This is a genomic window from Bacillus infantis (genome assembly GCF_008180445.1).
In the GTDB taxonomy this organism is placed as follows: Bacteria; Bacillota; Bacilli; order Bacillales; family Cytobacillaceae; genus Bacillus_AB; species Bacillus_AB infantis_B.
On record NZ_VTER01000013.1, the window covers coordinates 57,475 to 112,798 of the forward strand.

Sequence of the window (55,324 nt, forward strand, 5' to 3'; positions counted from 1 at the left end):
ACAAAATGCCTTCAATGTCATTGCCGACAAAGCTAAATTGGAAGGCACTGTACGCACCTTCAGCGAACAGGTGCGTAACGATATTGAAGAAGAATTGGAAAGAGTCGTGAAAGGTACCTGCTATACCGCTGACAGTTCATACAGCTATGCCTACCACCGCGGCTACCCGGCTGTCATCAACCATGAAGCGGAAACCAATTTCCTTGCCGAGTGCGCCAAATCGATTTCCGAAGTCAATGAAGTCGTTGAAACAGCACCGGAAATGGGCGGTGAGGATTTTGCCTATTATCTTCAGCATGTAAAAGGCACATTCTTCTTCACAGGAGCGAAGCCTCTCAGCGATGACGCGGCATACCCTCACCACCACCCAAGATTCGATATTGATGAAAAGGCAATGCTGATTGCTGCAAAGACACTAGGTTCTGCGGCACTGCAATACCACAAAGTCGAGTCTCAGCAAAACGTTACCGTATAAGCAAAAAGCATCCGCCGATGATTTCGGCGGATGCTTTTTTTCCTTTATTTTTTCAGAAACCGGAGCCTGTAGGCATTCCTTGCTGTCTCTCCCAGCTGGTCAAGCAGATTATAATTCGCATAAGCCCCCGCAACCGCCCCTATTCCTGGCAGCAGCTGAAGCATTTTGGCAAAATCTATATAATCGCGGTACTCCTGCTGGAACCCGCGCCATTCCATATCCTTCAGCTCTTTCACTTTCTCATCCCAATTCTCAATGACAGCCAATGTTTCCCGCCTTTTCTCATCACTTGAAAACGCAAGCTGAAACACATGCAGGATAAAAAGGCGCTCCTCATATTCTCCAGGATCATAGCCATAAATGGCTGAAGCTTCAAAAAGGAATTTCATTTTGATTGAAAGCAGCAGCGGGAAGTCGGCAAGTCCCAGAAGGATGCCGCCTGCCCCTGTCCCCGCTCCCTCGATAGTGGCGGTCTTTCGGTATACAGCCAGCTTTTCGTCCAATTTCCCGTCCATTTCCGCAAGGCTCATCCCGGCCTCCAGCTTTTTCCTGGTGGTCAAGTTGGACCCTGCCAGCGTCGCTTTGACCATATTCTTGATTCCTTCGGTGATGACCGCATGTGCTTTCTCCGGGATATAGCTGTTAATTTTAGTTTGTGCCTTTTTGGAAAGCCGGTTCAGCATTCCTGAACGCTTGAGCAGCTTTCTTCTCCACTCCTCAAGCTCCCGCAAAACCTGCTGTTCATACTCATTCATTAGGCCGCACCCTTTCCCCTGATTCAACTTTTAGTATGTTCCTAATACTACGTTTTTCTCCTGGAAAGGTTCCAAAAGACAGAAAAAGCCCCGTTCAAAAAACGGGACCAATAAGATCAGTTCTTCAATTTCCTTCTGCTGTAAATATTCGCAAATACCCACGAAAACACGGCACCTGCTGCCGCACTGGCAAGCGCGGCCAGGCCGTCCCCCTTCAGCAGCACAACCAGGGAAAAAATGGTGGTCTGCAGATAAAGGACAGCTGAGAGAAGTGAAGTAAAGGCTTTTTCCCGCCACTCTTCCTTCAGGGGGTAAAGCTGGATCCAGAGCTTGTTCTCATGATGGTTCCTGAGCGGCAGCAGCTGAAATCCCGTCAGATAGAGGAATAACAGCGCAAGGAGGATCTGCCCCATCCCGAATGATATCAAATAAAGTGCCGCTCCCCCTATCACTGTCAGTCTGATGAACAGGCCGAAATAATCGCCTGAGCGGATGAAGGTCCGCATATATAAATGCGCATGCAGCTTATCCTGCCCATACGGGATCCTGTTGGCCAGCCAGTCCAGCCATTTGCGCCGCTTCACTCTGTCTTTAAGCTTCGGCACATCTGTAAACAGATTGGCCAGGCGGTAAAAGGATGTCATCCTTCTTTCTTCCTGTTCAATGAGATATTCCCATTTCAGGCCCTTTGGTTCAGTCTGTTTCCTGAAATACAGCCATAGGACGAGCAGGACTGCCGGTACTGGGAGCAGGAACAGGATGCCGGCATTTGAAAATAAAAGATACAGAAAAGCTGTATTGAGGCAATACCTGATAACAGAATCGATCATCTTTGTATTTTTTTCCACGTAATATTGGACATGCCACCGGATCAGAAGATTCAGCAGCTTAACAATGAGTGAGCCTGTCAAAAAGAAGAGAAACGGCTCAAAGCTTCCCCCGTTTACAACTGCGTACATCGGCATGAATATCCCGAGGCCCATCAGCAGCAGATAAGCCTGCACAGCCCAGCTGACACCCAGCGACCTGCTGAAATAGCCTGACAGCCTGTTTTCTACAGGCAGCAAAAAGATCTTATCTGCTTCCGTCAGAAAAGTATAAACTGGGCTGTATGTCAGCAATACTCCCAGCAGGACAGCCATGATCGCGGCAGCAGGAAAATCTTCCGGGACGCCTTTAAGCCATTCCTGATAATAAAAGGCGGCCATGCCGAATAGAAATACGAGCACAATGACAATATGCCCGTTCAATATATAGCGGAGATAGCGGCTCAGTTCTTTGAGCCCATCCCCGAATCTGTTCTTCCACAGTTTTCCCTCATCAAACATAATCTTCTTCCTTTGTCAGCTGGATATATAGATCATCAAGTGTCGCACCTGGCATGGAGAATTGCTGCTGGAGCTCAGAAAGTGTCCCTGCCGCCCTCACCTTGCCCTCGTGGAGAATGACAAAACGGTCGCAATACCGCTCCGCTGTAGCCAGGATATGGGTCGACATCAATATGCCCGCCCCTTCCTCTTTCATCTTCTTCATAAGATCAAGAAGCGATTGGATGCCTAGCGGGTCCAGCCCGACAAATGGTTCGTCAACTATGTATAATGATGGCTGCACCAGGAAAGCACACATGATCATGACCTTTTGCTTCATCCCCTTTGAAAAATGGGCCGGGAACCATTTCAGCCGCTTCTCCATCCGGAATTCCTTCAGAAGGCCCTTCATTCTTTCCTGATATTCTTTTTCTTCAAGGCCATAAGCCATCGCTGTCATCCTCAGATGTTCCTCAAGCGTCAGTTCATCATAAAGGATCGGGGTTTCCGGCACAAACGCGAATTTCCTTCTGTATGCCTCCTTATCCTTGTGAAAAGGAGATCCATTGATTGTGATATCCCCGGAATGCGGCTCCATCAGCCCGATGACATGCTTGATCGTCGTGCTTTTGCCTGCTCCATTCAATCCAATCAAGCCGACGATTTCATTTGCATTTACAGTGAAGGAAACATCCTTCAGAACAGGATTCCTCGTATAGCCTCCTGTTATATTTTTAATATTCAACAAAGACATTCCAAAACGCCCTTCCATCTATTGTGATGCTTCTAGTTTAACAAAATGGCTGCGCCAGCAAAAGATTGAAGCAGGGACAAATTTAATTCCGGATGCATATCCCCTCTTTCAATGGGCATTCTAATCTATGAAGGGGAAAGATGATTTTCATCAATTGAAATGAGGTGTCTGTTAAAGACCAATTTCATTCAATATAAGCTTCCAGCGTTGCTATAAGGGGATGGTTGCATTGCACAGGAGTGCCAATTAACCAGATACTTGGAACACATGACATTCTTCTGGAATGAGGTGTTTATCAAAGACCCATCAGCCGGCTTTATAAGTTGTGAAACCTATAAAGAAACAAGGGGATGGTACGCTTGAACAAGGATCAGATCTCTCACTAAGCACTGACCATTTTAAAAAATGAGGTGTTTGTCGCAGAGAATAACCTGTAATAGAACGTTTCAGCGAAGTGATTTCCCCTTAAGAAGGAGCAGGATCCTCACCGGGTCCTGCTTTCTTTTTGATATTTTGCCCGCAAACCTGCATCTAGTCTGCAAATTATACAGTACTTTGTAAGTTCGCCATCCTCCATCATTCTCCTTTAATCTTTCCTTAGCCGGCAAAATTGGCGGATGATTTCTCCTCACATCCCCTGGTATGGTAAAATATTGAGAAAAAGAAAGGTCAGGTGCCATTATGCAGGATTGTATTTTTTGCAAAATCATCAATGGGGAAATCCCATCAGCGAAAGTTTATGAAAATGAACATGTATATGCTTTCCTGGACATCAGCCAGGTAACGAAGGGCCATACACTTGTCGTCCCGAAAATACATAAAGAAAATCTTTACGAGCTGACTCCCGACATCGCGGCACGCCTTTATGAGTCCGTTCCTGCCATCGCCAGCGCCATCAAAGAAGAATTTGACCCAATCGGCCTCAATACACTGAATAACAACGGCGAAGAAGCAGGACAGTCGGTATTCCATTTTCATCTGCATCTTATCCCCCGCTATGGAAAAGGCGACGGTTTCGGCGCTGTCTGGAAAACCCACCAGGATGAATATTCTCCTGAGGATCTGAAGCAGATTGCCGGAGGCATCAGCAGCCATCTGTAATAGCAGGAAAAAAAATCCGCACTAAAGCCGGAAACTGGCTGGGTGCGGATTTTTTTGTGGACCAGGCTGGTATTAGGAGGTATTGGCGAGGCTGGCTCATTTTTCAGGGTGCCCCTTTACTTGATTCCCTTTTTAATCAAAATGTGCCTTACCATTAAGATTGATAAAACAACAGTAAAGTAATCCTCTTTGTCATTTTTAAAAACATTCCCACTTTTTTGTTTACTTTCATTCTGTTTCTGATAGGATGAAATAAAGTTTTTATTCTTTAAAGCATTATAGGGAGGTATGATGATGAAGCGTGCATTGAATTTCAATGCCGGACCGGCGGCCCTTCCTCTTCCTGTATTGGAGGAGGCGCAGCGGAACTGGCTTGATTTTAACGGGACTGGAATGAGTGTGATGGAGCTCAGCCACAGGAGCCGGGAATATGAGGAGGTGCATGAAGGCGCGAAAACACTGCTCCGGCGGATTCTTGGTGTGCCGGATGATTATGAGGTCCTCTTTCTGCAGGGAGGGGCCAGCCTTCAATTTACCATGCTGCCGATGAATCTTTTGGCAGAAGGCAAAACAGGCTATTATGCCCTGACAGGTTCATGGGCTGAAAAAGCCATGAAAGAAGCTGCAAAAATCGGCAAAACAGCATCAGCTGCATCCAGCAAAGAAGATACATACCGCTATATACCAGAGCTCTCAGGCCTGGCAGACCTGAAAGACGCTGCATATCTCCACCTTACGAGCAACAACACAATTTACGGTACTCAGTGGCAGGAATTTCCTGAAACAAATGTCCCTCTTGCTGCCGATATGTCAAGCGACATCATGAGCAGAGAAATAGATGTAAGCAAATTCGATATCATTTATGCCGGAGCCCAAAAGAATTTAGGCCCATCAGGCGTAACCGTAGTGATCTTGAAAAAAAGCCTGCTTGCAGGGCCGCGCGGGGACCTTCCCGTCATGCTCGACTATTTCACCCACAGCAAGAGTCAATCTCTTTATAATACACCTCCGACGCTTGCCATTTATATGCTGATGCTGGTGCTCGAGTGGGTGGAAAAAGAAGGCGGGCTTGCCGCTATCGCTGAAAGGAACAGGCAGAAAGCGGAGCTGATATACAGCAGCATCGATGACAGTGAAGGATTTTATCAGGGACACAGCAGAAAGGACAGCCGCTCTCAAATGAATATCACATTTAACCTTCATTCCGAAGGAGCTGCAGGCCAATTTCTCCATGCAGCCAAAGAAGCGGGATTCGTGGGACTGAATGGCCACAGATCAATCGGCGGCTGCCGGGCATCCATCTATAACGCTGTCCCGCTTGAACATGCTGAGAAATTAGCTGAATTTATGAGAAAATTCAAAAATAAAAACTGAACAGAAACAGATTCCGTTTCATCTTAATTGATAGTGTGGTATAATACGAGTAACTTTTCGCTGCAGGCAAGAGTGCACTGCAGGAAGAGAAAGAGCGAGAATAGCTGAGAAGAGGAGAGGTTAGAATTGAATACAAAGAATTTAGTTGCTTTATCATTGCTTATCGGAATGGGTGCTGTCCTTCATGCCGTTGTTCCGGGATTTTTCCTGGGAATGAAACCTGACATGATGCTCACCATGATGTTCATCGGGATCATCCTTTTCCCTGAAAAGAAAAGCGTTCTTTTGCTGGGCATTGCGACAGGACTGCTGTCAGCCCTGACAACTACTTTTCCAGCAGGACAGATTCCAAACATCATCGATAAGCCTATCACTGCTTTTGTATTTTTCGGTTTGTTTTTAGCAGTTAAGAAGTTTAATGGTTCGGTTGTTACAGCAGCGGTACTGACTGCTGCCGGCACTATCATCTCAGGAACCATTTTCCTGACTTCAGCCCTTTTGATTGCAGGACTGCCGGGAACCTTCGCCGCCCTGTTCGCCGGCGTGGTCCTTCCTGCTGCAGCTGTCAATACAATTGTGATGGTCATCCTGTATCCGGTTGCCATGAGCATCATCAAAAGGACAAAACTGACAGCAAGCCACACATAAAACCTCTCTTGAAAAAGAGACAAGAAAAAGGGTTATGGACGATGTTTTATCTTCCGTTTCCCTTTTTCTTTTTGATGTGTTTACACACGCGTAGTAAATTTAATTTCCTACCATGAATATTACAGATACAATAAAATTTTAAAACCCCTGTTAATTGGAGTGCAGGGCACGTAGACTCCTGCGGGAAATAGCGGAAGAGTTGAGACCCCGCAGCCGCTTGCGGTGAGGAGGCTCAACTCCGCCCCGCGGAAAACGAAGTGCCTGGAACGGAAATTTACAGCCACGTTCCAACCAGTAGCCTTAGAATTTAATCTTAAGATTGGATGCAGTTAAGTGTTCAAAAACCTTTTCCGAGCATTTTTCATTAGGAAAATCCAGTCAAAATAAAAGCCAGCAGAAAGAAAACAGCCCCCGCCCCCCCAAGCGCCACTGCCCTTTTCCTTAAAATCGATTTAGGAGGATACACGCCCGGCTTTTTAGACGCCAGCATATAATAAACCGCCCCCAGGAACAATACCCCGCATAAGGCAAATAACAATGATGCCGCTCCGTTCATACAACCGCCCCTTCCGGTGAAATACCCGCTATTCCATCTTTATTCAGGATAAGAGATCCCTATGAACAAATGCCCGGCCATGTTTAAACAATGCGAAGTTGTGATAAAGGAAAAGTAACATAATAGCCTGACCATAGAGGAATATGTTGTAAAATGCAGAATTGATATAAAAAGAAACTCAGAGGTGATAATTGATGAAAGCCAAATCCTTATTGCTGGGATTCCTGATCGGAGGAACGGCGGCCGGCATCAGCGCATTGCTGTCTGCTCCAGCCTCAGGCAAGGACACCCGGAAGATGATCAAAGACAATAAACAAGCAGTCGGAAGCCAGCTGGCGGAGCTCAAGACAGATTTCATGGAACTGAAAAGATCCGCTTCCTATGCTTCGATCCAGGGGAAATCACACCTGGGTGAATTTGTATCTGATATAAAGCACTCAGTTTCTGACTGGCAGAACGCAATCCGCCCGCAAAAGCTGGAACTGCAAAGAGATCTTCAATCAATCGAGCAGTCATTGACAGAGCTGGAAAATTCAATCGGAAGTTCAAAATCCGGGTCTCAGTAAAGATAATAAAAAATCCTTCTTTTTTGAAGAAAAATCCTTCAATTTAAGAAGGATTTTTTCATTTTAGGCAGAAAAGTAATATATTATAAAAATTGTTATTTTAGCAGTTCTTATAATAAACCCTTGCTGTAATGCCCCTTAACACCTAATATAATATTTATTAGGCTGATTTTCTAAAAATTTTGTATATTTATACCTTTATTAATTTTTGTTTTATTGGCATAATGATAATAGAGAATAAAAAAGTAGGTGGATTTATAGATGACGGAAAAACATTATTCAATGAAGGAAGCGATGCTTTTTAGCCAACGGATAGCTCAAATCAGCAAGGCTTTATGGAAATCGATTGAGAAAGACTGGCAGCAATGGATCAAGCCGTTTGACCTGAATATCAACGAGCACCATATCATCTGGATTGCGTACCATTTGAACGGCGCCTCTATCTCTGATGTGGCCAAGTTCGGTGTGATGCATGTCTCAACAGCCTTCAATTTCTCTAAAAAACTGGAAGAAAGGGGCCTTCTGAAATTCTCAAAAAAAGAAACTGACAAAAGAAATACGTATATTCAGCTGACTGAAAAGGGTGAAAGCGTTTTACTTGAACTGATGGAGAGTTATGAGCCTGAAACCAACGCCGTCTTTTCCGGTGCAATGCCTTTGAGGGATCTGTACGGGAAGTTTCCGGATTTTGTTGAAGTCATGGCGATCGTCCGCAATATTTATGGAGATGACTTTATGGAGATATTTGAAAAGTCCTTTGCCAATATAGAAGGCGAATTTGTGGATGAAGAAGGCAAGCTGAAGAAAAAAGAAACTGCAGAGAAAGAAATCGTTTAGACTACAGATACTTTTTGAGTTCTGACATAAGATCCATGAACAGGTTCTGCCTAAGGCAGGCTGGGATCACCATCTCAGGTTTAAGAGATGGATGGAGCTTATGCTTAAATTCTGTATAAAGCGGATGAAAGTAAACAAACCCTTCCGCTTTTTGCTCTTCCAGTTCTTTGCTCAGTTCATCACAAAGGTGGAAGAATTGTGTTACCTCTTTTTGATCCAGCGATTTTTCGACAACCATTCTGTAGAATGGCAATGTCTGCCCGGAAGCCATCATCAATAAAAGCTTCTGATGATATTCCAGTTTTTCAATTCGTTCTAATAGTTCCCCGATATTCATGAAAGAGTCCCCGCTTTGAATAGCCCGTTCTATTTTATGCATTTTCTTCGCTTAGCTAATTATACAATCAAATTGGTGAAAAATGTCGTTTTTTTATTATTGATTTTTTATTCTAATCATCGTAAAGTATCCCTTGTGAGTTTTTTAGAAAAACCGCATGAATACTCTTCGGAGGCTGATACGATGAACTGCTGGAAGACGATTAATTACACAAAAGAATATGGATCCCAGAGAATATTTATCCTGTCTTCCATTACCATGATTATAACGTTTATATTCCTATACGTGCCTGCATCTTATTATTTTGTGCAATCTTCTTTTTACGATAATTATTTCTTTGTTTTTATTGCCTGCTTTTGGCTGATCTATCCTGTCCATAAGCTGCTGCACTTCCTCCCTGTTGCCCATCTTGGGAAAAAGGTGCAAAAGAAGGTTTCATTCAGGCTCGGCATTCCGCTGATTCATGTCAGGGTGACAGAACCAATTTCAAAGGCGGTATTCATCGTCGCTTTATTGGCCCCTTTTGTCATCATCAGCGGCGTTCTGCTTGCGGCCTGCTGGCACTTTCCTCATTATGTACATTATATTACCATGCTGCTCGCATATCATGCAGGACTTTGCTTCTCAGATATGCTCTGCCTGAAAAATATATGTACTGCTCCGCAGCAGGCATATATAGAAGAAAATGAAGAGGGAATCGAAATCCTGGTCTACAGGGCGCATTAGACAGGCAGCTGCAGAGGCTGCCTCTTTTATTTCATGGAAGCATCCCCTCATTGTTGTTGATTTCGGGGCTCATTTCATCTGTGCTGAAATGAGCCCCGAATCAGCAAAGTACACTAACACAGCCTTCATATAAGAGGTCCGGGCTGAATATAATGAGCAGATCAGGCCGTCCTTATTACTATCTTTTTTGCCTATTTTTTGTTATTGTATGTATCATATAAAAGTCTGTCATCAAGGAGGGAATAGTCAGATGATCTCCGTTTTTATCCTGTTTGCTATTTTCATATTGTTCTATATCAACAAGATGACGAATTCCCTTTGTCTGCAGAAGGAAATCCCTGAAGAGAAACAGCCAAAGGTGTTCAGGACCATCAATATCCTGATCACGATCCTATTGGTATCCTCTTTCGTGGAGCTGCTGTTTGCATAATTCTACATATAGCTTTCATATGCTGCGAAGATTGCCAGGCGGGGGCATGCCCTGCAGATCAAGGATTTCAGCAAATAAACAATGGTTAAAAGCGGTGAGGATATTCCCCACCGCTTTTAATTTTATATTTTTGCTTAAACGAAGGCCTGCTATTACAGCCAGGAAGCCCCGATAATAATCAGGAGAATGAATAGGACTACAACCAACGCGAAACCTCCGCCGTAACCTGCTCCACCGGACATAATTAATCCCCCTTTCAATAATTGGACCGTGCATGGCTCACCGTGAATGCCTTAAGGACTAAGGCAGTCTTACAGCCAGGCAGCACCTACAATAATTAACAAGATGAACAGAACAACAATCAACGCGAAACCACCGCCATATGCGTATCCCACGGTAACACCTCCTTTAAGGCTGTTACTTCATGCTATTCAACGAACATTGGGGCCTATCAGGCTTATACCGGGAGTCCCCAAGATCTTGTTAATAGAAAGAAAGGGCTGATGCATGTTGATTTTTACTTTCCCTTTCTACTCCATATCTTATGTCCGGAGAGAAATATCCGGCATAGGCAAAACACCCATTTTTTGAAAGAATTTCTAAAAGGATTCAGATATTGTTTTTGCTCTAAATGGAATATGTGTTATAGTAATGGTTGTGTATTACAGCAAATTCAAAAAACTTTAGGAGTGTTCAACATGAAAAAATGGATGCTATCCCTTTCCATAGCTGCAGGGGTTATCGGTCTGAGTGCATGCAGCTCCAATGCAGAAGACAGCTCAGAAGTTGTAGTTGAAACAAAAGCAGGCGATATTACAAAGGACGAGCTATATAATGCAATGAAGGACAAGGTGGGCGAACAGGCCATCCAGGAGCTTGTTTATAAAAAGGTATTGTCTGAAAAGTATAAAGTTACAGATGAAGAGCTTAATGAAAAAATCGATGAGCTTAAACAGCAGCTTGGCGCAAACTTTGAAATGGCATTGGCCCAGTATGGCTATGAAGATGAAGAAGATCTGAAGGAAACATTCAAGACCGGCCTTCTTCAGGAAAAGGCAGCCATCAAGGATGTAGAGGCAACTGAAAAAGAAGTGAAAGAATACTATGATAACTATAAGCCTGAAATCAAGGCCCGCCACATTCTTGTGGAAGATGAAAAAACAGCTGAGGAAGTAAAGAAAAAGCTTGACGAAGGTGCAAAATTTGAGGACCTGGCTACTGAATATTCACAAGATCCAGGGTCTGCAGCAAACGGAGGAGATCTTGGCTGGTTTGGTGCCGGCAAGATGGTGCCTGAATTCGAAGAAGCAGCCTACGCGCTGGATGTAAATGAAATAAGCGAGCCGGTTAAAACTGAGCATGGCTACCATATCATCCAGACTACCGAGAAAAAAGAAAAGAAATCCTTCGAGGAAATGAAGGAAAAAATGGAATACGAAGTAAAAGTGTCCAAGCTTGATGGCGAAAAAATTCAAGCGGCAATGGACCGTGAACTGAAAGATGCAAACGTGAAATTCAAGGATGAAGACCTTGAAGGCAGCCTGGATAATGAGGCAGCTGCACAATAATAATCAGATGGAAAAGGCAGATCCCACGGATCTGCCTTTTTTTTTCACGAAAGAGAACGTGAAGCTGATTTCCGCTCTTCCTTCTCCCTCTCGAGCCTTTTCATGTATATTTCTCCTTCACTTTCTATTCCTTCCCTTTCTTCCCTGCGCTCTTCTTTCCCGGTCTTTACAGCCATTATGGCGCTTATGATAATCCCTGCTGCAACCAGATATACCCAAATTGGAATCATTGTTCTATTGTCTCCTTTCCATGAAGGGCTGTCCCATCTTTTCTTTGTAGCTTATGTATATGGCTCTCAGAATTAAAATATGCTTAAATAAAATTCTATTTGCAGGTTTAACCTTCCATGTTCAGGGTAAAAAGGTATGAAGCTGCTTTTTTAAACAAGGCTGTGTTAGTGTACCTTGTTGATTTTGGGCTCATTCGTGTGAAACTTTATTTCACACGCATTTCAGCACAGCTGAAATGCAGCCAGATATCAACAACAATGTTTAACAAAGCCTTAAACAAAAAAAACAGCTGACCGTCATATTTGAGGTTCAGCTGCTTAACTGTATACTAATAAAGTGTCCATAATTCAATCCGCCTGCAGTTTTATAGTTGGGATTCAATGTCCCCGATCATTTCATCGATGGTTTCAGAAACTTCTGTTGTTTTCCTTGCAATGGAAATGCTGAATTCCAATAATTCCTTGTAATTTTTCACTGGAATGTTTGAGTTCGTTTTTTCGTATTCATTAAGCTGCAGTCCAATATTCTGCAAAATATACAAAGCCTCTTCCATTGATCCTCTTTCAGCTTTAAACATTCACATTTCCCCCTTTATCTATAATGGTTATATTATGGATTATTTGGTTCAATAATGACATGGTAATAATTTCTAAAAAAATAATTTATTTTTTCCGGACTTTTCAATTGGCGGCATGACAGGATTTCCGGACTTCGCCTATTTTTTTGGTAAATTGCACCACAATCAAAATACCCCGGCCATTTTGGCTCGGGGTATTTTACTGCAAATATCATTTATGGAATACCGGCTTATAGAAGGCACGGTTATCAAGTGCAAATACACGTTCTGTATATTCTCCCGGCTTCACTCTCTCCAAGGCCCTGTCCATCATATTCATCTTTGCATCCAGATTATCTATATAATGGAGGATTTCCGCCTCTTTGATCAGCGGCGGCTTCGGGCTGCCCCATTCTGCTTTGCCATGATGGGAAAGGACCAGATGCTGTAGCACAAGAACCTCTTCACCTGAGATACCCAGTTCATCTGCTGCCTTGCCGATTTCTGTCACCATGATCGTAATATGGCCAAGCAGGTTTCCTTCCACCGTATAAGAAGTCGAAATCGGCCCGGAAAGCTCAATTACCTTTCCGAGATCATGGAGAATAACCCCGGCATACAAAAGATCCTTATCGAGGCTTGGGTAAAGGCCTGAGATCGCCTTGGCAAGATCCAGCATGCTCACGACATGGTAAGCCAGTCCGGAAACAAATTCATGATGGTTCTTTGTTGCTGCCGGATAATGGAGGAATGCCTCATTATGCTTTTTGATCAGGTGCCTTGTGATACGCTGGATATTCGGATTCTTCATCTCGAATATATACTGTGTAATTTTGCTGGTCATTTCATCTGTGCCGATCGGGGCTGTCTCCAGGAAGTCTGCCAGTTTGACAGAATCAGATGGTGAGGCCGTCCGGATCTGGCGGATCCGCAGTTGGCTCCGGCCCCGGTAATTCTGGATATCGCCTGCAACTTTAACAATCGTTTCAGGAGAGTAGCTTTTAACATCTTCTTCAGAAGCATCCCAGAGCTTTGCTTCTATATCGCCGCTCTGATCCTGGAAGACGAGCGATAAGAATGGTTTGCCATTGCTGGCAATTCCTTTCGTCGAGCTTTTAATCAGCATGAACAGCTCTGCCTGCTCTCCAACCTCATAATTCATAATCCCCTTATTCATAGGTCTACCGACGCTCCCTTCTATGAAAATATTATAACATACCAGGCATTCAGTATAGCAGGCTGAACGCCCCGTCGGCCCTGCCAATTTATGAGCAGGGGCAATCCCTCTCCGGATTTTATACAGCATCAGCAGTCCAGAATTGGAACACAGGCAAAAAGCCCCTTGCGTGCAAGGGACTCATGCCGATGTTAATGATAAGAAGAGAGCCTGATTTCAATTTTCAGCATGCTGTACTTTCCTTCCCTGAAGGTCTGCCACTTCATCTGGGTGGAAGTGTTCAAGCAGATGCCTCTGGCAGGTAAAAAACAATATCTGATGATCTTCCAGACCCTTCAGGAGCTCAATCATCCTCCTGGTTCTTACATGATCGAAATTGACGAAGCTGTCATCGATGATGATAGGGAATGAGTATCTTTTATAGATGGCTGCCGCCAAGGCCAGCCTGATGGACACATACACCTGCTCGGCTGTTGCCTGGCTGAGTTCATTGGCTTCGAAAAGGGTGCCATCTCCTTTCTCCACGAGAAGTCCTGCCCCCTCTTCTTTAGGAGTGATGCGGACATAGCGCCCGCCTGTCAGTACGGAAAGAAATTCTTCCGCCTTTCCGAGCATCTCCGGCATATATTCTTGCTTGTACGCTTCTGCCGTATTCTCAAGGAGCTTTCTGGCCAATGCATATTTGGCCCACTTTCTCGCCCCTTCATTGAACTCGCTCTTTGCAAGGGAAAATCTATGCAGCAGGTCGCTGTATAAGCCGCCTTCCTCGATCATGGCAATTTCATGGTTCAGCGATGCCACTTTATCCTGAAGCTGAGGGAGTTCTTTTTTGATATCGTCCAGGGTTTCTCTGCAGCGGGCAATTTCCGCTTCAGGAGCAGGAATGGCAGTGAACTCACCCCTTTCCTCTTCCGTTAAGGAAGAAAGCTTCAGCTGCCTGTCCAGATGCCTGATTTCTTCCTGCAGCTCTTCCTGCTTTACTGCATGATTGCCTTTTTCAATGAAATCCTCCTCTGTGCCTGCCTCAGCAGCCAAGAACAGCTTTCCTTTTTCTTCACTGATGTAAGCCAGTTCTCGAACACATTGCTCTTTCTCTTCTTTCAGCTCCTGTATGGCAGCTTCCTTTGCTTTAAGGTCATTCCATTTGCCCTGAGCCTCCAGCAGCCGTTTTTTCAAAGTAAAGGCTGTCTCCTGCACACTGTCTCCTGCTTCTGCCAGGATGAGCTCTGCAAGCCTATTGGCGAGTCCTGAAATTTCAGCAGCAGCTGTCTCAGCAGCAGCTGCCTCAACTTCCTCATGGCGTAGCTCACGCCTGACTGATTTTAGCTTTTCCAGCAGCATGAAAGCATCGTGGATATGGGACTGTGCCAAGGAAGCAGGGATGAACAGCTGCCTGCCGAGTTCTGCAAGAAGGCTGTCTGCCTGGGCGGATTCTTCCTCCCATAATTCAAAAGCAGCAATGACTTTATCATATTGCTCATTCTGCTGCTGCAGCCTGACGTTCAGCTGCAGCTGGCGTTCCCGAAGCTGCCTGTCCTTTTCAATCCGCTCTTTCAGGTAAAACGCCCCTTCCGCCTGCGGACTTTTCATGCGTTCATCAAGTTCTTCCATGCTTTTCTCAATGGATATAAGTTCTTCTTTCAGAAATCTCGATTGGCTGGTGTCTTCTTTTTTTAATAAAAGCCAGGCAATAAAAGCAAATCCGGGTATAGCTGCCAGCATAAACTCCCATTGGCTATCTGCCAGGCCCCAGGCAATCAGCCCGGCACAGATGAGCATAATCATCACTGCCTGGATCTTCACTGCTGCACGCTGTTTTTGCTGCGATGCTTTCTCATGACGGATTGCATTCTTCAGGAAGGATGCCCTTCCCTCAAGGTCTTCCCTTTTTCTCAGAAGACTCTCGGGATCAGATTCACCTGCGAGCCTGCGGCGGATATCTGCCAGCTCTTCATCGGGCAGGAGACCGGCATTCACCTGATTTAATTCCTCTTCCAGGCTGACCAGCCTGTCCTTTTCTTCTGAGAAGCGTTCATCAAGCTCCGCACGCTTTTCCGCGAGCCTCTGCTTTTTGCGCTGTGCCTCAGCAGTTTTCTCCTGCATGAAGATGCTTGTATCTGCCTGTTCCAGCTCTTCATCTGACAAGCGGAGATGAAGCCTGTCCTTCAATTGATCCGACTCTTCCTCCAGCTTCCTGATTTTATAGGAAGCCTGCTTAGCCTGCTGGACAAGCTGCCCGTATGCAGGCATCTTTTCCTGAAGTGACAGAATCTCTTTTTCATGATCAAGGACCAGCTGATCCGGGCTGATCTTCCCTGCCTCTTCCCGAAGGGCAGCAAGCCTGGCTGAAAGGCTCGCATTCCTTCCCTTCAGCGGGATTTCATTTTGGTTCAGCTGCTCCAGTTTCTCCAGCCCTCCCGGAGGAAAACTGACCCCTGTGCCGGCTTCTGCTTCCTGCCTTAAAAGCTGCACCTTTTTATGGACAGGGCCCATACGCATCCACTCTTCCAGCTGGTAGAGCCTGGCACCTAATGCCTCTGCTTCATTGCGCAGGCTTTCAATCTTCGCGGCAGCAGCATCCCGCTCAGCCGCGATGGCCCAATATTGTCCATTTTTCTGTTCTGCTTTTTTAAGATCAGCATGCAGCTGCTTCAGCTTTTTCAGCTGGTCATTCAAAACAGGGATTTTCCCGCCCGGCTTAAAAAGACCTTCCATTTCTTTCTGTATTTTGTGTTCTGCTGCTGCCAGACGATCAGACCCTATAGCACCGGCGGAAAATAGGAATTTGCTCAGCTCTTCATTTTTCATGGAGTGGACATTCTGCAGCCCATGGAGATTGAATGAAAAAATGGCCTGGAAAAGCGTTTTATCAACATGTGATAGAAGCTCGCCAAGGAGCTCTTCCCCTCCGCGTTCCCCAGTTTCCATCACCACACTTACATCTCCTGCTGATTTTCCTTTTACCCGCTCGATTACTGCTTTCCCCCTTCCAGGAAAGGAAGCTGTGATCCTGCCTCCGTATTTCGCCCCAAATTTCGGTTCATATCTGAGCTCAGCCTGCTGCCTGGAGGGAAAGCCAAACAGGATGCTATGTATAAAAGACATGATGGTAGATTTGCCTGCTTCATTTTCGCCGTAGAAGACCTGTAAATCTCCGAGGCCGGAATAGACAGCATCTTCAAGTTTGCCGTAGCCGTATATATGGATTTCAAGTATTTTCATAGAGCTGTTCCCCTTTCTGGCGCTGCCTTTCAGTCATTTTTGTAAAGGAGCCCCAGCAGCATCTCTTCTGCTTCTTTTAAAAGTACTGCCTTTTCCCCTTCCTCCATACTTTCTGCATACCTTCTTGCCATAGGGTGGCTGTAAAGGCTTCCCAAGCTTACCTCAAAATCATCAAACCCATCCGCAGCAGCAAACAGCCCGCTGAAAAAATCCTCTTTTTCCCTCAGCTGGTTTCTGTCCCAGCTCTGCTGCTCTTCGGCTATAACAGCGCTCACCCATACAAACGGCATGTTCCCTTCCTCTTCCTCCTGAAGAAGTGAGAGCAGTTCACCCTCGGCCAAAGCTTTCATATCCTGCGGACTGAGTGATGCCCCCTTAAGGAAAATTTCAAGAATGACACCGCCGTTCTTCCGCTCTTCTTCAACAGCCTGAAGGCACCTGCTGTAGACCTCATCAAATGCTGATAGTCCACTGATGTCGACTGTTCTCTGCTCCCAGCGGAAGCTGTGGCATTGGAGAAATTCAAAATCTGCCCCTGCTTCATTCAGGGTGACATGGTAGCAGCCTTTCGCCCCGCTTTCCTTCCGGCTGCGCCCCTGAGTATTTCCCGGATAGATGACCGGCGGCTCAGCATTCACGACCATTCTTTTATGGATATGGCCCAGAGCCCAGTAGTCGTATTCCTTATCCAGAAGCTCTTTTAAAATAAACGGGGCATAGCGGCCATGGCCGGTCTCCCCTTCAAGGCTGCCATGCAGGATGCCGATATGGAAGTCCGACATTCCCCGAACGGGATACTGGCTGATCATCCTCTCGGCAACATGCCTCCTCGGGTAGCTGAAGCCATGCAGGCTGACCTTTGTGCCATTATCGGCTGTAAAGCTTGCCTCACTCGGCTGATGAGGAAAAATATGTACATTGTCCGGCAGACTGATGTGGGACCAGCTGCCATTAAAATGGTCATGATTCCCATGGACTGCGTAAACAGGTATATTCTTTTCCGCAAGGCGGTTCATTTCCTTCCGCAGCCTTGCCTGTGCCTTGATGCTCCTGTCTTCACCGTCAAACAGATCTCCGGCCAGAATGACAAAGTCCACCTTCCTTGCAAGTGCAGCATCCACCATATTTTTCAAAGCGATAAAGGTGCTTTCTTTTATCTTTTCGAATAAATCATCCTGCAGGCTGGAAAGCCCAAGCATAGGGCTGTCCAGATGCAGGTCTGCTGCATGAATAAATGTAATTTCCTTCATAATGTTCCCTTTCAGCGTTTTCTCCTATTTTATCACCTGGAAAAAGCGAATGCACGTTCCTCTATAAAAAGTTATCATGCTTTGAACTTTTTCCATCCTCGGTAAGTATAAGAAGTAAATAACCTTAGGAGTGAATAAGATGTATAAAGATCCTGAATTGGCACTTCATAGGCTCAAGTTTTTTTCTGCTGTCCTTTTTCTTTTGTTCATCATCATTTCGATTCTGACAGGCAACTGGAAGTTCATGGCCGCTGCTGCATGGAGCATCGGCATCGTTTATTTGTCTACTTACGGCAGCATACAAAGGCAAATGGAAAAACAGACCCGCGAATAGGCAAAGGCTTGCCGGAATATCCTGGCAAGCCTTTGTCTTATTAATAGTGGACCGATTCGCTTTTTAGGCATTTTGTACAGGTCCTGTATCCATCTGCCTCATAATAGATATGGGGGCAGCTTCTCTGTATCTCTGAAATTTGCTTTTCCAGCCCCCGGATCTTTTGCTGCATATAGAGGATCTGCTCTTCCATTTTCCAAACTTCAGTATTTCTTCTATGTTCAATAGATGGATGAGCCACGGCTGGCAAACTCCCCGGCTTTTTGCTCCATTGCATCCTCAATTGCCTCTGAAACGGTTTTCCCCTGATCTTTGGCCATCTGGCGGATATCCTGGGAAATGCGCATAGAACAAAATTTAGGGCCGCACATAGAACAGAAATGGGCGGTTTTTGCCCCCTCAGCCGGCAGGGTTTCATCATGGTATGCCCGCGCCCGCTCAGGATCCAGGGATAAATTGAACTGGTCGTTCCACCTGAAATCGAACCTGGCCTTTGACAAGGCATCGTCCCGAACCTGTGCACCAGGATGGCCTTTGGCAAGATCTGCGGCATGGGCTGCAATTTTATAAGCAATGACCCCTTCCCTGACATCATTTTTATCCGGAAGTCCAAGATGCTCCTTCGGCGTAACATAGCAAAGCATGCTAGTGCCAAACCATCCAATCATCGCTGCTCCTATTGCGGATGTAATATGATCATATCCCGGGGCTATATCTGTCGTGAGTGGACCAAGCGTATAAAATGGCGCCTCCTTGCAAATTTCCATCTGCTTATCTACATTTTCTTTGATCTTATGCATCGGAACATGCCCCGGCCCCTCGATCATCACCTGGACATCATGCTTCCAGGCTATTTCAGTTAGCTCGCCTAGCGTTTCAAGCTCCGCAAATTGAGCCTCATCATTCGCATCTGCTATAGAACCCGGACGCAGCCCATCCCCTAGAGAGATGGAAATATCGTAAGCTTTTAAAATTTCACAGATTTCCTCAAAATGTGTATACAGGAAATTCTCTTTATGATGCTGAAGGCACCATTGAGCCATGATCGACCCTCCCCTGGATACAATACCTGTCGTCCGTTCGGCAGTCAGCTGAATATAGCGGAGCAGCACCCCTGCATGTATGGTGAAATAATCCACTCCCTGTTCAGCCTGCTCTATCAAGGTATCCCTGTATATGTCCCAGGTCAGATCCCCGGCAATCCCCTTCACTTTTTCAAGTGCCTGATAAATCGGTACAGTCCCAACAGGAACTGGAGAATTGCGGATGACCCATTCACGGGTTTCATGGATGTTCTTCCCGGTGGAAAGATCCATAATTGTATCTGCCCCCCAGTGCACTGCCCAGGTCATTTTCTCCACTTCTTCCGCGATGGAGGAAGAAACAGCCGAATTGCCGATATTCGCATTTACCTTCACATGAAAATGGCGCCCGATGATCATCGGTTCAGCCTCCGGGTGATTGATATTGGCAGGAATGATGGCCCTTCCGCTTGCCACCTCGCTCCTGACAAATTCCGGATCCAGATTTTCCCTGATGGCGATGAACTCCATTTCAGGTGTAATGACACCTTTCCGGGCATAATGCAGCTGAGTCACATTCCGTCCCTCTTTTGCCTTGAGTGGCAAGGATGCTTTATTTGGAAAGATATCAGCCCAGGAAACTTTGGACCCGGCCCGAAGTCCGTTATCCTCCGGCTTCTGTACTCTGCCTTGATAAGCTTCCGCATCCTTCCGCTCCTCAATCCAGCCTTCCCTTATCCGGGGCAAGCCTTTCGTTATATCAATCTCAAAATCAGGATCAGAATAAGGGCCGCTCGTGTCATATACACAAACAGGCGGGTTGTCCTCTGTTCCTATAGCAGTCCTCGTGCTTTCCTGGATTATTTCCCTGACCGGGACCTTTATATCGTCCCTGATGCCGTTTACATATACTTTCCGGCTTCCTGAAAAAAACAATCTATTCATTTCATATAAATTTTTCATACTTCTTCCTCCTCCAGCTTTATGCCTCAGGGCAGTTTTTCACGGAGGAAGCAGGCCATGCCGGCTGCTTCCCTACGCTGACATTACTCAGATCAGGTTCCAAGGGTTAAGGATATTCCTTTCTCAGCCTGTAAAGCTCCCCCAGCAGTGAATAAAAGGTAATAGAAACTTTCTTGCATTTTTCCAAAATGAAAACATCAAGTAAACTGCACACCATTTTTACATGCGTTTATTTTTTCACAGCAAAAAACCCCCTTGCATATTGCACCGGGGGCATGCCAGGCCAAAAAATGGCATACAGCTGCCGCATCTTTCTTCTGCAGAAGCTAAAAAGCAGACTCCTGCAAAAGGCGTCCGCGTATGTATGACAAATAAAAGCCATCTACACTTCCCTCCGCTGGTACGAACCAGATCAGGTATAAAAGGGTCAAAGACTAAAAACGGGTCTTACTCTCAGCCGGCCTCTACCGGCACCCCCAGTGCCAAAATATGCTATTTTCATAAGCTACTATACCATATGCCAACCAGGAAGAGAACAGACTATTTTCATATTATTCAAAAAAAAACACCAAGCTGGAGATTTTAAGATTTGCGGTCCTACCCTCTGTGTTTGCTGCATAAAATTGTACAAGTCCTTCCGGGCTAATCCTTGAATAGGCGAGTGATATCATTGAGCATTGGAATATACATCAGCTATATCGTTTTAGGACTTTCACTGGCGGCGCCGATCGGCCCTGTCAATGCCGTCAGGCTGGAAAAGGGGCTGAAAAACGGATTTTGGCACGCATGGATTGTCGGTGCGGGATCGATGATCGCTGACGGGGTTTATATGCTGATCGTCTATCTCGGACTCGTGCAATTCCTTGACTCCCCTATGATTCAAACCTTCCTGTGGCTGTTCGGCGGTTTTATTCTTCTTTATTCCGGAATCGAAGGCATGATGAATGCCAATAAAATATCTGTCACTTACATACGGAGCAAAGAATCGCTGCTCAAATGCTTTTTCACCGGATTCATCATGTCGGTTTCAAGCCCGCTGTCGATTTTGTTTTGGCTGGGCATTTATGGATCGGTCCTGGCCAAAACGGCGTCCTCCTTCGGGACAGGCCAGCTTCTTGTCTACAGCCTCATGATTTTTATCGGACTGGGCCTTTGGGACATTTTTGTGGCAGGCCTGACGAGCGGCTTCAGGCGGTTCCTGACCTCAAAAGCGATCATCATCATCAGCATGCTTTCGGGACTATCGCTCATTCTTTTCGGAATCTATTTTGGGTATCAGGGGATTGCTTCTTTGTTTGGATAAAAAAACTGCAGACAAACCTGATATAAATCGGGTTTGTCTGCAGTCATTATTTTTTAGAACATTGGAACAGCGGCATTAAGTATTTAAGCCTGTTGATTGGAGTGCAAGGCACGCAGACTCCTGCGGGAGATAGCGGCAAGGCTGAGACCCCGCAAGAGCTTGCTCTGAGGAGGCTCAGCGTCGCCCCGCGGAAAGCGGAGTGCCTGGAACGCAAATCAACAGCCCCATTTATAGGCGGAAATTATTTATTAAGCTTGCCTGAGCTGATTGACCGCCTATTTATTTTTAGACAGCTGCAGAGCTTTTTTAATATCCTTAAAGGAATTGGATTTTCCGTACATGAGCACTCCGCCCTTGTATACCCTAGCTCCAAATATTGAGAGCAGCAGGATGGACACAACCAGGATCCCAATCCCCGCTAACGGCTCCCAGACCGGCAGGGTAAGCATTCCTACCCTCATGAACATCAGCATCGGGGTGAAGAACGGGATATAGGAACTGATGGTCACAAATGCTTTTTCCGGCTGTGACAGCCCGATGATCGCGATCATAAAGCCGGCTACAACGAGCATGGTCATCGGCATGATCATCTGCTGGACATCTTCGATCCTGCTGACAAGCGAGCCCAGGAAAGCTGCAAGTGTGGCATACAGGAGATAGCCGAGAATAAAGAACACTACAGCATACATGATAGTGGCTGCCGGAATATCGCCGAATCCGAAGAATTCAAAGAAGCCTCCCTGCATCGACTCAAGATTCCGCTTGACGAAAAAGTAGCCTACCAGCAGCAGCACCGACAGCTGCGTCAGGCTAAGCAAGGCGATCCCGAGAATTTTGGCGAACATCTGCTTGATGGGTGAAACGCTTGAAATCAGGATTTCCATTACACGCGAAGATTTTTCCGTAGCTACTTCCATTGCAATCATGCTTGAATACATGATGACGGCAAAATAGATGATGAACAGCAGGACATAAACAAGGCCCCTTGCCTGTGTAAGCTCTTCTTCTGTTTTCGCATTTTCTTCCAGTGCATCCCTTTGGAACTGGACAGGCTCATAGAGACTGGCAAGCTCTGCCTCAGAGAGATTGATTTTTGAGGCGGCGATCCCGGTCTTTACCTGCTGAAGGGCTCCCTCCAGCTCACCTGATACCGATGTATCCGCCAGGCTGAGGGATTTGTATTCGGCAGCAGGAAGCTCTCCGGAATCGGCTGACAAGGTAAGCAGCCCGGCATAATTGCCATCCTTAACTTTTGCCTCGCCATCTTCTGCCGAACCGCTGAACTCTTCAAGCTTCAGGCCGCTTCCTGCTGTATTCAGCTGCTGCTGGAGAGGATCCAGGAGATTGCCTGTTTCATCGATTACAGCCACCTTTACCTCATCTTCTCCGCTGTCGAACGTTTCAATGATCTGCTGCATATTTGTAAGGCCGATGATCAGCAGCAGCGTGACAATCGTTGTAATGATGAATGATTTCGTCTTCAGTTTGCTCCAGTATGTGTGGAACAGGATAATCCAGAAATTATTCATAAGAAGCACCCACCTTTTCTATGAAAATATCGTTCAGCGAAGGCTCCTCAAGAACAAATTTCCTGACAAATCCCCTGCCGGCAATTTCTTTTAAAATTGCCTCCGCAGCCTTTTCCCCTTCAATCTGCAGATGCACGCCCTCGGCAGTCTGCTTTACTTTTTCCACTCCAGGAAATCCTTTTAAGAAATCCAGTTTGAAGTCCGCATGGATCACAAGGTTCTTCCGCCCGAACGCCCTTTTGATCTCCTTAAGTGCCCCGTGGACAACAGGGCGTCCCTTATGCATGATGCATAAATGCTCGCACATTTCCTCCACATGCTCCATCCGGTGGCTGGAAAACACAATGGTCGTGCCTTTCTCCTTCAGTTCAAGCACAGCGCTTTTCAATAGCTCGACATTTACCGGATCCAGTCCGCTGAAAGGCTCATCAAGGATCAATAGCTTGGGTTTATGTATAACGCTGGCAATAAACTGGATCTTCTGCTGATTCCCCTTAGAAAGCTCCTCCACCTTTTTGTTTGCGTATTCCGGCACCTTGAATCTATTAAGCCAATAGTCCAGCTCTTTCAGGATGTCCGGCTTCTTCATCCCTCTCAGCCTTGCCAGGTATACAACCTGATCCCTGACCTTCAGCTTCGGATAAAGGCCGCGCTCTTCCGGGAGATAGCCTATGATCGGGCTTGTCGAGTAATCAATTGTGTTCCCGTCCCAGGAAATGCGCCCGCTTGTCGCCTCCAGCAGGCCGAGCACCATCCGGAATGTTGTTGTTTTACCTGCACCATTTGCCCCCAGAAATCCGAACATTTCCTTTTCCGGGATGGTCAGGGAAAGATCATCCACCGCCGTGAACTTTCCAAATCTTTTTGTCACATGTTCAAGCTCGAGTACCATCGTAACTCCTCCTTCTCTATACCTTATACGATTCAGCCTTAAAAAAGGTTCAAAATACAGGAAAAATCTCTTTGCAGAAAACAGAAATTATGCAAGAATAATAGTAACTATCTGAATTTTTCATAAAAGGAGAAGACATATGAAAACCTATAAACTCACAGCCTTCGAAAATGATGGAGAAAAAATCCTGGATGAAAGCTTCCAGGCCGGCAGCGATGAGGAAGCAAAAGAAATCGGCGGAAACCTGCTGAATGAAAAAGGACTCAGCGGCAAAACCCACCGCTGCACCTCCCCGCTAGGGAAACTGATTTTATTTCATGCATAGGAAGCGGAAGGCGCTTGACCAGCCCCGACAAGCATAAGACGAGCAGGACGGAAGGTTGTTCTTTAACCTTCTGGCCTGATTGGCTTATGACTCGAGGGGCTAGCGCCTGGAGCTGGACTGATTAGAAAGCGGAAAAGCCTTGCTCTTTTAAGGAGCGCAGGCTAAAGGCGCCACGTCCTGTGGCAACGCCTGCATGACCCACATCCTGTGGGCCTCAAGCATAAGGCAAGCAGAGCGAAAGGTTCGTTCTTTAACCTTTTGATCTGCTTGACTTATGACCTCGAGGGCCTAGGCTTTGGAGCTGGACTGATAGGAAGCGGAAGGCGCTTGACCAGGTTAAGGAACGCAGGCTAAAAACGCCACGTCCTGTGGCAACGCCTGCATGACCCGCGTCCTGCGGGCCCAGCATAAGACGCTCCAGAATAAAAGGCGTTCTTTGCCTCTAATTCTGGAGTGGCTTATGACTCGAGGGGCTAGCGCCTGGAGCTGGACTGATAAAAAGCGGGAGGCGCTTGACCAGATTGAGGAATGCTAAGCAAAAATAACCGGCCGGAAGGAATATATCCTTTCGGCCGGCTCTTTCTGTTTAATAAATTTCTCCTGCTTATTTCCCTTTAAATACCGGCTTTCTTTTTTGAATGAAGGCTTTGATGCCTTCCTGATGATCTTCTGTGCTGCGCATTTTGTATTGTCCATGTTTTTCAAGCTCAAGCATTTTAAGAAGCTGCGGCCGATTTTTTTCTGCGAGGATCTTTTTGGTCTTGATCATGGCAGACACGGGCTTTGAAAGCCAATTTTCAATTTTTGCGTTAAGGGCTTCTTCAATATTGCCATCAGCTATTTCATGGAGGAGGCCATTCTGAAAGGCTTCTTCAGCCGGCATTGCTTTTCCTTCCCAGATCAGGTGCTTTGCCCTGTCCTCACCAAGCTTGCGCTCAAGGAAGAAATGCGAGCCCCCATCAGGGATCAGCCCGATGCCGATAAAGTTCATGGCAAGCTTGCTTGATTTGTCGGCCAATATATAGTCTGTAGCCAGCGCCAGGCTGAATCCAAGTCCGGCGGCTGCTCCAGTCACAGAGCTGATTGTCAGCTTCGGCATGGTATAGAGTGTAATGACAAGATCGCTGATGCAATCCATCACTGTGTAGAAATCGCTTTCATTTGTGGACGAAAGCATCGTTTTAATATCGCCGCCAGAGGAAAAGGCTCTTCCGCTTCCTTTAAGCACGACGATGTCGACATTCTCATCTGTACTGATCTGCTTCAGGTTTGCAGCCAGTCCTCTGATCATTTCCTCATCCAGCGCATTCAGGGATTCCGGCCTGTTCATCTCAACCACTGCCACCCTGTTTTTGATGGATATCTTCACAGTTTCTGTATTGCATTCTATTGCCATATCCGCAGCCTCCTTGGTCATAGTTATCTCTATTATAAAGATAGACGGGATCATTATAAAGTTTTTATCGAATAATTTGAAATATTGTCAAATTTGGCCGAAAGAAAAGGCAGAGGTTATTCACTCTGCCTTGCTTCCTTTAATTTGCGGCCAGCTGCTGCTGGACTTGATCCCGCAGGGCCATTTTGAGGAATTTTCCTACAGATGTTTTCGGGATTTCATCCATGAATAAGATTTCATCAGGCAGCCACCATTTTGCAAACTGAGGCTGAAGGAAATCATAAAGCTCCTGTTTATCCAAGCCTTTATGGCTGTCTTTCAGCACCACACAGGCAACTGGCCGTTCCTGCCATTGTTCATGGGGGACTGCTACAACAGCCGCTTCAAAAACAGATTCGTGTGCCATCAAAGCATTTTCAAGATCAACCGAGCTGATCCATTCACCGCCGCTTTTGATCAGGTCCTTTGTCCTGTCGACGATTTTCATAAAGCCTTCCTCGTCAAGAGTGACCACATCCCCCGTATAAAGCCAGCCATCCTTGAAGGCTTCGTCAGTCCGGTCATCTTTATAATATTCCGAGGCAATCCACGGTCCGCGGATCGCAAGCTCCCCCATTTCTTTGCCGTCCCATTTCACTTCTCCGTCCTTACCGACTGCCTTCATCTCAAGGCCTGGCACAAGGATTCCCTGCTTCGCTTTGATATCAAGCTTTTCTTCAGCAGACAATTCCTCCTGATAGCTCTTTAAGGTTGAAATCACCACAAGCGGGCTTGTTTCTGTCATGCCATATGCATGCATGAACGGAATCTTATGCTTTTGCTCAAATGCTTTAATCATGCCTTTCGGCGCTGCAGATCCCCCGCATAGGATAGATCTGAGGCTTGACATGTCATATTCATTCTCATCAAGCTCCTTCAGCAGTCCAAGCCAGATGGTCGGCACACCGGCTGTGATGGTTACTTTTTCACTTTGTACCAGTTCTGCCAAAAGCTTTGGCGTGAAATAAGGTCCCGGCATGACAAGTGAGGTCCCGAACCAGACGGCTGCGAACGGAAGTCCCCATGCATTGACATGGAACATCGGCACAACAGGCATGGCAATATCCTTCTCGCTCACCGCAGCACTGTCTGCCATCCCCAGTGCCATGCTGTGCAGGACAATGCCCCTGTGGGAATAGATGACCCCTTTCGGATTACCGGTCGTCGCAGAGGTATAGCACATTCCGGCCGGGCTGTTTTCATCAAGGTCATCGGGATACTCATAGTCGCTCCTGCCTGATTCCAGGAACTCTTCATAATGATACACAGGGGAAAGCGTGGTTTCCGGCCGCTCCCCTTCATCCCCCATTATGATATAGGCTTTCACAGTGGACAGCTCCTGCTGGCATTTTTCAATAAGCGGGACAATATCAGGATCTATTAATAATACTTTGTCTTCTGCATGATTGATAATATAGGAAATATGCTGCGGGGAGAGTCTGATATTGATGGTATGGAGCACAGCGCCGCTGCAGGGAATAGCAAAATAGGCCTCCAGATGCCGGTGGTGGTTCCAGGCAAGGGTACCGACCTTATCGCCCCTTTCCACCCCGATTGATTCAAGGGCTGCTGCCAGCTTCTTCGTCCTTTCGGCGATCTGCCTGTAAGTGAAACGGTGAAAGCCTGAGCCTGTTCTTGATACTACTTCTTTTTTCGGAAAATATTTTTCTGCTCTCTTAATCATTTGCGTCATCGTTAAAGGCGTCTGCATCATCAATTTAATCTACCTCCCCATAGTAAACGCTTACAAAATTGTATTAAGCTTATGATTCCTTCTTCCTATAACATTCTCTACACTTCATGAAACTCCTTTATTTTAACAGAAATTTCTGTCATTTACCTCAAAAATTCAGGCGGCCTCCTTATGGAAAGCCGCCTCTCTCTTACTATATTTTTTCCGCAATCATTTCAGCGGTTTTCTGGCCGTTTGCGATGCAGGCTGCAATGCCTACACCATAATAAGAACAGCCGGCGATAAGGACATTAGGATAATGTTCTGTCAGGCTGTCAGTGAGCGATTCCACAGCTTCCCCATGCTTCAGCGAATAGTTCGGCATTAAATTATTCCAGCGCGTCACTTCCACCATGGCCGGCTGTGCAGAAATACCGAGGCTCTTTTTCACATCATTCAATGCTTCTTCCACAAACCCGTCCCTGTCCAGCCCGTTCAGGTATGCATAATTAGGATTGGAGCTTTTGTAAAAAAGCCGGAGCAGAAGCTGGTGCCTCTCTGAAGTATGGCTCCACTTTCGGCTCGTCCATGTGCAGGCATTGCACTTAAGATCGCTTCCTTCAGAAACAATGAAGCCTGTGCCATCTGCGGGCAGCTCGCTGTCAGGGATATCGAAACCAAGATAGATGCTTGTGAGAGAAGAGTTCTTCAGCTCGGTAAATGCAGGATCCAAGCGGTCATCCCGAAGCAGCTTTTCGGCTGCATCATGGGGAGTGCTCAGGATCACATAGTCTGCGGCAATGCTTTCCCTGTTGGAAAAAGCAATCGTGTATTGCCCGCCATGTTTCTCTATTTTTTCGACCGCCGCCCCTTTAAGGATTTCAGCTTCTGTCAATGCTTCCTCCAGCCTGTCGATGAGGACAGATAATCCGCCTTTAAAGGAAATGAACTTCTTGCTGCTGGAGGATTGAAACTTCTTTTTATTTTCGGACAGCCCGCGGATAATGCTGCCGTATTTATTTTTATATTCAAGCAGGTATGGAAGCGTCGTGGCCATCGTCAGCTCGTTCAGCTTCCCTGAATAGACGCCTGACAGAACAGGAGAAACCTGGTATTCGACCAGCTCCCTGCCCAAAAAGCTTTCAAGGAAAAGGCCGATTGAGCTGTCCTTTGTGAATTCCTTATTTTTGCTGACAAGATCCTTCAGGGCACGCACTTTTCCTATAAAGGAAATCAGCGGGCTGCTGAACAATGACTGCACACTTGTCGGGATGCCGAAAACAGTGTCTTCAGGGATTTTCACCAGCCGGTTTTTCGAATATAGATAGGATGTGCCGGTTGCATTGTAGACCACTTCTTCATGCAGCTTCAGCTCGTCCAGCAACTGGAGGATGCTTTCATTTCGGGCAACAACCGAATCCGCCCCTGTTTCCATGATATATTCGCCTTTTTTTACAGTCGCAATCTTGCCTCCCAGTTCCCCGCCTTTTTCTGCGAGTATCAGGTTAAGCGGCAGGTTCTTTTCCCGCTTCAGCTTTTGCAGATAATACATGGCAGAAAGCCCGGTGATGCCTCCGCCGATTACCACTGCTGTCTTCATTATATTCACTCCTCAAACCGATCGATGATCTGGCGCCATATGCTTATTTTACTATAATAACAATCAAGAATAAGCCTTGCCCAGGCTTGCTTTGTGTATAGATTGTGTCAATTGGAACGGCGCTTGGCGCAGCCAATAAAAAACGACTCTCAGAAGAGAATCGCCTTTTCCCATTATATGCTTTCCCGCTTTTTTTCACAAATATGCCGCAAGTCCAAAGGCATATAGTCTTAGGAGAAAAAACAAATGACAGGAGCCGGGGCACCTGCCATTCAATGTCCAGCTCAGGCTTGTTCCCTGCTGAACAAATCTTCCAGAATCTTAATTTTCTCTTCGGTATAATGCTTAAAGCTGTCGTTATAGGATTTTGGATCCTTTGGATTTGCGAGCTGGGAGATGGTGCCTGTCACAGGGTGCACAAATTTGCTTGAAGCCCCGCAGCCAAGGCCGATGATCGTCTGCTGCTCTTCCATGATCATGATATTGTACAGGCTTTCCTGATTTTTCAATGCATAGCCGACATTCTCAAGATTGCCAAGGATGTTTTTCTGGCGGTACAGATAATACGGCGCATAGTCATGCTTTTCTGTCCATTCTTCTGCGAGATCCATCATCCGCACGATTTCATCTCTGTCCGCTACTTTATACCGCTGTTTATTCCGGGTCATTTCTGACGCCCTTTTAAATGAAAGCGTATGGACAGTCAAGGACTCCGGCATCAGCTTTTCTGTTTCATCCAGTGTGTGCTGGAACTCAGGGACTTCTTCGCCTGGAAGGCCGATGATCAGGTCCATATTGATATTGTTCATGCCCATGCCGCGGGCCAGGTGGAACTTATCAACCGTTTCCTCTACCGTATGGTGGCGGCCGATCGCTTTAAGCGTTTCCTGGATGTAGGACTGAGGATTTATGCTGATGCGGTCGATGTTCCATTTTTTCAGGACTTCCAGCTTTTCAGGGGTGATCGTATCCGGACGGCCTGCTTCCACCGTGATTTCTCTGATATCTTTTACATCAGGGAAGGATTCGTACATTTCCTCATAAAGCATATCCATTTCTTCTGCAGTGATGCTTGTTGGCGTTCCTCCGCCATAGTATACGGTCGTAATCTTTATCCCGTTATCTTTCAGCCATTTGCCAACCTCGCGCATTTCATAATGGAGCCCGCCCAAGAAAGAATCGACAGAGCCCTGGCGTCCATTGATCGCGTATGCCGGGAACGTGCAATATGCACATTTCGTTGGGCAGAAAGGAATGCCGATATAGATGCTTACTTCCTTCTTCAGCTCATATAAGTCAGGAATGACGGCCAGCTGGCGGTCCACGATCTTCTGCATCAGCCCGATCTTTTCATCGGTGATCAGATACTCCTCTTTCAGCTGGCGATGGGCTTCCGCCTGCGGTGTCCCCTTCTGGACATGGCGGTGCAGAAGCTTGGTAGGCCGTACACCTGTAAGAATCCCCCACTTCTGGGTAATGCCTGTATAATCCTGGAGCACCATTAAATACACATGGGAAACAGCCTTGATCAGCTGCCTGTAATACTCTTTTTCCGTGTTCCAATCTTCAAGCTCTTTCTCATAGGCAGCTTCTTCGCTTTTTCCGCTCCGGTCACTCAGTACGGCATGTACCTTCACCATTTCATCAACATCCAATTTAAACGCGATATGGAGATCCTCATCCCCTGCCGGCTTCCTGCTCACTTCACACTCTTCGAAAAAGAGGTTTGCTATATTGCCCATCGGGCGGTCAAATCTCTCATGATCCAGCCCTTCTATATAAATACGCACATTCATCACCTTTTTTTGTGGTCTAAAAGAAACTCAACATAAAAACAAAAACCTCCCATAAGTGTACAAAAAGGGGGAGGGGAGGTCAATAAATAGTGACAGGCACCTATACCAGCAGCACTCACTGGTATAGGTGCCTGTCACCCTCTTTCATTTGAGCAGATTCATTTTTTTGAGGAATTCGATAGGATGCTGTTTGCGGAAGTGTTCTTTTACCATATAGGCGACCCCGTTTTCATTATTGGATCTGGTCAGCCAGTCGGCCGCAAGCTTCAATTCTGCCGGGGCATTGCCCATGGCAACGCCGAGGCCTGCTGCCTTTACCATCTCCACATCGTCGATTCCGTCGCCGATGACGACCATTTCGCTTAAGTCCACCCCAAGCTGGTTGCCGATGTGGAGCAGGCCGCTCAGCTTGGAAATCCCTGCAGGCACGATATCGAGCCTCTGGTCGCTCAGCCTGACGGTGTCAGCCTCGGAATACATATTTGCAATTGCCTTTTGAGCATCTTCAAGATCCTTCTTCGATTCAAAGAATACCTCGATTTTCGGAACCGAAGCCGGATCATCAAGAAGGATATCACTGACCGATTCTACAAACTGCTGTGAATAAAAGATGGGATCCCCGGCCGTGAATACGGTTTTCGCAAGTATATTATGGTTGAGCTTTGTTTTATTCGCGAGTGAGAATTGCTCATGCAGGAGCCTGATCTGGCAGGAGAATCCTTCAAGCAGCCTGACGATTTCATACGTAATCGTCTCCGGCAGTTTTCTTGAAAAGATTGGCATTTTGACCGTATTGCCGATGAATGCACCCCTGTGCGTTACCAGATATGAATTAATTTTCAGTGCTTTGGCCACTTTTTTTGCAGAAGGAAAACTCCTTGATGTAACGAGCGTGACATAAATTCCTTTCTGCTGTACATAATCAATCGCTTCCCTTGTTGATCTGTGAAGTTTTCCATTGGACTGAAGCAGCGTGCCCTCTATGTTTAAAGCAAGAAGCTTATATATCATCCCATTGCCCCCTATTCTCGATGTAATTCTGTCCTTATTCACTTTTATGAAAAGGAGAGCAGGAATAGAACAGGGCCAGGGAAAGAAATGTCCAGCCCCTCAAAGCGGGATTCCTTGGTTAAACCAGGTCGCGGAGCGCATTTTCCAGATCGGTATATTGAAAGGCAAATCCATTGTCCAGCAGCCGTTTAGGCACACAATTCCGTCCGGTCAGGGCGAGTTCAGGCTCTGCCCTCATAAAGAGATAGGCGCCGGCCTTTACGAAAGGAGACGGAGCAGGGGGCGACCAGCCTTTGTTCAGAACCTTGCGGAGAGTTTGCATGAACTCTTTATTTCTCACAGGATGCGGCCCTGTAGCATTATACACCCCGCTGTACTCCGGGTCTTCGATCGCATTTAGAAACATAGAGTTCAAATCGTCTATATGAAGCCAGCTGATATACTGCCTCCCGGAGCCGATCGTGCCTCCAAGTCCCATCCGGGCAAGCTTTAATAACGGCTCCAGTGCGCCTCCATCCCTGCCTAGCGCAAACCCGATTCTCAGAAGAACCTGCCTTGTTTGGGGAAGCCTGTCCCCGGAGAAAAACTCACCTTCCCACAGCTTGCAGACTTCCGGCGAAAAACCATCAGCAAGAGGCGACTCTTCATCACAAAGCTCCTCGGTATCCCCAAAAATCGCCAGGGAACCAGCCTGCACGAATACCTGCGGAGGATGTTCTGCTTTCAATACGGCTCCCTTCAGCACTCTCACAGAATCAAGCCTGGACTCTATGATCTCCCGTTTATTTTTTTCGGTATAAATGCAGTTGACGCTTTTGCCGGTAAAATTCACAATGGCACAGCTTCCATCAATCCGGTCCACCCAGCGTGCATCCATATTTTTTCCATCCCAGCGGATAAATTCCGCACCGTCCTTAAAGCCTTCTCTTCCCCTGGAAAGAACGGTGACTGCATAGCCCCGCTCAATTAAAAAATTAGTCAGGCTTTCCCCAAGAAAACCGCTTCCCCCAGCCAGGATTACTCTTTTTGACATAACGGCAGCTCCTCCCTAAATCCACAAATATCTGTTAAGAAAAGTATAGCAGGAAACACCCTGTCCTTTAAAGCCATTAATTACCAGTTGCCTCTATGAATAATTGCTTTGCAAGAACTTAAACTATAAATGTTTCAAACAATAAAATTACACCAAGGAGATGACTCAACATGGCAAGAAGCAATAATTCCAATCAATTACTTGTAGCAGGTTTTGAAGCAGCTGTTCAGCAAATGAAACAGGAAATCGCGTCTGAGTTCGGAGTAAACCTTGGAGCAGAAACAACTTCAAGAGCAAACGGCTCTGTCGGCGGAGAAATCACCAAACGCCTTGTGCAGATGGCTGAACAGCAGCTGGGCGGCAGATAGAAAAGCGGAGGCGGCTTGCCCAGAGCCGACAAGCAGCATAAGACGCGCCAGAATAAAAGGCGTTCTTTGCCTTTAATTCTGGTGTGGCTTATGACTCGAGGCTTTAGCCGCCGGAGCTGGACAGTGATCGAAGCATTCTACTATTTTCCAAGAAAAAGCCGCTTACCCAGGCGGCTATTCTACTGCATTTCAAGAATCGGCTTTGCTGCCTCCCATAAAGTATCTGCCTGGATATCTGCTTTGGTCGGGCCTGGACCGATGAAAGCCGTTTTGCACCCGGCCTTGATCCCTGCTTCGATATCACGCTCATGGTCTCCCACCATAAAGCTTTCTGACAAATCGATATCATATCTTTCCGCCAAATCCAGTATCATCCCCGCATTCGGCTTCCGGCACTCGCAGCCTGCCTTTGGTTTATGGGGGCAGTAAGCGACTTCTGTGATATGGCCGCCCTTTTCCTCGATAAGCTTCTGCAGCCGTTCATGGACTTTATGGAGATCTTTTTCCTTCATAAATCCCAGCCCGACGCCGCCCTGGTTGGTCACACCGAATACTTCATAGCCTGCTTCATTGAATAAAGCCACCGCCTCGGCAGCTCCCTCGAGCAAATACAGCTGCTCCGGTTTGTTGACAAACTTCACCCGGTGGGAAAGAACCTCATTCAATACACCATCCCTGTCCAGGAAAATAGCCTTCTTCATCTTGATATCCCTTCTTTCGTTTCCCTCTACTTATAATGTATCCGATGCTCAGGGAGATATAAACGCAGCTGGACGGTAAAATTAAATTGTTGAAAAACAGATTCCAAAGTGCTGATATTGATATGATGATGAGCATGAACAAAATGGATCCTTTTGCGCTGATCGGACTTAGGCTTTATTATATCCTTCATGGAAAAAATCAGCAGACAATGAAGAAATGCAATCACCAGTGATTATTTCTGTGTGATATTGAACAGGACCCCCGGCTGGAGGTCCTGTTTTTGTGTTTGAGGATGGAATTCGGGCGTTAATTTGCGGTTTTTTTGGTTGATGTGCAGCCTTCCGTGTTCATTCGCAGCTTCATTTTGGGTTTATTAGCAAGTTTTGGATTTTATTAGCAACTTTTCCTTTTTATTGGAGGTTAGTATAAAAAGTGGACATAGGTACTGGCGTCATGTTTAAATCGTATACAACAATAAAAAGGGCGTGTATAAACATGGCAGTGAACCAGAAAAAGTATGCACCGGAGTTTAGAGAATATGTGACCAAACTAATCGTTTTAGACGGTCGTAAGGTCGTGGATGTAAGCAGAGAACTTGATATTCCCTATCACACTCTTCAGAAATGGACCAGCGCTTTCCGTAAGAAACAGCAGGCGGCGGAGAAAGAGAAACAAAGCCAGTATTTGACCGCTTCTGAATACAAAGAAATGTATGAAGCCGAAAGAGCTAGAAAGCTGGAGCTGGAAGAGGAAAATGCCATTCTAAAAAAGGCGATGCACATCTTCACGCAAGAAAAGAATTAAGGTTTGCTTTCATATATGAACATAAAAATGAGCATACCATCGTGAAGATGTGCGAAGTACTAGGTGTATCCACCTCTGGTTATTATGCTTGGGAAAGAAGACAAAGCCAGGAGGAAACCGAAAGGCAAAAGCAGAGACGGTATCTTGACGAAAGGATTTTGTTTCATTTCCACGACAATCTGGGGACGTATGGAAGCCCTAGGATCCACCGGAAACTGGTCGCCAAGGATGGCATGACAGTCTCTCTTAAAACAGTGTCAAACCGAATGAGAGACCTGGGTTTATATGCCACTCCGCCAATCAAATATACTCAAACCACTGATTCGGATCACCAGCAGCGTGTATTCAAAAATGAGCTGGACCGGGAGTTTAAGCCAGAAAAACCTAATCGTGTCTGGGCAACCGATATTACCTATATCCATACCGGCGAAGGATTCCTATATCTCAATCCCGTTTTAGACCTGTTTTCCCGCCGGGTTATTAGCTATGCCATTAATGATTGTATGGACGTCAAACTGCCATTAAAGGCATTAAAGGAAGCACTCGAACTCCGCCACCCCTCCGAGGGGTGGATCCACCATTCTGACCGCGGTAGCCAGTACTGTTCAAAAAAGTATATTGAAGCCTTGGAAGGGGCCAAAGCCTCCATCAGTATGAGCCGAAAAGCCACTCCTTATGATAATGCTTGTGTAGAGTCATTTTTTGCCTCACTCAAGAAAGAGTATTTGTACAAGTTTGTGTTTAAGACGAAAGCAGAAGCCATTGGAGCTATACAGTTTTATATTCACTTTTATAATCACAAAAGAATGCACTCCACTCTCGGGTACGCCACCCCGATTGAATATGAAAAGGCGTATAAAGAGGCACAATACCAAGACGCCAAAGAAGACACATTGTCCTATGCTTGAAGGAAGCATTGCCTCTCAAATGTTTCCTTCAAGCATAGGCCTCCAAGCGGAGTGGAAACGGAGTGCGGAAGAAAAAAAGTGCGCCACTACCAGGCATAAAAGTGTCTACTTTATTGACAGAACTCCATTATTAGCAACTTTTCCATTATATTAGCAACTTTCAGCTTTTATTAGCAACTCTGCAAAAACCGGCCCGTGGCTCTTATTTGCGACTTTTCCGGTTTATTTGCAAGTTTCGGCATTTATTTGCGGGTTTCCCATTTTATTTGCGACTTTAGGATTTTATTTGCGACTTTCTCAATATATTTGCGACTCAGCCCAAACGCCCCTCCACGCCACGATCGACCGCAGCACACCGGCGAAACAAATATCAACATAAGCCTTGCTCACCCTACGGAACGCAGACTAAAATGCCCCGTCCTATGACAACGTCTGCATGACCTCCAAGCTGGGGGCCTCAAGACCATCCTGCCGAAAAGCGTTCTTTGCCTTCTTGGCGGGATTGGCTTGTGAGGGGATAGATGCAGCTGCCAGACAGTAATCAGAGTGAATGATCGATTTAAAAAGGAGCGCCATGGGCGCCCCTTTAAATATCAGCCTAGTTGTTCTCCATGGAGCCGTAAAGCTCTTCCAAAGGCTTCATGATGATTTGGTTCAGTTCAGTGATGGCCATGCTCATGCGCTGTTCTGCTTCCATCAGTTTAGAAATGGTTTCATGCTGCTGCACGAGTGCTACCGTTTTTTGGGCCTGCTCCACTTCTTCCTGAGAGATTTCCTGGCCGGACATCTGTTTCTGCTGAAGCTCCATCTGGATGTTGCGGAAGTTTTCGAACATGGTTCTTGCAGATTCATCAGAATTGACTTCATCATAGATTTTTTTCAAATTCGTATATTCATCGCTCTGACGAATTGCTTTCTCAAGTTCATACGCTGAATCGTGTAAGTTTACTGCCATTTTGCCTAACAACTCCTTTTCGGTTTAAACAATCCACTCCACTATAACAAACTATAAATCAGAATGCGAGGAAGCCACTTTATAGCCCTCAGATGAATAAAACCAGGAAGCCCTGCAGGAGACCGATTATTCCGCCAAGGAGCGCTCCAAGGTAAGTGATCATCTTCAGCTCTCTCCGGCTGATGGACAGCACCATCTCCTCCAGCCTTTCCACAGAGAAGCTTTCGACCTGCTGCTTGATGATGTCTGCAAGGTGCAGCCTTTCCATAATGATGTCCATCCTGTTTGAAAGCCACTCTCCGGCCATGCCTACCAATCCCGGCACAGCTTTCTCTACAAGCGTCTCTGTGAATGGCTCTGCCAGCTTGCTGAGCGGAGTATCCATCAGATCATCCGCTTTGATGATTTTGCGCACATACAGCTTGATTGATTTTATGATATTTTTCCGTTCGAACTGTTCTTCGATCCTTGCCGCTTCCCAGTCAAGCACCTTCATCCATTCTTTTTGAAGCAGGGCGGCAATCATATCCTGTGTGCCTTCACTTCTTAGGAACTTAATGATTTCAGGCTGGATTTTGTCAGCAAGATTGACATTGCCCATAACCATCTGAAGCATATTTCCAAGCACCCCGCTCCGTCCCTTGACAAAATCATCAACAAGACGCTGGATCCTCATTTTTCCTTCAATGCTTGAAAAATAATCTTCACCCTTCTGTGCAATATATTCACTGATAACAGGGATGCGGGATTCTGCCTTGGCGAGGAGCTCAGGGGCCAATACCTCTTTTAAAGGCTTATGGCGGTATTTATCCATCAGCGTTTCGTATTTCTTTTCAATAAAAGCATCAAGCTGCTCTTCTGCCTTTGCTTTGCCATCTTCAAAACCGAGCTTGCCAAGGAGCTCAGCAGGCGTTTTCTCTGTATTCAAAAGACGGGCAAATTCCTTCTTTGCCAGATTTTCAGCTTCTTTCTGGAAATCGCCATTAATGAATTTCCTCTTGATGCTCTCTGGCGTCAGCAAGTGGTTTACAACTATTTTGCCCATCTGCTCTGCGAGTTCGCTTCTGCGTTTGGGAATCAATCCAGGGGTAAAAGGGATCTGGCGTTTGCCAAGATACAGCGGCTTGTAGGGCCTGAAAAGCATCATGATGGCAAGTGAATTGGTAAGTCCTCCTATCACAGCCCCTACGACGACCATCAATAATATCGTTAATCCAGTTTGCATAAGTTTGTATTCAACTGCCTTCCTTCACGTTTTAAGATGTAGTGAAAATGGCCGCAATAATCACATCTCTGCCCATTTTACATATGATAGCCTATCAGCAGCCGCCTAAAACAACATTCATCATACCATAAACCAGCCCGCCATTCCCGAATCAGAAATTCAAAAACAGGCCTACTCCTTATAATAGGCTAATTCCCCGGTTTTTTACAAATCCGAAGCAGAGCGGGATGCCCGCGGGAATGTTGGATGCCGGCGCTTTTAAAATTTAATAAATGGGGAATTTCAATGTCTTTGTCTTTTCTAGCTATTACGTTTGTTCCTGGGAAAATGTTTCAGGATAAAGACGCGATTAAAGTCAGCCATTCCCTTTATCATTACTGGAGCCTTGATGCGGACCGGGATCTAACGTTAAAAATAGGCAAAAAGGAACGCCTGGTTGCAGTAGAGCCTGCTTCCATTCCAAAAGATGAGATTCATATGGATTCCGGGCTGTTCAGTTATTTTCAGCTTGCGGAAGAAGACATCCGCCTGATTGTCCAGTATGCCGGAGGGGACAGAAGGCTTGCCGCCGGCCCCATCATCGGCCTCATGACAGAGGCCAATGAAGAATATGAAGAAGTCAGCTTCCGGTCTGTCCATTCCTTTTGCGGAGAACTGCAGGCTGGGATAGAGGAATTTGGCGGCATATTTTATGTGTTTCATATAAAAGACTTTCGAGAAAGCGGCCTTTCCGGCTATTGCTGGCGGGATGGCCGCTGGGTGAAGGAGCAGGTCCCCTTCCCAACAGTGATTTACAATAGAATCCATTCCCGGAAGCTTGAGTCCGGCAAGTATTTCGGGGATTTTAAATATAAATTGCAGGAGCTGGGCATCCCGATGTTCAATGACTGCTTCCTTTCAAAAGATCAGGTCTATGATATCCTCGCCGGGGAGGAGCATATGAAGCCATACCTCCCCGAAACCCGCCTGCTTGGCGCCCGGACACTGGAAAATATGCTCAGCCGCTATCATGAAGTTTTTATCAAGCCGGTGAACGGGAGCCAGGGCAGGAACATTGTCCGGCTCTCCCGGGCTGAGAATAAGCTATCTGCATCGTTCTCTTCTGCCGGCGCGAAAGATGCAGGAAAATCCTTTCCAGACTGTGCTGCTTTCTTCAAATGGTTCGAACCCCAGCTCAGGACGAGGATGTATCTGGTCCAGGAGCCGATCCAGCTGGCGTGCCTGAATGGGAGGCAGCTGGATTTTCGTGTGTTATGCCATAAAGGCCCGCAGAACAGCTGGCGTGCCACTTCTGCGGTTGCAAGGATTTCCGCTGAGCAGCAATTCGTCAGCAATATTGCCCGGGGCGGAGAAACAATGAAACCGGTCAAAGCCCTTACCCTTATAGCAGACAAGGCCACTGCCGTTCAGCAGGCAGCATTAATGAAGGAATTAGCTGTTGAAGCAGCAGGGATCATCAGTAATGCTTCAGAAGGGATTGTCGGGGAGCTTGGCATGGATCTTGGCATTGACCGGCAAGGAAAGCTTTGGATCATTGAAGCCAATTCCAAGCCCTCCAAGAACTTCGAGGAAGCCGACCAAAGAATCAGGCCTTCAGCCAAGGCACTTATAGAATATTTTATTTGGCTGTCCTTTCAGGCAGCCAAAAGCTGAGGAGGAAAAAAGATGCGCTCATTGGGATTCATGTCCCTTCGCTCAACAAGCGAAAAAGCTTATGCAACCGAAATTGCCAAAAGGGCCCGGAGCTGCGGGATCGAATGCTTCCGTTTTATCCCCTCAGCGATCGATCCGAGAACAGAGCTCATTGCAGGCGAAAAATACGACCCTGATCAAGAAGACTGGGAAACAGCATCTTTTCCCCTGCCGGATGTGCTGTATGACCGGTGCTTTTACGGAAACGATCCGCATTCCCGGCAATGCCGTTCAATCGTTCATTACTTAAAAAACCGCAGTGATATCCTGTTTCTTGGCCACGGGCTGCCCAATAAATTGGAACTGTACAATATCCTTGCCCAGTCGCCGATGGCCCCGTATATCCCCAAAAGCATACATGCCCAGTCTGCAGAACAGGTCCTTCAGCAATCTGCATCAGGCAGTCCGCTGATTCTCAAGCCGGCAAATGGGTCGCAGGGCGCCGGCATTTATTATCTTGAGAAGCAAAAGGATGGGCTGCTTGTCAAAACCGATACACCAGAAAAACAGATATCCCGCCTATTCGCTGATCAGAAGAAGGCTGCCGTATGGCTTGGGCAGCTTCTGTCCGGAAACAGCTATCTGCTTCAGCCCTATCTGCCGCTTTCCAACGAGGATAATCAGCCGTTTGATATCAGGATCCTTCTGCAGAAAAATGAAGCTGGAAAATGGCATGAAATGGGCAGGGGTGTAAGGGTCGGGAGGGAAAATGGTATCATCTCCAATATGAGTGCAGGATCTGCAGTCTCCTCTTTCGAAACATGGCTGGAAAACAGCAGCGTCAGTTCAAGCCGCTTTCTGCGCGCGGAATTGAGCGAGATATCCAAAGCGCTGCCTGAAATCCTTGAAGATGCTCTTCCTCCCCTTTTTGAGGTTGGTTTGGATATTGGAATCGCCAGGGATGGGGCCATATGGATCCTCGATGTCAATTCCAAGCCGGGCCGGAAGGTCATCCTGGAAACAGATCCAGATATAAAAGAAGCCTTGTACAGGGCCCCGCTTTTATATGGAAAGCTTTTAACATCTGCCGGGCAGGCTGAGAGGAGGAAAAACAGTGAGAAAACAGTATCCTATTGAAATCAAGGAAGGAAGAGAGAATACAGTCTGGTGCCCGCGTGAGGTGATTGAACAGCAGACCCTTGAAAAAATTGCCTTTGGCGCCTGCACAGAGGAGGCAGAATTCCTCCCGACTCCCGGCGATAAATATATTGTAAGCATCAGCAGCGATCTTGCAGCCAAATTGAAGCTGCCGGATCTCGGCATCCCGCTGCATTTATTTTCAGAAGGAGAGACACTTTTCATCGGACCGCTTGTCGGCATATTCACATCCGGGTTCACCCCTTTTCCGCTCAGGCCCATCGGTGAAAGGACGATCTTTTTTTCTAAGCTGCTCTCCGTCAACAAAGCAGTCGGCGCCTTGCCGTTCTTATTTGGCGAGCAGCATATCGACTGGGATGCAGGCACAGTCAAAGGCCATATCTATCATAAAGAAGGCTGGGCGACTGTTGAACTTCCTTTTCCAAATGTCGTGTATGACCGGCTGCCCAACAGGAAATCCGAAAGGCTGGCAGAGCTGAAGCGCATCAAAGACCGGCTGGAAAAGGACTACCTGATCCCCTGGTATAACCCCGGCTTTTTCAACAAGCTTGACGTATTCGAGCGGCTTCAGCAGGAGGAAGCGGCAGTTCCCTATCTGCCGGAAACCCATGCCTTCTCTTCCTTTTCAGTGATTGAACGGATGCTGGGCGACTATGGCCATGTCTATATCAAACCGGCGAACGGAAGCCTTGGCCTCGGGATCCGCCAGGTGATCTATGACCGGGAGGAAGGCTTTTATTATTGCCGTTACCGGGACAATGAAAATGAAAACAGGCTGAGAAAATTCCATACCCTGGAATCGCTCATGCACCATGTTTTCCGGCGCAGCAATCTGAACAGCATGATTGTCCAGCAGGGCATCCATCTGCTGCGGCATGAGCAGCGCTCAATCGATTTCCGTGTCCATACAAATAAAGATGACAGCGGAGAGTGGAAAATAACAGCCATTGCCGCAAAAGTGGCGGGTCTTGGCAGTGTCACGACACATGTCAAAAACGGCGGGGAAATTAAAACCCTTTCTGAGGTCTGCACAAACCGCATGATGGAGCAGGAGTTTACAGAAAAGCTGTCAAAGGCTGCCCTGGGACTCAGCAGGGTGCTTGAAACGCAGCTTGAAGGAATCATTGCCGAAATCGGTTTTGATCTCGGAATTGACCGAAAAGGGAATGTGTGGCTGTTTGAAGCCAATTCCAAGCCGGGCAGGAGTATCTTCAAGCATCCGGAGCTGAAGGAATTTGATTATTTAACAAGAAAAATGTCACTTGATTTTGCCGTGTTTTTAACAGAACAGGCGATATCCCGCCCTGAGGAAATCTTTAAATGACAGCCCCGTTAAGCCAGGACCTTAAACGGTGGCTAAGCCCTTTCCCTGAAAAAGGAGAAAGAACCGCCCTCCAGCTGAAGAGGCCGGAATCGGGCGGACCCATTGCCGGAATCCTGGCCAGCAGAAAATCGGAAAGCACACTGGCAGGCAACAGCCGGCTATTCAAGGACATACAAAGAGAGATGCTGTCACGCGGCGGCATCTCAGTTGTATTTGCACCGGAAGATGTATCAGAAGATAGAGCCGAAGGAATCGTCTACCTGCCCGGCCAGGATGCATGGTCCCTTGTGTCTGCCCCCCTTCCTGATATCATCTACAACCGCATCCCTTTCAGGAAAAGTGAACAGACCGGGAGCTTCCGCAAAGCGGCTGCCTTTTTCCAGGCTAAGAAGATCCCCTTCTTTAATCCATGTTTTCTAGAAAAATTCGAATGCTATACAAAATTAAAACAAGAACCTGGATTAACAGGCTTTTTGCCGGATACCATCCTTATTGGCAGCTTCCGGGAGCTGGAGTCATTCCTTATGAAGCATAATGATATTTATATCAAGCCAAACAGCAGCTCTAAGGGAAAGGGGATTATAAGGGCCGGAATGGATCATGACGGAATGATCCTGGCGAAGGACTTGAACGGAAGGACCCGGCATCCTGACTTCGGACATTTTTGGGAACATTGGAGATCTGTATTTGAGGAACAGGCATATATTGCACAAGAGGCCGTTTATGCTGCCACAGCGGACGGGCAGCGGAATGATTTCCGGATACTTGCCCATGGCCAGGCAGACAAGTATGGGGTGACAGGCATAGGCATCCGGCAGGCTGCAGTGGACGACATCACTACTCATATCCCCAATGGAGGCAGGCTGATCCCTTATAATGATTTCCGCACACCAGGACATGATGACTTCATTAAGAAGGCAGTCCAATTGGCTGGTAATTCCCTGTCCCGCGAAATGGGATGGTTTGGGGAATTCTCCATGGACGCAGGCTATGCCGGCAATGGACGCTATGTTATTTATGAGATCAATTCCAAGCCGATGAAGTTTGATGAAGAGAATATTGAAGCCGAAAGGATCAGAAGGCTTGCTGACATACTATTTGATAAGACGGTCTATTGAAACGGGCATCCTGGCAGGTGCCCTTTACTTTTTCATTGGGGTATGGACAGAAAACGATTACAATGGAGAAAGAGGAGGAATGATATGCTAACACATTTTCAATATCAGCCGCTTTATGAAAACAACCAGATGCCCGGCTGGCGTATTTCCTTTTATTTTAAAAATAAAAAGTACAATGGCATTTACAATCCCGACGGCAGCATTGAATGGACGGGCGCCGTTCCCCCTGCGGACGAGGAGGACCGCCTTAAATCGGGCATCCATGAATTGATGCTCTTTCATGTGTATGACAGCCGCTGAGGAAGAATCCTGTGCATAACCAGCTCTCCTGATGGAAAAGTAATAGTACTTAGCCATGGAGGTCTGTACCATGAAAAAAAATGATTCAGAATCAAAGAAACCTGCGCCTGATGCTCTTTTTGAAGGCAGGGAGGATACATACCAGGATGTGGAGCGCATGATAGGCGAAGGGCTCTCAGGGGGATCTGTACATGAAGGCAGCAGCTCCGCCAATATTGAAGAGGCACGTCCCCTGGTGCGCGAGGAGCCGCCGGCAGGGACCACTTCCAAATAAGGCAAAAAACCGCAGATCTTTTATCTGCGGTTTTTTGATTATCTGCTTTTTACAATCATATTGACTGCTTCCTGGATGGCTTCCTCTGCATTCCTGCCCTCTTCATTGGCTTCTCTTATGCAGCTTTCAAGATTTTTGGCGACAATATACCCCATCGCCCGGTCAACGGCAGATCTTACGGCTGAAAGCTGGGTCACCACATCTTTGCAGTGCTTCTCTTCCTCCATCATCCGGATGACACCGCGGACCTGGCCCTCCAGGCGCTTCAGGCGATTCTTCATTTCCTGTGAATATTCCATCTATTTTTCACCCCTTAATTGCGGACAAACTGATTAATGCTATATTACCATATGCAGCGGCAGACTGATGGCTGCTGATGCCTTATTCCTGCTATAATTAAGACAGCTGGATTCAGCAGAAGTGTTTACCACAGCCGCCAAAATAAAGGTTTGAATAAAATATTATCTCTTTTGACGAATAAAAGAAAGTATGGAGAATGATATATGTTTACTAAATTGCATGCTTTATACCGGAATTCCAGGCTTCAGCAGGAAGAACCTGACTTTTTCTTTTTTCATGATTTTTATTGGTTCACAGATAATGATGAAACTCAATGGTTCGGGGTGCCTGCAAAAGATATCTCTGAAGATGAATTAAGGCTCCTTCGCACTCTTTTTCATTCTGCAAGCCTTCCCGGCAGGCTGGATCCTCACTCAAAAGGATGGCATGACTGGCTGTTCCGCAGCGGCCCCCTGCCCGAGGCTGAAACGGCGCGCTGCAGAATCGCCCAAATCGAATTGAGCAGCAGCGAGTTTGAGCAGGAAGATGCCGAAACGGCGCTGCGTGCCTTTTTGTCAGAGGATATTATTCTTCTGTGGGAAAAGAAAACCCGCTGCTATCTTGTTATTCCGGAAGGCAACGATGTTGGCGAAGACGAATTCCGATCCATCATCCAGGCGTTCGAGACCGATTTTTACGTAAAAATGTATGTATACCTGGGCAAGTTTTTCCCGGCCCGCGACCAATTGAGAGAAGGCTTTGAAAAGGAGAAAGATTTCTTCGGCAGAGCCCTCAGGCTGATGCCCCATGAAAGAGTCCTATCCTTTGAAAAGGCATTCCCGTCCTGCCTGGTTGCTGAAATGAAGCCAAGCCTCCGCGAGAGCCTTGACACCCAGCTTCTTGGACCGGCTGCAGAGGATTCGGAACTGCTGGACACAATCAAAGCCTTTCTTGAGAATGGATCCAACGCAACCCTGTCGGCAAAAAAACTGTACATCCACAGAAATACCCTGCAATACAGACTGGATAAATTCTCGGAAAAAACCGGAGTAAACCTGAAGGATTTCAATAATGCTGTAACCGTTTACCTTGCCTGTCTGCTCAAGGATCAGCAGCATTAAGGCAGGACTGTACAATGTGACTAAAAAGCCTGCCCATCTTTTGTGCACACCTCCCAATGATGATTTCTGCAATTTCCGTTATTATTAGAAACAGAAGGAAAACAACCGGGGAGGAATTAGGATGGCAGAATTAAAATTGGATAATATATATAAAATTTACGATAACAAAGTAACGGCGGTAGATAATTTCAATCTCCATATTCAGGACAAGGAATTCATCGTTTTCGTTGGCCCATCCGGCTGCGGTAAGTCAACGACACTAAGAATGATCGCAGGCCTTGAAGAGATCTCGCAAGGAGACTTCTCCATCGACGGCAAACGCGTCAATGACGTGCCGCCAAAAGACCGCGATATCGCCATGGTTTTCCAGAACTATGCCCTTTACCCGCATATGACAGTTTATGATAATATGGCTTTTGGACTGAAGCTCCGTAAATTCCCAAAAGATGAAATTGCCCGCCGTGTGAACGAGGCTGCCAAGATCCTTGGACTTGAGCCTTATCTGGACCGTAAGCCAAAAGCATTGTCCGGCGGTCAGCGCCAGCGTGTTGCACTTGGCCGCGCCATCGTCCGCGATGCCAAAGTCTTCCTGATGGATGAGCCGCTTTCCAACCTGGATGCCAAGCTCCGTGTACAGATGCGTGCGGAAATTGCCAAGCTTCACCAGCGCCTGCAGACTACTACGATTTATGTAACACATGACCAGACAGAAGCCATGACAATGGCTACACGCCTTGTGGTCATGAAAGACGGAGTCATCCAGCAGGTTGGGGCTCCAAAAGAAGTTTACGAAAAACCTGAAAATGTATTTGTCGGCGGATTCATCGGATCTCCTGCCATGAACTTCTTCAACGGCAAGCTCCAGGATGGAAAGCTGGCCCTCGGTGATACATCTGTAGCCGTTCCGGAAGGAAAAATGAAAGTTCTCCGCGACCAGGGATATGTCGGCAAAGACATCATTTTCGGAATCCGTCCTGAGGATATCCACGATGAGCCGGTATTCATCGATGCTTCCCAGGGATCCAAAATCTCTGCCAAAATCGATGTATCCGAGCTTACTGGTGCAGAAACCATGATTTACTCCAGCATCAACGGCCAGGACTTTGTCGCCCGTGTTGATTCACGGACAGACATCATGCCTGGACAGCAGGTGGACCTGGCGTTCGATATGAACAAGGCACACTTCTTCGATGCTGAAACAGAAGACCGCATCCGTTCAAAGAATGAATAATAGAACAAAAGCGTAAGCGCCTTGGTCACCCCCGACAAGCACAAGACGAACCTCCCGGAAAGGCGTTCTTTGCCTTTTTGGGAGGTTTGGCTTGTGACCTCGAGGGGGTAGGCGCTGGAGCTGGACGTTGATCAAGAATTGATAATGATCCACGAAGTCTTACAATTTATAAATTCTTAAAAAGAAAACTCCGTCTAATCAGACGGAGTTTTCTTTTTCTTTCACAAATGCCACCTCATCGTCACCGCAGTGCGGGCATGAAAGCAGATGGGGACATTCTTTATTTTTATAATCATCAGGATATCCATCCTCGAGTTTCAACTGGTCAGCTGGCATATACGCACTGTAGTCATCATAAAAATCCATGATTTTTCCGCTGTCTTCCATTCCGTTTCCGCATTTCGGGCAGCTTTTGCTGATATTTTCAAGCCCGTTGCATGCCGGGCATACTGACATGGCTGCTCCCCCTTCCTTTTCCATCAGTCTAATATCATTAGTCTGCATCCTTTTCCGCTATGTATGTAGAATAGCCTTTTCAGAGTCATAAGAAACCACTCAAAAAAGGAAATAATTGCATCATCCCCTCCCGAATAAACAGGCAGGAATCAACCATAATAGAGAGTACAAACAGCAAACAGCCGGCAGGCACAGCTTCCCTTCCCACTGCGGACTATGCATGGTGCTCCGTTTGGTTCAAGTCCAAAATAGTCCAACCAAAAAATTATTCGAAGGAGAGTGCTCATCATGGCAAACAACAATTCTTCAAACCAGCTTTTAGTACCAGGCGTATCACAAGCTCTAGACCAAATGAAATACGAAATCGCTAACGAGTTCGGAGTAAACCTTGGTGCAGAAACAACTGCCCGCGCTAACGGATCTGTTGGTGGAGAAATCACTAAGCGTCTTGTTCAAATGGCTGAACAGCAGCTTGGCGGATCTCAATTTTAATCTAAGCTAAAACAATTAAATAGATATGGCTGAAAGGACACCAAACTTATGGTGTCCTTTCTTTTGTGCTGCTATTAAATCATCTTATCCGGGTCAACCCACTGATCATATTCCTCTTCTGTTACATGGCCGGTTTTCAGGGCCGCCTCTTTCAGCGTGGAATTTTCATTAAAGGCAAGCTTCGCAATTTCTGCCGCCTTTTCATAGCCGATATGCGGATTCAAGGCAGTGACAAGCATAAGTGATCTTTCTACATGCCCTTTGATGACTTCCTCATTCGCTTCAAGACCAACAAGGCATTTTTCATTGAAGGACTGCATGCTGTCTGCAAGAAGCCTGATGCTTTGCAGGAAGTTGTAAATAATGACCGGCTTGAAGACATTCAATTCGAAATTCCCCTGGCTTGCAGCAAACCCGATCGCTGCATCATTGCCGAATACCTGTGTCACGACCATGGTCAAGGCTTCACTTTGCGTCGGGTTCACTTTGCCTGGCATGATGCTGCTTCCCGGTTCATTAGCAGGAATGGAAAGCTCGCCGATCCCGCTGCGCGGCCCGCTGGAAAGCCAGCGTACATCATTGGCGATCTTCATCAGATCGGCAGCGAGCGCTTTGAGACTGCCATGGACATGGACGATTTCGTCATGGCTTGTCAGGGCATGGAATTTATTATCCGCCGAACGGAAAGGATGGCCAGTCTGTTCGGAAATCCATTCTGCCGTGATCGGCCCAAAGTCCGGATGGGCATTGATGCCTGTGCCCACCGCTGTTCCGCCGATCGCCAGGTCATCCAGATATTTGATGGCATCTATCAGCATTTTTTCATTTTTCTCAAGCATGGCCCTCCAGCCGCTGATTTCCTGGCCCAGTGTCAATGGCGTGGCATCCTGGAGATGTGTCCTGCCAATCTTGACGATACCCCTGAAGGATTCTTCTTTGATTTTAATGGTCTTCTTCAGCTTGTTCAGCGAAGGAAGCAGCCTTTCTGTCAGCTCGATGACCGCTGCGATATGCATGGCCGTCGGGAATGTATCATTCGAGCTTTGGGACATATTCACATCATCATTCGGATGCACCTTTTCCTCTGAGCCTTTTTCAGAGAGCATCTCATTCGCTCTTCTTGCAACGACTTCATTCACATTCATATTGGACTGGGTGCCGCTCCCCGTCTGCCAGACAGCCAGAGGAAAGTGCCCATCAAGCTTCCCATCCAATATTTCCGTGCACGCGGCTGCAATTGCTTCCTTCTTATCGTCTGAAAGTTTGCCAAGCTTATGATTCGCTTTGGCTGCCGCCTGCTTTAAATGGGCAAAGGCATAGATCATCTCAAGAGGCATCTTTTCGGTGCCGATTTTGAAATTGTCCTTGCTCCTCTGAGTCTGTGCTCCCCAATACTTATCACTCGGCACTCTTACCTCGCCAAGGGTATCTCTTTCAATCCTGAAATCTGACATACTTATCCCTCCTGTATTCATCCTTATAGCCTTTTCCCTTATTTCTTCATTTTAATGTTAAAATTTTGGCAGTTCCAGTAATTTGAATTCCCGAAAGAATAAAGCCGGCCCGCTGTGGACCGGCTTTAACCGTATCTCAATTCTGAACAAGCGCACAGCCGATAAAATAGCCGATTACCATGATGCTTGCTATGCTGAGAGTAATCGCGAAAACCTCCATGGTTTCCCCTCCATTCCTGCCCGAGCGGCCAGATATATCCCCTACTTAAAAAGTATCATATTTCTGCCATGCTCCTTAAAAGCTGCCTGCACGATTTTGTGGCATAAAGGTGAATAATCGGTGAACGCGGGCTGGAAAGGCTACGGGATACCTCTGCCCAGGGCAACCTGAAAAGCACCCAATTAAGGGTGCTTTCCGTCAGCCGGCCATGGATCCCTGCTGAAGCTGGTACATCTGATAATATTTCCCCTTCAGCTTCATAAGCTCCTCATGGTTGCCTTTTTCGGCGATTCGTCCCCGGTCGAGGACAAGAATTTGGTCAGCATTGCGGATGGTGGAAAGGCGGTGGGCAATAATAAAGGTCGTTCTGCCCTCTTTCAGCACCTCCATGGCATTCTGGATCACTGTCTCTGTTTCGGTATCGATGCTTGATGTTGCTTCGTCAAGAATCAGGATGGCCGGATCAAAAGCCAGCGCCCTTGCGAATGAAATGAGCTGCCTCTGCCCGCTTGAAAGAGTGCTTCCTTTTTCAATGACCGGTTCATCGAATCCTTTTTCAAGATTTTCCAGTACTTTGTCAGCACCTACATCCCTTAAGGCTTTTTCGACATTCTCCCTTGTGACAGCAGGGTCATTGAGGCTCACATTCTCTGCTATCGTCCCGGTGAACAGGAAAGGATCCTGGAGGACAATCCCCATATGCTTCCTGAGATTCTGCCGCGACATGCCGGTGATGTCATTTCCATCAATAGTGATGCTCCCTTTCTGGCAATCGTAGAAGCGGAACAACAGATTCATGATGGAGCTTTTGCCTGAGCCGGTATGCCCGACAAGGGCGACAGTCTCGCCATGGGAAGCTTTGAAGGTGATGTCCTTGAGGACGTATTCGTTTTCTTTGTAGCCGAAATGAACCCCATTAAATTCCACATTGCCTTTATAGCGGGGAACCCTGCTGTCATCCACTTCGATCCCTTCCTCATCAAGAAGTTCAAATACACGCTCACCTGCCACGAGAGCCTGCTCCAGATTGGCAAGCTGGTTGACTATTCCCTGCACAGGCTGGAACAGACGGTTGATATAGTCGACAAAGGCATACAGCATACCGAGTGAGATGACGGCGGACGCACTGAGGGACTCCCCTCCGAAATACCAGATGAACGCAACAAAGACAATATTCCGGAGTACACCGACAAGGTTATGGGAGGTTAAAGAGTTCAAGTTGAGCAGTTTGTTCTGGTAGGTAAAATGCTCTGTATTCAGCTTCTCGAAATCCTTCCTCGTGTCTCCCTCGCGCCCGAAGGCCTGGATGATGTTCATCCCCTGGATCGATTCGTTTACCATCCCGTTGATATCGCTCACTCTTGTCCTGATGACCTTATTGTATTTGGATGCATACTTTCTATAGACAATCATCCATATATACAGGATCGGCAGAAGAATCAGGCAGATCGCTGCCAGCTTAGCATTCAGTATGAAAAGTGCGGTATAAATCCCTGCAATATAAATAATGCTTGTAAAGAAGGTCGAAAGCACTGTTACGTAAAGTTCGCGAATAGCTTCCGTGTCATTCGTAATTCTTGCAACAACCTTCCCTGCAGGCAGGCTGTCAAAATATTGGACAGGCAGTTTCTGAATCTGCCCGAAAACATCCTTCCGCATTTTCTGGATGATCCGGTTGGCAGACTTTTGCAGGTAAAATCTTTGCCCATACTGGAAAATGGCCGCAATGACAATCAATCCGAAGTAAAAGGAGAGAAGCCTGATGATACGCGGGATTTCCGGCTTATAGAAACTCATCAGCTCTTCCCCCTGGAGCTTCGAACCTTCATACATCTCTTTTTCTTCTCCTTTTGAGATGGTCAGCACACCATCCTGAAAGCTTCTTTCTCCATCAAATTGAATGTCGCCTTCCACAAAAATAAAGTCTTTTCCAGCCTGGAGGATGCGGGCCTGATCAATCATGGGAGAGCCTTCATCCATATATTGCTCTCTCGTATAATAATGGCCTTTATATGAAACAGAATCATCGTTCTCTCCAGTCTGATACCAGACAGATTCTATCCCGAGTATATGCTGGTCGATCAGCCTCTTGGCAATGAACGGACCTGCAAGGTCTGCAGCAACGGCGACAGTCAGCATGGCAAGCGCGGCCAGGATGATCTTTTTATAAATTAGCGCATATGAAAAAAGGCGTTTTCCTGTTTTCATGACAGCACCTCCTCTTCTGCAGCTGCCTGGGCCTGCTGTCTGATATACTGCTCTTTATACCATCCAGACCCTTCCATCAGCTCTCGATGTGTCCCTTCCTCGGCTATCACACCATTATCCAGGACTATGATATGGTCTGCATGCTGGACCGCCGTCATGCGGTGTGTGGTAATGATGGTGGTTTTTCCTTCCCTTTCTGAGCGGATATTGCCGATGATCTTTTTCTCGGTCTTCGCGTCCACAGCTGAAAGCGAGTCATCAAGTATCAGGATTTCAGGATCCTTGATCAGCGCCCTCGCAATCGAGATCCTCTGCTTCTGCCCTCCTGATAGAGCAACCCCCTTTTCACCAACCAGGGTCTCCAGCCCTTCAGGAAGCATTTCTAAATCCTTGCGGAAAGCTGACAGGTCAATCGCCTTCTGCAGATCACTTTCATCTGCCTTTTCGTTTCCGAATAGGATATTCTCCCTTACCGAACGGGAAAAAAGAACATGATCCTGAGGCACATAGCCAATCCAGCTCCTTGTATTTTGCAGTGACTGTTCCCTGATCGGGATTCCAGCAGCAGCCAGGGTTCCTGTTCCGGCGGGATATTCCCTGAGCAGCTGTTTGATAAATGTCGTCTTTCCGCTGCCCGTTTTGCCGACTATCCCTAAAGTCTGGCCCCTATCCAGCCTAACTTTGATGCTTTTCAGATTATCAGTGCTGCTCGATGGATACCTGAAAGTAACATCATCGAAAACAATATTCTCCGGCCTCTCGGCATCGGCAGGCTTGCCGGGATCCTTTACATCCTCCTCGTAGGAGAGCGTTTCCTGGACACGGTCAAGGGAGGCATTGCCCCTTTGCATGATATTGATCAGTTCTCCGATTGCAAACATTGGCCAGATCAGCATTCCAAGATATACATTGAAAGCGACAAGATCTCCAAGTGTGATCGCCTGATTGAAGACCAGGTTGGCTCCATAGCCAAGACCGATCAGATAACTGAGGCCGACGATGATTTTAATCGTAGGATCAAAAAGGGAATCAATCCTGGCGACCTTGATATTTTTTTCATAGACATCCTCTGTCATATCGTGGAACCGGCCTTCATCGGCACGCTCCTGCACATATGCGCGGATGACACGGACACCGGATACTGATTCAAGGACTTTGTCATTCAGATTCCCGAATGCATCCTGTGCCTCCATGAAACGGACATGGATTCTTTTTCCGTATATTTTCATCAATAAAGCCATAAGCGGCAGCGGCAGGACTGCTGCGATTGTCAGCTTCCAGCTGACCAGGAAGCCCATAGTCAAGAGGATCGTCAGCATGAAGATGCTGCTGTCAACAAGCGTGAGAATTCCGAAACCTGCGGTTACAGAGATGGCCTTCAGATCATTTGTCGCCCGCGCCATCAGGTCCCCGGTCCTGTTCTTCTCAAAAAATGCCGGGGTCATCTTCAGCAGATGGTTCATAAACCTGCTCCTCAGCTTCCTCTCGACAAGGAATGCCCCTCCGAAAAGCTGATACATCCACACATAAGTAATCCCATAGGACACCACTGTAATCACCCCGAGCAGCAGCAGATACTGAAGGATCTTGCCGCTGTCGAGCGATCCCAGATGGATGTCATCGATTGCCTGCCCGACGAGCCTTGGAGGCATCACATCCAGAACCCCCACAATCGCAAGCAGGATAATGGCAACCGTATATCTTTTCCATTGTTCCTTAAAAAACCAGCTCAGTTTCTTTAAAATCGAAAACATTCATTCCTCCCCTTTCTATAAACAGCCGCTCTGCTAGCCTCCCTCGAGATCCCCAGGCGAAATAGCAATCCTTTCTTGTTGATAAAACAGCATAACCAACTTCCTCCTTTTTAAAAGTTATATAGAAAACAGGCTGATGCCTGGTCTTCCCGCATCTAAAGACAAAAACAAAAAAAGACATACCGCGTCATGGCGATATGTCCTGAAAAAAGACAAAAGCACAGGCTGCGCAAAAAGCTGCCTGTGCTGATCAATTATAAAAATGAAAGATTACTGGGAAAAGTCAGGGAAAGGACAGGCCGGCATGTATTCAGTTATTAAAATGGCATCATTTCGTACAATCATGATCATGCGCCCCCTTTTCAAATTTTTCCACTTTGTAAGATTATCATCTGCCTTATTAAAAGTCAATTGGCATTTTTGTTATTTTTCTGAACTTTATCATTCTGCGACAACAGCTGTTCCATAAGCAATGATTTCTGAGGCATTCTGCATGACTGCTGAAGATTCCAGGCGCATGCAGATGACAGCATTCGCTCCTTTATTCCTGGCATCTTCCACCATCCTCCCGATTGCCAGCTGCCTTGCTTCATCCATCATTTCTGTATACTCTTTGATTTCTCCTCCGACAATGGTCTTGAACCCTGCCAGAATATCCTTTCCGATATGCTTGGACTGCACTGTGCTTCCCCTGACGAACCCCTTCAATTCTTTCACTGTCATACCAGGAACAAATTCAGTAGTGACGATAATCATGCTCATTTTCCTCCTTTTTTTCTTTATTCCTTTCCCAGCCCACCATGATAAGCAAAGCAATGATAAATATGGCATAGGAGGCGTAGAATAAGACAGCCGCCTTTAAACTGATGAAAATCATCGCGAGCCCAAGGAGCTGTCCGCCAAGAGCTGTAAATAAGAGAAGCTGTTTTAATGTGTTCATTACCTCCCCCCTTTGCCTTTCCTCCAGCTCTTTTCCACAAAAATAAAATAAACCAAGAGTGGCATCGGCGCCTGGATAAGGCCGATCAGGCCCCACAGCCAATAGTTATGGCCGTTTTTCCGTGCGTGGAGAAAGAGGAAAACACTCTGGGTGATCAGGATGGCGGCTACAAGCAGAAGAAGCGGCAGGGATATTTCTTCATTCATGCTTCATTCACCCTCTGCCTGACAAAATAGTAAGTGCCTGCCCCTGCAATGAAGATCCCGGCTGCTGCCTGGATGGCTATGAAAACAGCAGGAAGCTGGTGCAGGGTAGTAAGCAGGACCGTTAATATCACCGCAGCCATCACAAAAAACAGGCCAATATCCCTTATCCAGCTTTTCCGCATCTGCTCCTGCTTTTCTGCAACCATCTCCTCGAACCATTCAAGCTCCGGAGTATGAACAGAAAATGACTGGTCAAGGATCTCAAGCCCTTTTTCGATTTCATCAGCTGCCAATCTATCCTGTTTATTTTCGTATTTACTTTCCAGCGGTATGATTTTCTGCTCCTTTTTCATGCAGGCCCAGCTCCTTTCTGACAGCTGCAAGTCCATTGTGGATCCTTGATTTGGCTGTTCCGGGGGATATTTTCATCATGTTTCCTATTTCGTCGTAGGAATAGCCGTAATAATGCTTTAAAACGATGGCTACGCGTATGTCGTCTTTCAATTTGCCAAGAGCGGCTAGAGCATCATTCCACTCTTCATTCCGGCTCTCCATCTGCCATTTCAGCTTCCTCCATGACTGCTCCTGCCCCTGCCAGTCTCTTTCCCTTTTCTTCCTGCGCAGATGGTCTATATATAAATTGGTCGCAATGGAAATGAGCCAGGAGGAGAACTTCGATTGGCCATTATACAAATGGATTTTTTCCAGGGATTTCGCCATGGTTTCCTGGGCTAGCTCCTCTGCCAGATCCTTATCCATGGCTGCCTTGATCAAATACTTGACCAGAAAAGGATAATTTTGCTTAAAAAGCACGGCCAGTGCCCTTTTGTCACCTTTTTTGGCTGCCTTGACTAGCTCTTTGTCGTCCATCTTTGACATCTTTCCTTCCAATGGCCAAATAAATTAGCTTTCCTCTTATCCTGCTCTATTCCGCTGCTGTTCATTTTCTTTTCATCCATATGACGGCGGAGTCAGCATAATCGTTCATTTTTTTATAAAAAACTCTTTAATTTGTCCAATCTGCATAAATAAAGGCCGCATTTGTGCAGCCAAATGCAGCCTTTATCGTTCTATTTTTCCGTCATGAAATCCTGAGAGAATCTCTTTCTGACCGCCAGCAGGTAGATACCGCCGAATAGCAGCAATATACCCGCAATCAGGAAGGTTATCACCACACTGATGTTCTCTGCAATGGCCCCGAATAATATTGTTGAAAGAGCAAATGCCAGGGAAACCAGCGTATGCTGGGCACTGAACACCTTTGGCAGCTCTTCTGCAGATACCACTCTTTGTATATAGGTGTACATGATGATGCCTTTGATCTGATGGATAAGCCCGCTGAGAAACACTAATAGCAATGCAGCCCAGGCCAGTGAATTGGCGCCAAACAGCAATGTCACTATGGCCACT

At 46.7% G+C, this 55,324-nt stretch carries 60 protein-coding genes and 2 riboswitches (2 of these 62 running past the window's edge); of the genes, 25 read left to right on the top strand and 35 right to left on the bottom strand.

What is annotated here, in order from left to right:
* Nucleotides 1-475, top strand: partial view of a M20 family metallopeptidase gene (locus tag FZD51_RS21450; protein ID WP_148976612.1) — the end only. Its footprint begins 725 nt before the window's first position; the window shows 475 of its 1,200 coding nt (coding positions 726-1,200); the start codon falls outside the window, past its left edge; its stop codon occupies nt 473-475.
* A gap of 44 nt (nt 476-519) precedes the next feature.
* On the opposite strand, the gene FZD51_RS21455 is transcribed toward FZD51_RS21450, so the two are convergent.
* The 3 genes from FZD51_RS21455 to FZD51_RS21465 form a co-directional block, all read right to left on the bottom strand.
* Entirely contained in the window at nt 520-1,230 is a 711-nt protein-coding gene (locus FZD51_RS21455; RefSeq protein WP_148976613.1) for an EcsC family protein, read from the bottom strand.
* A gap of 116 nt (nt 1,231-1,346) precedes the next feature.
* Nucleotides 1,347-2,558 carry an ABC transporter permease gene (locus FZD51_RS21460; protein ID WP_148976614.1) on the bottom strand — a complete coding sequence of 404 codons (1,212 nt, stop codon included), beginning with the start codon at nt 2,556-2,558 and terminating at the stop codon, nt 1,347-1,349.
* Nucleotides 2,551-3,291, bottom strand: a complete 741-nt coding sequence (locus FZD51_RS21465; RefSeq protein WP_148976615.1) for an ABC transporter ATP-binding protein — start codon at nt 3,289-3,291, stop codon at nt 2,551-2,553. The genes FZD51_RS21460 and FZD51_RS21465 overlap by 8 nt, the downstream gene beginning before the upstream one ends.
* Nucleotides 3,292-3,972: 681 nt before the next feature.
* Between FZD51_RS21465 and FZD51_RS21470 the strand changes: the two genes are divergently transcribed.
* The 3 genes from FZD51_RS21470 (at nt 3,973) to FZD51_RS21480 (ending at nt 6,414) form a co-directional block, all read left to right on the top strand.
* On the top strand, nt 3,973-4,392 hold the full coding sequence (locus FZD51_RS21470; RefSeq protein ID WP_148976616.1) for an HIT family protein: 420 nt from the start codon (nt 3,973-3,975) through the stop codon (nt 4,390-4,392).
* Between the two features lie 294 nt (nt 4,393-4,686).
* Complete coding sequence (gene serC / locus FZD51_RS21475; RefSeq protein WP_148976674.1) at nt 4,687-5,766, top strand: 3-phosphoserine/phosphohydroxythreonine transaminase; 1,080 nt, start codon at nt 4,687-4,689, stop codon at nt 5,764-5,766.
* Nucleotides 5,767-5,892: 126 nt separating this feature from the next.
* Complete coding sequence (locus tag FZD51_RS21480; protein ID WP_148976617.1) at nt 5,893-6,414, top strand: tryptophan transporter; 522 nt, start codon at nt 5,893-5,895, stop codon at nt 6,412-6,414.
* A gap of 364 nt (nt 6,415-6,778) precedes the next feature.
* Here FZD51_RS21480 and yhzF read toward each other — a convergent pair whose 3' ends face one another.
* Complete coding sequence (gene yhzF / locus FZD51_RS21485; protein WP_148976618.1) at nt 6,779-6,970, bottom strand: membrane protein YhzF; 192 nt, start codon at nt 6,968-6,970, stop codon at nt 6,779-6,781.
* 194 nt (nt 6,971-7,164) lie between these two features.
* Here yhzF and FZD51_RS21490 point away from each other — a divergent pair, with 194 nt between their 5' ends.
* A complete protein-coding gene (locus FZD51_RS21490; RefSeq protein WP_148976619.1) occupies nt 7,165-7,536 on the top strand; it encodes a YtxH domain-containing protein in 372 nt (123 codons plus the stop codon).
* A 261-nt stretch (nt 7,537-7,797) separates the two neighbouring features.
* Entirely contained in the window at nt 7,798-8,373 is a 576-nt protein-coding gene (locus tag FZD51_RS21495; RefSeq protein ID WP_009793979.1) for an HTH-type transcriptional regulator Hpr, read from the top strand.
* A gap of 1 nt (nt 8,374) precedes the next feature.
* Here the strand turns inward: FZD51_RS21495 and FZD51_RS21500 are convergent, their stop codons facing one another.
* Nucleotides 8,375-8,710 carry a YhaI family protein gene (locus tag FZD51_RS21500; protein WP_148976620.1) on the bottom strand — a complete coding sequence of 112 codons (336 nt, stop codon included), beginning with the start codon at nt 8,708-8,710 and terminating at the stop codon, nt 8,375-8,377.
* Between the two features lie 183 nt (nt 8,711-8,893).
* On the opposite strand from FZD51_RS21500, the gene FZD51_RS21505 reads away from it, so the two are divergent.
* Both FZD51_RS21505 and FZD51_RS21510 read left to right on the top strand, forming a co-directional pair.
* Nucleotides 8,894-9,436 carry a DUF3267 domain-containing protein gene (locus tag FZD51_RS21505; protein ID WP_148976621.1) on the top strand — a complete coding sequence of 181 codons (543 nt, stop codon included), beginning with the start codon at nt 8,894-8,896 and terminating at the stop codon, nt 9,434-9,436.
* A 250-nt stretch (nt 9,437-9,686) separates the two neighbouring features.
* The gene (locus tag FZD51_RS21510) at nt 9,687-9,866 is read left to right on the top strand and encodes a hypothetical protein (RefSeq protein ID WP_009793914.1); all 180 of its coding nucleotides are present in this window, start codon (nt 9,687-9,689) and stop codon (nt 9,864-9,866) included.
* A gap of 152 nt (nt 9,867-10,018) precedes the next feature.
* Here the strand turns inward: FZD51_RS21510 and FZD51_RS21515 are convergent, their stop codons facing one another.
* Together FZD51_RS21515 and FZD51_RS21520 are read right to left on the bottom strand one after the other, a co-directional pair.
* Nucleotides 10,019-10,108, bottom strand: coding sequence for a YjcZ family sporulation protein (locus tag FZD51_RS21515; RefSeq protein ID WP_148976622.1), 90 nt, complete (start codon nt 10,106-10,108; stop codon nt 10,019-10,021).
* Between the two features lie 69 nt (nt 10,109-10,177).
* The gene (locus tag FZD51_RS21520) at nt 10,178-10,261 is read right to left on the bottom strand and encodes a YjcZ family sporulation protein (protein WP_022543564.1); all 84 of its coding nucleotides are present in this window, start codon (nt 10,259-10,261) and stop codon (nt 10,178-10,180) included.
* Between the two features lie 303 nt (nt 10,262-10,564).
* Between FZD51_RS21520 and FZD51_RS21525 the strand changes: the two genes are divergently transcribed.
* Nucleotides 10,565-11,434 carry a peptidylprolyl isomerase gene (locus tag FZD51_RS21525; protein WP_148976623.1) on the top strand — a complete coding sequence of 290 codons (870 nt, stop codon included), beginning with the start codon at nt 10,565-10,567 and terminating at the stop codon, nt 11,432-11,434.
* 44 nt (nt 11,435-11,478) lie between these two features.
* On the opposite strand, the gene FZD51_RS21530 is transcribed toward FZD51_RS21525, so the two are convergent.
* The 5 genes from FZD51_RS21530 to FZD51_RS21550 all read right to left on the bottom strand — a co-directional run bounded on the left by FZD51_RS21530 (nt 11,479) and on the right by FZD51_RS21550 (nt 17,870).
* On the bottom strand, nt 11,479-11,664 hold the full coding sequence (locus FZD51_RS21530) for a sporulation YhaL family protein (protein ID WP_009793916.1): 186 nt from the start codon (nt 11,662-11,664) through the stop codon (nt 11,479-11,481).
* A gap of 365 nt (nt 11,665-12,029) precedes the next feature.
* On the bottom strand, nt 12,030-12,242 hold the full coding sequence (locus FZD51_RS21535; protein WP_009793917.1) for a hypothetical protein: 213 nt from the start codon (nt 12,240-12,242) through the stop codon (nt 12,030-12,032).
* 211 nt (nt 12,243-12,453) lie between these two features.
* Nucleotides 12,454-13,398, bottom strand: a complete 945-nt coding sequence (gene yhaM, locus FZD51_RS21540) for a 3'-5' exoribonuclease YhaM (protein ID WP_009793918.1) — start codon at nt 13,396-13,398, stop codon at nt 12,454-12,456.
* Nucleotides 13,399-13,614: 216 nt separating this feature from the next.
* The gene (locus FZD51_RS21545; RefSeq protein WP_148976624.1) at nt 13,615-16,620 is read right to left on the bottom strand and encodes an ATP-binding protein; all 3,006 of its coding nucleotides are present in this window, start codon (nt 16,618-16,620) and stop codon (nt 13,615-13,617) included.
* A gap of 29 nt (nt 16,621-16,649) precedes the next feature.
* On the bottom strand, nt 16,650-17,870 hold the full coding sequence (locus FZD51_RS21550; RefSeq protein WP_148976625.1) for a metallophosphoesterase family protein: 1,221 nt from the start codon (nt 17,868-17,870) through the stop codon (nt 16,650-16,652).
* Between the two features lie 139 nt (nt 17,871-18,009).
* Between FZD51_RS21550 and FZD51_RS21555 the strand changes: the two genes are divergently transcribed.
* Entirely contained in the window at nt 18,010-18,204 is a 195-nt protein-coding gene (locus FZD51_RS21555) for a hypothetical protein (RefSeq protein ID WP_148976626.1), read from the top strand.
* A 221-nt stretch (nt 18,205-18,425) separates the two neighbouring features.
* On the opposite strand, the gene thiC is transcribed toward FZD51_RS21555, so the two are convergent.
* On the bottom strand, nt 18,426-20,189 hold the full coding sequence (thiC, locus tag FZD51_RS21560; RefSeq protein WP_148976627.1) for a phosphomethylpyrimidine synthase ThiC: 1,764 nt from the start codon (nt 20,187-20,189) through the stop codon (nt 18,426-18,428).
* A 52-nt stretch (nt 20,190-20,241) separates the two neighbouring features.
* A riboswitch (TPP riboswitch) is annotated at nt 20,242-20,342 on the bottom strand.
* A gap of 219 nt (nt 20,343-20,561) precedes the next feature.
* Nucleotides 20,562-20,677, bottom strand: a riboswitch (TPP riboswitch).
* A gap of 182 nt (nt 20,678-20,859) precedes the next feature.
* Here thiC and FZD51_RS21565 point away from each other — a divergent pair.
* Nucleotides 20,860-21,492, top strand: a complete 633-nt coding sequence (locus tag FZD51_RS21565; RefSeq protein WP_148976628.1) for a LysE family transporter — start codon at nt 20,860-20,862, stop codon at nt 21,490-21,492.
* 275 nt (nt 21,493-21,767) lie between these two features.
* Here the strand turns inward: FZD51_RS21565 and FZD51_RS21575 are convergent, their stop codons facing one another.
* Both FZD51_RS21575 and FZD51_RS21580 read right to left on the bottom strand, forming a co-directional pair.
* On the bottom strand, nt 21,768-23,021 hold the full coding sequence (locus tag FZD51_RS21575) for an ABC transporter permease (RefSeq protein ID WP_148976630.1): 1,254 nt from the start codon (nt 23,019-23,021) through the stop codon (nt 21,768-21,770).
* On the bottom strand, nt 23,014-23,913 hold the full coding sequence (locus FZD51_RS21580; protein ID WP_148976631.1) for an ABC transporter ATP-binding protein: 900 nt from the start codon (nt 23,911-23,913) through the stop codon (nt 23,014-23,016). Before FZD51_RS21580 ends, FZD51_RS21575 begins: the two co-directional genes overlap by 8 nt.
* Nucleotides 23,914-24,052: 139 nt before the next feature.
* Between FZD51_RS21580 and FZD51_RS21585 the strand changes: the two genes are divergently transcribed.
* Nucleotides 24,053-24,238, top strand: a complete 186-nt coding sequence (locus FZD51_RS21585; RefSeq protein ID WP_148976632.1) for a YhzD family protein — start codon at nt 24,053-24,055, stop codon at nt 24,236-24,238.
* Nucleotides 24,239-24,842: 604 nt separating this feature from the next.
* On the opposite strand, the gene FZD51_RS21590 is transcribed toward FZD51_RS21585, so the two are convergent.
* The 6 genes from FZD51_RS21590 to FZD51_RS21615 form a co-directional block, all read right to left on the bottom strand.
* Entirely contained in the window at nt 24,843-25,634 is a 792-nt protein-coding gene (locus tag FZD51_RS21590) for an enoyl-CoA hydratase (protein WP_148976633.1), read from the bottom strand.
* A 139-nt stretch (nt 25,635-25,773) separates the two neighbouring features.
* Entirely contained in the window at nt 25,774-27,387 is a 1,614-nt protein-coding gene (locus FZD51_RS21595) for a long-chain fatty acid--CoA ligase (RefSeq protein WP_187445860.1), read from the bottom strand.
* Nucleotides 27,388-27,559: 172 nt separating this feature from the next.
* Entirely contained in the window at nt 27,560-28,945 is a 1,386-nt protein-coding gene (locus FZD51_RS21600; RefSeq protein WP_148976635.1) for a protoporphyrinogen oxidase, read from the bottom strand.
* Nucleotides 28,946-29,229: 284 nt separating this feature from the next.
* Nucleotides 29,230-30,735 (bottom strand): coproporphyrinogen III oxidase, encoded by a 1,506-nt coding sequence (locus tag FZD51_RS21605; RefSeq protein WP_148976636.1) that lies wholly within the window; start codon nt 30,733-30,735, stop codon nt 29,230-29,232.
* Between the two features lie 150 nt (nt 30,736-30,885).
* Nucleotides 30,886-31,752: a Cof-type HAD-IIB family hydrolase gene (locus FZD51_RS21610; protein ID WP_148976637.1), complete on the bottom strand. Its 867-nt coding sequence runs from the start codon at nt 31,750-31,752 to the stop codon at nt 30,886-30,888.
* Between the two features lie 118 nt (nt 31,753-31,870).
* The gene (locus FZD51_RS21615; protein ID WP_148976638.1) at nt 31,871-32,785 is read right to left on the bottom strand and encodes a TIGR01777 family oxidoreductase; all 915 of its coding nucleotides are present in this window, start codon (nt 32,783-32,785) and stop codon (nt 31,871-31,873) included.
* A 170-nt stretch (nt 32,786-32,955) separates the two neighbouring features.
* Between FZD51_RS21615 and FZD51_RS21620 the strand changes: the two genes are divergently transcribed.
* Nucleotides 32,956-33,153 (top strand): alpha/beta-type small acid-soluble spore protein, encoded by a 198-nt coding sequence (locus tag FZD51_RS21620; protein WP_148976639.1) that lies wholly within the window; start codon nt 32,956-32,958, stop codon nt 33,151-33,153.
* A gap of 179 nt (nt 33,154-33,332) precedes the next feature.
* Here FZD51_RS21620 and FZD51_RS21625 read toward each other — a convergent pair whose 3' ends face one another.
* On the bottom strand, nt 33,333-33,854 hold the full coding sequence (locus FZD51_RS21625; RefSeq protein WP_148976640.1) for a D-glycero-alpha-D-manno-heptose-1,7-bisphosphate 7-phosphatase: 522 nt from the start codon (nt 33,852-33,854) through the stop codon (nt 33,333-33,335).
* 86 nt (nt 33,855-33,940) lie between these two features.
* Between FZD51_RS21625 and FZD51_RS26320 the strand changes: the two genes are divergently transcribed.
* The 3 genes from FZD51_RS26320 (at nt 33,941) to FZD51_RS21635 (ending at nt 35,567) form a co-directional block, all read left to right on the top strand.
* Nucleotides 33,941-34,087, top strand: a complete 147-nt coding sequence (locus FZD51_RS26320; protein ID WP_187445856.1) for a hypothetical protein — start codon at nt 33,941-33,943, stop codon at nt 34,085-34,087.
* 263 nt (nt 34,088-34,350) lie between these two features.
* Complete coding sequence (locus FZD51_RS21630) at nt 34,351-34,659, top strand: transposase (protein ID WP_187445857.1); 309 nt, start codon at nt 34,351-34,353, stop codon at nt 34,657-34,659.
* Between the two features lie 11 nt (nt 34,660-34,670).
* Nucleotides 34,671-35,567 carry an IS3 family transposase gene (locus FZD51_RS21635; RefSeq protein ID WP_262381051.1) on the top strand — a complete coding sequence of 299 codons (897 nt, stop codon included), beginning with the start codon at nt 34,671-34,673 and terminating at the stop codon, nt 35,565-35,567.
* Nucleotides 35,568-36,165: 598 nt separating this feature from the next.
* Here the strand turns inward: FZD51_RS21635 and FZD51_RS21640 are convergent.
* Both FZD51_RS21640 and FZD51_RS21645 read right to left on the bottom strand, forming a co-directional pair.
* Complete coding sequence (locus tag FZD51_RS21640) at nt 36,166-36,522, bottom strand: YlbF/YmcA family competence regulator (RefSeq protein ID WP_009795160.1); 357 nt, start codon at nt 36,520-36,522, stop codon at nt 36,166-36,168.
* 88 nt (nt 36,523-36,610) lie between these two features.
* Nucleotides 36,611-37,747, bottom strand: coding sequence for a DUF445 domain-containing protein (locus FZD51_RS21645; RefSeq protein WP_262381046.1), 1,137 nt, complete (start codon nt 37,745-37,747; stop codon nt 36,611-36,613).
* A gap of 285 nt (nt 37,748-38,032) precedes the next feature.
* Between FZD51_RS21645 and FZD51_RS21650 the strand changes: the two genes are divergently transcribed.
* The 6 genes from FZD51_RS21650 (at nt 38,033) to FZD51_RS21675 (ending at nt 43,553) form a co-directional block, all read left to right on the top strand.
* Nucleotides 38,033-39,400 carry a YheC/YheD family endospore coat-associated protein gene (locus FZD51_RS21650; RefSeq protein WP_262381047.1) on the top strand — a complete coding sequence of 456 codons (1,368 nt, stop codon included), beginning with the start codon at nt 38,033-38,035 and terminating at the stop codon, nt 39,398-39,400.
* Between the two features lie 12 nt (nt 39,401-39,412).
* Nucleotides 39,413-40,516 (top strand): YheC/YheD family endospore coat-associated protein, encoded by a 1,104-nt coding sequence (locus FZD51_RS21655; protein ID WP_148976644.1) that lies wholly within the window; start codon nt 39,413-39,415, stop codon nt 40,514-40,516.
* Nucleotides 40,494-41,861, top strand: a complete 1,368-nt coding sequence (locus FZD51_RS21660; RefSeq protein ID WP_148976645.1) for a YheC/YheD family endospore coat-associated protein — start codon at nt 40,494-40,496, stop codon at nt 41,859-41,861. The genes FZD51_RS21655 and FZD51_RS21660 overlap by 23 nt, the downstream gene beginning before the upstream one ends.
* Nucleotides 41,858-42,979: a YheC/YheD family protein gene (locus FZD51_RS21665; protein ID WP_148976646.1), complete on the top strand. Its 1,122-nt coding sequence runs from the start codon at nt 41,858-41,860 to the stop codon at nt 42,977-42,979. The genes FZD51_RS21660 and FZD51_RS21665 overlap by 4 nt, the downstream gene beginning before the upstream one ends.
* 84 nt (nt 42,980-43,063) lie before the next feature.
* Entirely contained in the window at nt 43,064-43,279 is a 216-nt protein-coding gene (locus FZD51_RS21670; protein ID WP_148976647.1) for a YheE family protein, read from the top strand.
* Nucleotides 43,280-43,349: 70 nt separating this feature from the next.
* Nucleotides 43,350-43,553 carry a hypothetical protein gene (locus FZD51_RS21675; RefSeq protein WP_148976648.1) on the top strand — a complete coding sequence of 68 codons (204 nt, stop codon included), beginning with the start codon at nt 43,350-43,352 and terminating at the stop codon, nt 43,551-43,553.
* Between the two features lie 38 nt (nt 43,554-43,591).
* Here the strand turns inward: FZD51_RS21675 and FZD51_RS21680 are convergent, their stop codons facing one another.
* Nucleotides 43,592-43,852 (bottom strand): metal-sensitive transcriptional regulator, encoded by a 261-nt coding sequence (locus FZD51_RS21680; RefSeq protein ID WP_009795152.1) that lies wholly within the window; start codon nt 43,850-43,852, stop codon nt 43,592-43,594.
* A 204-nt stretch (nt 43,853-44,056) separates the two neighbouring features.
* Here FZD51_RS21680 and FZD51_RS21685 point away from each other — a divergent pair, with 204 nt between their 5' ends.
* Both FZD51_RS21685 and FZD51_RS21690 read left to right on the top strand, forming a co-directional pair.
* Nucleotides 44,057-44,953: a PucR family transcriptional regulator gene (locus FZD51_RS21685; RefSeq protein ID WP_148976649.1), complete on the top strand. Its 897-nt coding sequence runs from the start codon at nt 44,057-44,059 to the stop codon at nt 44,951-44,953.
* Nucleotides 44,954-45,074: 121 nt separating this feature from the next.
* Complete coding sequence (locus FZD51_RS21690) at nt 45,075-46,184, top strand: ABC transporter ATP-binding protein (protein ID WP_148976650.1); 1,110 nt, start codon at nt 45,075-45,077, stop codon at nt 46,182-46,184.
* Between the two features lie 198 nt (nt 46,185-46,382).
* Here FZD51_RS21690 and FZD51_RS21695 read toward each other — a convergent pair whose 3' ends face one another.
* A complete protein-coding gene (locus FZD51_RS21695) occupies nt 46,383-46,640 on the bottom strand; it encodes a hypothetical protein (RefSeq protein WP_009795149.1) in 258 nt (85 codons plus the stop codon).
* A 288-nt stretch (nt 46,641-46,928) separates the two neighbouring features.
* On the opposite strand from FZD51_RS21695, the gene FZD51_RS21700 reads away from it, so the two are divergent.
* A complete protein-coding gene (locus FZD51_RS21700; RefSeq protein ID WP_009795148.1) occupies nt 46,929-47,132 on the top strand; it encodes an alpha/beta-type small acid-soluble spore protein in 204 nt (67 codons plus the stop codon).
* Between the two features lie 74 nt (nt 47,133-47,206).
* Here FZD51_RS21700 and fumC read toward each other — a convergent pair whose 3' ends face one another.
* The 9 genes from fumC to FZD51_RS21745 form a co-directional block, all read right to left on the bottom strand.
* Nucleotides 47,207-48,586, bottom strand: a complete 1,380-nt coding sequence (gene fumC / locus FZD51_RS21705; RefSeq protein ID WP_148976651.1) for a class II fumarate hydratase — start codon at nt 48,584-48,586, stop codon at nt 47,207-47,209.
* A gap of 418 nt (nt 48,587-49,004) precedes the next feature.
* A complete protein-coding gene (locus tag FZD51_RS21710; protein WP_148976652.1) occupies nt 49,005-51,014 on the bottom strand; it encodes an ABC transporter ATP-binding protein in 2,010 nt (669 codons plus the stop codon).
* Complete coding sequence (locus tag FZD51_RS21715; RefSeq protein WP_148976653.1) at nt 51,011-52,768, bottom strand: ABC transporter ATP-binding protein; 1,758 nt, start codon at nt 52,766-52,768, stop codon at nt 51,011-51,013. The genes FZD51_RS21710 and FZD51_RS21715 overlap by 4 nt, the downstream gene beginning before the upstream one ends.
* Before the next feature lie 441 nt (nt 52,769-53,209).
* Nucleotides 53,210-53,524: a YbjQ family protein gene (locus tag FZD51_RS21720; RefSeq protein ID WP_148976654.1), complete on the bottom strand. Its 315-nt coding sequence runs from the start codon at nt 53,522-53,524 to the stop codon at nt 53,210-53,212.
* Nucleotides 53,505-53,708, bottom strand: coding sequence for a hypothetical protein (locus FZD51_RS21725; RefSeq protein WP_148976655.1), 204 nt, complete (start codon nt 53,706-53,708; stop codon nt 53,505-53,507). Before FZD51_RS21725 ends, FZD51_RS21720 begins: the two co-directional genes overlap by 20 nt.
* Nucleotides 53,708-53,914: a sigma-Y antisigma factor component gene (locus FZD51_RS21730; protein ID WP_148976656.1), complete on the bottom strand. Its 207-nt coding sequence runs from the start codon at nt 53,912-53,914 to the stop codon at nt 53,708-53,710. Before FZD51_RS21730 ends, FZD51_RS21725 begins: the two co-directional genes overlap by 1 nt.
* Nucleotides 53,911-54,267 (bottom strand): YxlC family protein, encoded by a 357-nt coding sequence (locus FZD51_RS21735; RefSeq protein WP_148976657.1) that lies wholly within the window; start codon nt 54,265-54,267, stop codon nt 53,911-53,913. The genes FZD51_RS21730 and FZD51_RS21735 overlap by 4 nt, the downstream gene beginning before the upstream one ends.
* Complete coding sequence (sigY, locus tag FZD51_RS21740) at nt 54,230-54,784, bottom strand: RNA polymerase sigma factor SigY (protein WP_187445862.1); 555 nt, start codon at nt 54,782-54,784, stop codon at nt 54,230-54,232. Before sigY ends, FZD51_RS21735 begins: the two co-directional genes overlap by 38 nt.
* Nucleotides 54,785-54,984: 200 nt before the next feature.
* Nucleotides 54,985-55,324 carry the final stretch of an MFS transporter gene (locus FZD51_RS21745; RefSeq protein ID WP_148976659.1) on the bottom strand. It continues 875 nt past the right edge of the window, so only the last 340 of its 1,215 coding nucleotides appear in the window; its start codon lies beyond the right edge, outside the window; the stop codon is at nt 54,985-54,987.

What these genes read in the sequence shown, in the direction of transcription:
- FZD51_RS21555 (WP_148976626.1), top strand. Translation starts at nt 18,010, where the DNA reads ATGTATAAAGATCCTGAATTGGCACTTCATAGGCTCAAGTTTTTTTCT.
- FZD51_RS21625 (WP_148976640.1), bottom strand. Translation starts at nt 33,854, where the DNA reads ATGAAGAAGGCTATTTTCCTGGACAGGGATGGTGTATTGAATGAGGTT.
- FZD51_RS21715 (WP_148976653.1), bottom strand. Translation starts at nt 52,768, where the DNA reads ATGTTTTCGATTTTAAAGAAACTGAGCTGGTTTTTTAAGGAACAATGG.
- FZD51_RS21505 (WP_148976621.1), top strand. Translation starts at nt 8,894, where the DNA reads ATGAACTGCTGGAAGACGATTAATTACACAAAAGAATATGGATCCCAG.
- FZD51_RS21465 (WP_148976615.1), bottom strand. Translation starts at nt 3,291, where the DNA reads ATGTCTTTGTTGAATATTAAAAATATAACAGGAGGCTATACGAGGAAT.
- FZD51_RS21690 (WP_148976650.1), top strand. Translation starts at nt 45,075, where the DNA reads ATGGCAGAATTAAAATTGGATAATATATATAAAATTTACGATAACAAA.
- FZD51_RS21720 (WP_148976654.1), bottom strand. Translation starts at nt 53,524, where the DNA reads ATGATTATCGTCACTACTGAATTTGTTCCTGGTATGACAGTGAAAGAA.
- FZD51_RS21675 (WP_148976648.1), top strand. Translation starts at nt 43,350, where the DNA reads ATGAAAAAAAATGATTCAGAATCAAAGAAACCTGCGCCTGATGCTCTT.
- FZD51_RS21615 (WP_148976638.1), bottom strand. Translation starts at nt 32,785, where the DNA reads ATGTCAAAAAGAGTAATCCTGGCTGGGGGAAGCGGTTTTCTTGGGGAA.
- FZD51_RS21710 (WP_148976652.1), bottom strand. Translation starts at nt 51,014, where the DNA reads ATGAAAACAGGAAAACGCCTTTTTTCATATGCGCTAATTTATAAAAAG.
- FZD51_RS21545 (WP_148976624.1), bottom strand. Translation starts at nt 16,620, where the DNA reads ATGAAAATACTTGAAATCCATATATACGGCTACGGCAAACTTGAAGAT.
- FZD51_RS21670 (WP_148976647.1), top strand. Translation starts at nt 43,064, where the DNA reads ATGCTAACACATTTTCAATATCAGCCGCTTTATGAAAACAACCAGATG.
- FZD51_RS21655 (WP_148976644.1), top strand. Translation starts at nt 39,413, where the DNA reads ATGCGCTCATTGGGATTCATGTCCCTTCGCTCAACAAGCGAAAAAGCT.
- thiC (WP_148976627.1), bottom strand. Translation starts at nt 20,189, where the DNA reads ATGAAAAATTTATATGAAATGAATAGATTGTTTTTTTCAGGAAGCCGG.
- FZD51_RS21685 (WP_148976649.1), top strand. Translation starts at nt 44,057, where the DNA reads ATGTTTACTAAATTGCATGCTTTATACCGGAATTCCAGGCTTCAGCAG.
- FZD51_RS21510 (WP_009793914.1), top strand. Translation starts at nt 9,687, where the DNA reads ATGATCTCCGTTTTTATCCTGTTTGCTATTTTCATATTGTTCTATATC.
- FZD51_RS21645 (WP_262381046.1), bottom strand. Translation starts at nt 37,747, where the DNA reads ATGCAAACTGGATTAACGATATTATTGATGGTCGTCGTAGGGGCTGTG.
- FZD51_RS21650 (WP_262381047.1), top strand. Translation starts at nt 38,033, where the DNA reads ATGTCTTTGTCTTTTCTAGCTATTACGTTTGTTCCTGGGAAAATGTTT.
- FZD51_RS21455 (WP_148976613.1), bottom strand. Translation starts at nt 1,230, where the DNA reads ATGAATGAGTATGAACAGCAGGTTTTGCGGGAGCTTGAGGAGTGGAGA.
- sigY (WP_187445862.1), bottom strand. Translation starts at nt 54,784, where the DNA reads ATGGACGACAAAGAGCTAGTCAAGGCAGCCAAAAAAGGTGACAAAAGG.
- FZD51_RS21470 (WP_148976616.1), top strand. Translation starts at nt 3,973, where the DNA reads ATGCAGGATTGTATTTTTTGCAAAATCATCAATGGGGAAATCCCATCA.
- FZD51_RS21590 (WP_148976633.1), bottom strand. Translation starts at nt 25,634, where the DNA reads ATGGCAATAGAATGCAATACAGAAACTGTGAAGATATCCATCAAAAAC.
- FZD51_RS21585 (WP_148976632.1), top strand. Translation starts at nt 24,053, where the DNA reads ATGAAAACCTATAAACTCACAGCCTTCGAAAATGATGGAGAAAAAATC.
- FZD51_RS21580 (WP_148976631.1), bottom strand. Translation starts at nt 23,913, where the DNA reads ATGGTACTCGAGCTTGAACATGTGACAAAAAGATTTGGAAAGTTCACG.
- FZD51_RS21695 (WP_009795149.1), bottom strand. Translation starts at nt 46,640, where the DNA reads ATGTCAGTATGCCCGGCATGCAACGGGCTTGAAAATATCAGCAAAAGC.
- yhaM (WP_009793918.1), bottom strand. Translation starts at nt 13,398, where the DNA reads ATGAATAAGGGGATTATGAATTATGAGGTTGGAGAGCAGGCAGAGCTG.
- FZD51_RS21550 (WP_148976625.1), bottom strand. Translation starts at nt 17,870, where the DNA reads ATGAAGGAAATTACATTTATTCATGCAGCAGACCTGCATCTGGACAGC.
- FZD51_RS21700 (WP_009795148.1), top strand. Translation starts at nt 46,929, where the DNA reads ATGGCAAACAACAATTCTTCAAACCAGCTTTTAGTACCAGGCGTATCA.
- FZD51_RS21490 (WP_148976619.1), top strand. Translation starts at nt 7,165, where the DNA reads ATGAAAGCCAAATCCTTATTGCTGGGATTCCTGATCGGAGGAACGGCG.
- FZD51_RS21680 (WP_009795152.1), bottom strand. Translation starts at nt 43,852, where the DNA reads ATGGAATATTCACAGGAAATGAAGAATCGCCTGAAGCGCCTGGAGGGC.
- FZD51_RS21620 (WP_148976639.1), top strand. Translation starts at nt 32,956, where the DNA reads ATGGCAAGAAGCAATAATTCCAATCAATTACTTGTAGCAGGTTTTGAA.
- FZD51_RS21730 (WP_148976656.1), bottom strand. Translation starts at nt 53,914, where the DNA reads ATGAATGAAGAAATATCCCTGCCGCTTCTTCTGCTTGTAGCCGCCATC.
- FZD51_RS21500 (WP_148976620.1), bottom strand. Translation starts at nt 8,710, where the DNA reads ATGAATATCGGGGAACTATTAGAACGAATTGAAAAACTGGAATATCAT.
- FZD51_RS21610 (WP_148976637.1), bottom strand. Translation starts at nt 31,752, where the DNA reads ATGATATATAAGCTTCTTGCTTTAAACATAGAGGGCACGCTGCTTCAG.
- FZD51_RS21525 (WP_148976623.1), top strand. Translation starts at nt 10,565, where the DNA reads ATGAAAAAATGGATGCTATCCCTTTCCATAGCTGCAGGGGTTATCGGT.
- FZD51_RS21725 (WP_148976655.1), bottom strand. Translation starts at nt 53,708, where the DNA reads ATGAACACATTAAAACAGCTTCTCTTATTTACAGCTCTTGGCGGACAG.
- FZD51_RS21600 (WP_148976635.1), bottom strand. Translation starts at nt 28,945, where the DNA reads ATGAAGACAGCAGTGGTAATCGGCGGAGGCATCACCGGGCTTTCTGCC.
- serC (WP_148976674.1), top strand. Translation starts at nt 4,687, where the DNA reads ATGAAGCGTGCATTGAATTTCAATGCCGGACCGGCGGCCCTTCCTCTT.
- FZD51_RS21530 (WP_009793916.1), bottom strand. Translation starts at nt 11,664, where the DNA reads ATGATTCCAATTTGGGTATATCTGGTTGCAGCAGGGATTATCATAAGC.
- FZD51_RS21515 (WP_148976622.1), bottom strand. Translation starts at nt 10,108, where the DNA reads ATGTCCGGTGGAGCAGGTTACGGCGGAGGTTTCGCGTTGGTTGTAGTC.
- FZD51_RS21495 (WP_009793979.1), top strand. Translation starts at nt 7,798, where the DNA reads ATGACGGAAAAACATTATTCAATGAAGGAAGCGATGCTTTTTAGCCAA.
- FZD51_RS21595 (WP_187445860.1), bottom strand. Translation starts at nt 27,387, where the DNA reads ATGATGCAGACGCCTTTAACGATGACGCAAATGATTAAGAGAGCAGAA.
- FZD51_RS21665 (WP_148976646.1), top strand. Translation starts at nt 41,858, where the DNA reads ATGACAGCCCCGTTAAGCCAGGACCTTAAACGGTGGCTAAGCCCTTTC.
- FZD51_RS21735 (WP_148976657.1), bottom strand. Translation starts at nt 54,267, where the DNA reads ATGAAAAAGGAGCAGAAAATCATACCGCTGGAAAGTAAATACGAAAAT.
- FZD51_RS21640 (WP_009795160.1), bottom strand. Translation starts at nt 36,522, where the DNA reads ATGGCAGTAAACTTACACGATTCAGCGTATGAACTTGAGAAAGCAATT.
- yhzF (WP_148976618.1), bottom strand. Translation starts at nt 6,970, where the DNA reads ATGAACGGAGCGGCATCATTGTTATTTGCCTTATGCGGGGTATTGTTC.
- FZD51_RS21535 (WP_009793917.1), bottom strand. Translation starts at nt 12,242, where the DNA reads ATGTTTAAAGCTGAAAGAGGATCAATGGAAGAGGCTTTGTATATTTTG.
- FZD51_RS21630 (WP_187445857.1), top strand. Translation starts at nt 34,351, where the DNA reads ATGGCAGTGAACCAGAAAAAGTATGCACCGGAGTTTAGAGAATATGTG.
- fumC (WP_148976651.1), bottom strand. Translation starts at nt 48,586, where the DNA reads ATGTCAGATTTCAGGATTGAAAGAGATACCCTTGGCGAGGTAAGAGTG.
- FZD51_RS21575 (WP_148976630.1), bottom strand. Translation starts at nt 23,021, where the DNA reads ATGAATAATTTCTGGATTATCCTGTTCCACACATACTGGAGCAAACTG.
- FZD51_RS21460 (WP_148976614.1), bottom strand. Translation starts at nt 2,558, where the DNA reads ATGTTTGATGAGGGAAAACTGTGGAAGAACAGATTCGGGGATGGGCTC.